General features: G+C 35.0%; 44 protein-coding genes and 1 other RNA gene (1 of these 45 running past the window's edge). 22 read left to right on the plus strand and 23 right to left on the minus strand.

All coding sequences use genetic code 11. The annotated features are described in order from the left end of the window. Together J0M08_07430 and J0M08_07435 are read right to left on the minus strand one after the other, a co-directional pair. A partial coding sequence (locus tag J0M08_07430) for a PKD domain-containing protein (GenBank protein ID MBN8702880.1) occupies positions 1 to 3,353 on the minus strand: 3,353 nt, incomplete at its 3' end. 375 nt (positions 3,354 to 3,728) lie between these two features. Then, on the minus strand, positions 3,729 to 5,330 hold the full coding sequence (locus tag J0M08_07435; GenBank protein ID MBN8702881.1) for a fibronectin type III domain-containing protein: 1,602 nt from the start codon (positions 5,328 to 5,330) through the stop codon (positions 3,729 to 3,731). A 221-nt stretch (positions 5,331 to 5,551) separates the two neighbouring features. Here J0M08_07435 and J0M08_07440 point away from each other — a divergent pair, with 221 nt between their 5' ends. Beyond that, entirely contained in the window at positions 5,552 to 6,052 is a 501-nt protein-coding gene (locus tag J0M08_07440; GenBank protein MBN8702882.1) for a DUF1761 domain-containing protein, read from the plus strand. On the opposite strand, the gene J0M08_07445 is transcribed toward J0M08_07440, so the two are convergent. After that, positions 6,049 to 7,260, minus strand: a complete 1,212-nt coding sequence (locus J0M08_07445; GenBank protein ID MBN8702883.1) for an alanine dehydrogenase — start codon at positions 7,258 to 7,260, stop codon at positions 6,049 to 6,051. The genes J0M08_07440 and J0M08_07445 overlap by 4 nt on opposite strands. 178 nt (positions 7,261 to 7,438) lie before the next feature. Here J0M08_07445 and ssrA point away from each other — a divergent pair. From ssrA to J0M08_07465, 4 genes are all read left to right on the plus strand, one after another. After that, positions 7,439 to 7,805, plus strand: a transfer-messenger RNA (tmRNA) gene (ssrA, locus tag J0M08_07450). A 78-nt stretch (positions 7,806 to 7,883) separates the two neighbouring features. Then, positions 7,884 to 8,294, plus strand: a complete 411-nt coding sequence (locus tag J0M08_07455; protein MBN8702884.1) for a glyoxalase/bleomycin resistance/extradiol dioxygenase family protein — start codon at positions 7,884 to 7,886, stop codon at positions 8,292 to 8,294. An 11-nt stretch (positions 8,295 to 8,305) separates the two neighbouring features. Further along, a complete protein-coding gene (locus J0M08_07460) occupies positions 8,306 to 8,728 on the plus strand; it encodes a VOC family protein (GenBank protein ID MBN8702885.1) in 423 nt (140 codons plus the stop codon). Positions 8,729 to 8,805: 77 nt separating this feature from the next. Beyond that, positions 8,806 to 10,119 carry a DEAD/DEAH box helicase gene (locus tag J0M08_07465; GenBank protein MBN8702886.1) on the plus strand — a complete coding sequence of 438 codons (1,314 nt, stop codon included), beginning with the start codon at positions 8,806 to 8,808 and terminating at the stop codon, positions 10,117 to 10,119. A gap of 76 nt (positions 10,120 to 10,195) precedes the next feature. On the opposite strand, the gene J0M08_07470 is transcribed toward J0M08_07465, so the two are convergent. The 4 genes from J0M08_07470 to J0M08_07485 all read right to left on the minus strand — a co-directional run bounded on the left by J0M08_07470 (position 10,196) and on the right by J0M08_07485 (position 25,399). Next, positions 10,196 to 12,475 carry a glutamine synthetase III gene (locus tag J0M08_07470; GenBank protein MBN8702887.1) on the minus strand — a complete coding sequence of 760 codons (2,280 nt, stop codon included), beginning with the start codon at positions 12,473 to 12,475 and terminating at the stop codon, positions 10,196 to 10,198. A 154-nt stretch (positions 12,476 to 12,629) separates the two neighbouring features. Continuing rightward, positions 12,630 to 18,224 carry a gliding motility-associated C-terminal domain-containing protein gene (locus J0M08_07475; GenBank protein MBN8702888.1) on the minus strand — a complete coding sequence of 1,865 codons (5,595 nt, stop codon included), beginning with the start codon at positions 18,222 to 18,224 and terminating at the stop codon, positions 12,630 to 12,632. A gap of 71 nt (positions 18,225 to 18,295) precedes the next feature. Then, positions 18,296 to 24,403, minus strand: a complete 6,108-nt coding sequence (locus J0M08_07480) for a gliding motility-associated C-terminal domain-containing protein (protein ID MBN8702889.1) — start codon at positions 24,401 to 24,403, stop codon at positions 18,296 to 18,298. A 225-nt stretch (positions 24,404 to 24,628) separates the two neighbouring features. Beyond that, the gene (locus tag J0M08_07485; GenBank protein ID MBN8702890.1) at positions 24,629 to 25,399 is read right to left on the minus strand and encodes a LexA family transcriptional regulator; all 771 of its coding nucleotides are present in this window, start codon (positions 25,397 to 25,399) and stop codon (positions 24,629 to 24,631) included. Between the two features lie 164 nt (positions 25,400 to 25,563). Here J0M08_07485 and J0M08_07490 point away from each other — a divergent pair, with 164 nt between their 5' ends. The 6 genes from J0M08_07490 to J0M08_07515 all read left to right on the plus strand — a co-directional run bounded on the left by J0M08_07490 (position 25,564) and on the right by J0M08_07515 (position 30,288). Beyond that, positions 25,564 to 26,340 (plus strand): enoyl-CoA hydratase/isomerase family protein, encoded by a 777-nt coding sequence (locus J0M08_07490; protein ID MBN8702891.1) that lies wholly within the window; start codon positions 25,564 to 25,566, stop codon positions 26,338 to 26,340. A gap of 31 nt (positions 26,341 to 26,371) precedes the next feature. After that, positions 26,372 to 27,331: a transketolase family protein gene (locus J0M08_07495; protein ID MBN8702892.1), complete on the plus strand. Its 960-nt coding sequence runs from the start codon at positions 26,372 to 26,374 to the stop codon at positions 27,329 to 27,331. Between the two features lie 85 nt (positions 27,332 to 27,416). Then, entirely contained in the window at positions 27,417 to 27,968 is a 552-nt protein-coding gene (locus tag J0M08_07500) for a sigma-70 family RNA polymerase sigma factor (protein MBN8702893.1), read from the plus strand. 95 nt (positions 27,969 to 28,063) lie between these two features. Then, positions 28,064 to 28,723, plus strand: coding sequence for a hypothetical protein (locus J0M08_07505; GenBank protein MBN8702894.1), 660 nt, complete (start codon positions 28,064 to 28,066; stop codon positions 28,721 to 28,723). Then, positions 28,713 to 29,153, plus strand: coding sequence for a hypothetical protein (locus J0M08_07510; protein ID MBN8702895.1), 441 nt, complete (start codon positions 28,713 to 28,715; stop codon positions 29,151 to 29,153). Before J0M08_07505 ends, J0M08_07510 begins: the two co-directional genes overlap by 11 nt. A gap of 1 nt (position 29,154) precedes the next feature. Continuing rightward, positions 29,155 to 30,288: a hypothetical protein gene (locus tag J0M08_07515; protein ID MBN8702896.1), complete on the plus strand. Its 1,134-nt coding sequence runs from the start codon at positions 29,155 to 29,157 to the stop codon at positions 30,286 to 30,288. Here the strand turns inward: J0M08_07515 and maf are convergent. The 6 genes from maf to pcaF are packed head-to-tail and all read right to left on the minus strand — an operon-like array spanning position 30,285 to position 34,788. Beyond that, positions 30,285 to 30,875, minus strand: a complete 591-nt coding sequence (gene maf / locus J0M08_07520; GenBank protein MBN8702897.1) for a septum formation protein Maf — start codon at positions 30,873 to 30,875, stop codon at positions 30,285 to 30,287. The two genes, J0M08_07515 and maf, sit on opposite strands and share 4 nt — an antisense overlap. A gap of 8 nt (positions 30,876 to 30,883) precedes the next feature. After that, a complete protein-coding gene (locus J0M08_07525; GenBank protein ID MBN8702898.1) occupies positions 30,884 to 31,885 on the minus strand; it encodes a geranylgeranylglycerol-phosphate geranylgeranyltransferase in 1,002 nt (333 codons plus the stop codon). Between the two features lie 3 nt (positions 31,886 to 31,888). Next, positions 31,889 to 32,392 carry an HAD hydrolase family protein gene (locus J0M08_07530; protein MBN8702899.1) on the minus strand — a complete coding sequence of 168 codons (504 nt, stop codon included), beginning with the start codon at positions 32,390 to 32,392 and terminating at the stop codon, positions 31,889 to 31,891. Between the two features lie 6 nt (positions 32,393 to 32,398). Then, positions 32,399 to 33,160, minus strand: a complete 762-nt coding sequence (locus tag J0M08_07535; GenBank protein ID MBN8702900.1) for an enoyl-CoA hydratase/isomerase family protein — start codon at positions 33,158 to 33,160, stop codon at positions 32,399 to 32,401. A gap of 37 nt (positions 33,161 to 33,197) precedes the next feature. Next, a complete protein-coding gene (locus J0M08_07540) occupies positions 33,198 to 33,581 on the minus strand; it encodes a RidA family protein (GenBank protein MBN8702901.1) in 384 nt (127 codons plus the stop codon). Position 33,582: 1 nt separating this feature from the next. Continuing rightward, positions 33,583 to 34,788 (minus strand): 3-oxoadipyl-CoA thiolase, encoded by a 1,206-nt coding sequence (gene pcaF, locus J0M08_07545; GenBank protein ID MBN8702902.1) that lies wholly within the window; start codon positions 34,786 to 34,788, stop codon positions 33,583 to 33,585. Between the two features lie 173 nt (positions 34,789 to 34,961). Between pcaF and J0M08_07550 the strand changes: the two genes are divergently transcribed. The 4 genes from J0M08_07550 (at position 34,962) to J0M08_07565 (ending at position 38,742) form a co-directional block, all read left to right on the plus strand. Further along, the gene (locus J0M08_07550) at positions 34,962 to 35,486 is read left to right on the plus strand and encodes a hypothetical protein (protein ID MBN8702903.1); all 525 of its coding nucleotides are present in this window, start codon (positions 34,962 to 34,964) and stop codon (positions 35,484 to 35,486) included. A 92-nt stretch (positions 35,487 to 35,578) separates the two neighbouring features. Further along, on the plus strand, positions 35,579 to 37,648 hold the full coding sequence (locus J0M08_07555; protein MBN8702904.1) for a tungsten formylmethanofuran dehydrogenase: 2,070 nt from the start codon (positions 35,579 to 35,581) through the stop codon (positions 37,646 to 37,648). A gap of 59 nt (positions 37,649 to 37,707) precedes the next feature. Continuing rightward, entirely contained in the window at positions 37,708 to 38,364 is a 657-nt protein-coding gene (locus tag J0M08_07560; GenBank protein ID MBN8702905.1) for a phosphatidylserine decarboxylase family protein, read from the plus strand. Between the two features lie 84 nt (positions 38,365 to 38,448). Continuing rightward, complete coding sequence (locus J0M08_07565) at positions 38,449 to 38,742, plus strand: hypothetical protein (protein MBN8702906.1); 294 nt, start codon at positions 38,449 to 38,451, stop codon at positions 38,740 to 38,742. Positions 38,743 to 38,848: 106 nt separating this feature from the next. Here J0M08_07565 and J0M08_07570 read toward each other — a convergent pair whose 3' ends face one another. Both J0M08_07570 and crtI read right to left on the minus strand, forming a co-directional pair. Beyond that, positions 38,849 to 39,691 carry a phytoene/squalene synthase family protein gene (locus J0M08_07570; GenBank protein ID MBN8702907.1) on the minus strand — a complete coding sequence of 281 codons (843 nt, stop codon included), beginning with the start codon at positions 39,689 to 39,691 and terminating at the stop codon, positions 38,849 to 38,851. 6 nt (positions 39,692 to 39,697) lie between these two features. Continuing rightward, a complete protein-coding gene (gene crtI / locus J0M08_07575; GenBank protein ID MBN8702908.1) occupies positions 39,698 to 41,191 on the minus strand; it encodes a phytoene desaturase in 1,494 nt (497 codons plus the stop codon). A gap of 170 nt (positions 41,192 to 41,361) precedes the next feature. Between crtI and J0M08_07580 the strand changes: the two genes are divergently transcribed. Genes J0M08_07580 through J0M08_07595 form a run of 4 tightly spaced genes read left to right on the plus strand, consistent with a single transcriptional unit; the run spans position 41,362 to position 46,621 of the window. Next, entirely contained in the window at positions 41,362 to 41,565 is a 204-nt protein-coding gene (locus J0M08_07580; protein ID MBN8702909.1) for a hypothetical protein, read from the plus strand. Between the two features lie 53 nt (positions 41,566 to 41,618). Beyond that, positions 41,619 to 43,472, plus strand: a complete 1,854-nt coding sequence (locus J0M08_07585) for a type IIA DNA topoisomerase subunit B (protein MBN8702910.1) — start codon at positions 41,619 to 41,621, stop codon at positions 43,470 to 43,472. Between the two features lie 39 nt (positions 43,473 to 43,511). Further along, positions 43,512 to 43,982: an HIT family protein gene (locus J0M08_07590; protein MBN8702911.1), complete on the plus strand. Its 471-nt coding sequence runs from the start codon at positions 43,512 to 43,514 to the stop codon at positions 43,980 to 43,982. Positions 43,983 to 43,999: 17 nt separating this feature from the next. Further along, a complete protein-coding gene (locus tag J0M08_07595; protein ID MBN8702912.1) occupies positions 44,000 to 46,621 on the plus strand; it encodes a DNA gyrase/topoisomerase IV subunit A in 2,622 nt (873 codons plus the stop codon). 36 nt (positions 46,622 to 46,657) lie between these two features. Here J0M08_07595 and J0M08_07600 read toward each other — a convergent pair whose 3' ends face one another. The 7 genes from J0M08_07600 to rpsA form a co-directional block, all read right to left on the minus strand. After that, on the minus strand, positions 46,658 to 48,346 hold the full coding sequence (locus J0M08_07600; protein ID MBN8702913.1) for a DUF4080 domain-containing protein: 1,689 nt from the start codon (positions 48,344 to 48,346) through the stop codon (positions 46,658 to 46,660). 21 nt (positions 48,347 to 48,367) lie between these two features. Further along, positions 48,368 to 49,213 carry a hypothetical protein gene (locus tag J0M08_07605; GenBank protein MBN8702914.1) on the minus strand — a complete coding sequence of 282 codons (846 nt, stop codon included), beginning with the start codon at positions 49,211 to 49,213 and terminating at the stop codon, positions 48,368 to 48,370. Continuing rightward, positions 49,179 to 50,051, minus strand: coding sequence for a hypothetical protein (locus J0M08_07610; GenBank protein ID MBN8702915.1), 873 nt, complete (start codon positions 50,049 to 50,051; stop codon positions 49,179 to 49,181). The genes J0M08_07605 and J0M08_07610 overlap by 35 nt, the downstream gene beginning before the upstream one ends. Next, the gene (locus J0M08_07615; GenBank protein MBN8702916.1) at positions 50,048 to 50,473 is read right to left on the minus strand and encodes a membrane protein insertion efficiency factor YidD; all 426 of its coding nucleotides are present in this window, start codon (positions 50,471 to 50,473) and stop codon (positions 50,048 to 50,050) included. Before J0M08_07615 ends, J0M08_07610 begins: the two co-directional genes overlap by 4 nt. A 1-nt stretch (position 50,474) precedes the next feature. Beyond that, positions 50,475 to 51,104: a hypothetical protein gene (locus J0M08_07620; protein MBN8702917.1), complete on the minus strand. Its 630-nt coding sequence runs from the start codon at positions 51,102 to 51,104 to the stop codon at positions 50,475 to 50,477. Positions 51,105 to 51,282: 178 nt separating this feature from the next. Next, the gene (locus J0M08_07625; GenBank protein MBN8702918.1) at positions 51,283 to 51,903 is read right to left on the minus strand and encodes a hypothetical protein; all 621 of its coding nucleotides are present in this window, start codon (positions 51,901 to 51,903) and stop codon (positions 51,283 to 51,285) included. A gap of 276 nt (positions 51,904 to 52,179) precedes the next feature. Next, positions 52,180 to 54,009: a 30S ribosomal protein S1 gene (rpsA, locus tag J0M08_07630; protein ID MBN8702919.1), complete on the minus strand. Its 1,830-nt coding sequence runs from the start codon at positions 54,007 to 54,009 to the stop codon at positions 52,180 to 52,182. A gap of 364 nt (positions 54,010 to 54,373) precedes the next feature. Here rpsA and J0M08_07635 point away from each other — a divergent pair, with 364 nt between their 5' ends. The 3 genes from J0M08_07635 to J0M08_07645 all read left to right on the plus strand — a co-directional run bounded on the left by J0M08_07635 (position 54,374) and on the right by J0M08_07645 (position 57,558). Further along, positions 54,374 to 54,880 (plus strand): hypothetical protein, encoded by a 507-nt coding sequence (locus tag J0M08_07635; protein MBN8702920.1) that lies wholly within the window; start codon positions 54,374 to 54,376, stop codon positions 54,878 to 54,880. Continuing rightward, positions 54,859 to 56,226, plus strand: coding sequence for a tetratricopeptide repeat protein (locus J0M08_07640; protein ID MBN8702921.1), 1,368 nt, complete (start codon positions 54,859 to 54,861; stop codon positions 56,224 to 56,226). Before J0M08_07635 ends, J0M08_07640 begins: the two co-directional genes overlap by 22 nt. Before the next feature lie 63 nt (positions 56,227 to 56,289). Continuing rightward, a complete protein-coding gene (locus tag J0M08_07645) occupies positions 56,290 to 57,558 on the plus strand; it encodes a T9SS type A sorting domain-containing protein (protein MBN8702922.1) in 1,269 nt (422 codons plus the stop codon). 58 nt (positions 57,559 to 57,616) lie between these two features. Here J0M08_07645 and J0M08_07650 read toward each other — a convergent pair whose 3' ends face one another. After that, positions 57,617 to 57,671, minus strand: the 3' end of a protein-coding gene (locus tag J0M08_07650; GenBank protein ID MBN8702923.1) for a hypothetical protein. 575 nt of this gene lie beyond the right edge of the window; the window shows 55 of its 630 coding nt (coding positions 576-630); its start codon lies off the right edge, out of view; the stop codon is at positions 57,617 to 57,619.

A 57,671-nucleotide genomic window follows, 5' to 3' on the forward strand; every position in this document is an offset into this window, starting at 1 on the left:
TGTAACGTTGTACTCTGACCTTCGGTAATTGTGCTATTATTTCCGGCATCTGCAATTGGTGTTACTATAGAGACAATTACTTCATCTGTATCATGACACATATTGTTATATACGGTTACTGTGTAGATACTTGTATTACTAGGAAGTATAGAAATTGAAGATGTGGTAGCTCCATTACTCCATAAATAGAATCCTCCACCGGTAGCATTTAATGTAGCTGTAGCCAAAGCACATATAGTTTGGTCAGCTCCTGCATTGGCAGATGGAGTTGGGTTAATTGTTATGGTTACAGAATCTACTTTTGCACAAAAGCCATTCGAAACAGAAACCGTATATACTGAATTTACTGTCGGACCGACAGATATAGACGAACCTGTGTTTCCATTACTCCATTGATAGGTTAAACCTCCGGAGGCTGTTAAGGTTGCAGTCTGTCCACTACAAATTGAATTGTTTGCACTTACAGAAACAGTAGGAGTAGGGACAACGTTTACAGATGTAGTTGCTGTACTATTACAAATTCCATTTGTTACTGTTATAGAATAAATAGAATTGATTGCAGGTAAGATAGAAATGGAAGATGTTGTTGCACCGGTATTCCACAAATAGGCACCACCCCCAGTTGCACTTATAGTTGTAGTATCTCCACTACATACAAAATTCGGACTAGTGAATACAATTACAGGAGATGCTACAACAGAAACATGCGTACTGTCGTAAACAGTGCATCCTGATTGACTTACAGCTACGGTATAAGTAGTGCTTTGTGTGGGTGTTGCTAACGGATTAAATATTCCTGAGTTACTAATTGATAGGGAAGGAGACCAACTATAACTTGTTCCTCCGCTTGCACTAAGTTGAGCAGATGTTCCGGAACATATAGTTGTATCATTACTTACAGTGGAGTTTATGTTTGTAGTTACTGTTACCGGAATTACGATAGAGTCTAACGGACAACTAACTTTTAATTTAACTTGGTAAACTCCCGGAGATGAATACGTGTGAGTAGGAGTTTGGAGTGTGGATGTATTTCCATCTCCAAAATCCCATTGCCAATTGTTTATAGGGTCCCATAAATTACATTGGTCAATTGTGTCTGTAAATACAATAGGAGAGCCACAAGTAGGGGTAGGGGAATGAATAAATCCTACATTAATTTTTTGTTGCAATTTAAATACTCCTACAGTAGTTTGATTATTTCCAATTAGCCAATTGGGCTGAAAAACACCAGTTGTGGTAGGAAATTTAATTGCGCTTCCTACTGCCCAATGCCCAACAATAACCCTAAAATTGCAACCGGAGCCAATGGTTTGCATGCTTGTTCTTTGCGAGTTGTAAGAGGTTCCGAAACCAGAGCAAGAAATTAAGGTAGAAAGCGTAGGATTCATTTTTGCTACATACGATGTTCCATGTGGTAAAATTCCACCACCACATTTTGGTATACTATCGTAACCATAACCGGAGAAGAATACTTCATTTGCAGAATTAATGATAATACTTTCTGCTCTTGTTACCCATCCGTTATGACCAAATAAGGTAGAGTTAAGCAGTGTATTTCCATTTGAATTTAATTTCACAACAAATGCTTCCCATAAATTATTATCATAGGTGTTGTCATAAGCTCCGAGAGTAATCGGAAAATTGATTGATTCTGTTAAGCCGCAAATATATACATCTCCAGTTGTAGTAACAGCAAGATCGGCAGCCATATCTATATCAGCTCCACCAATGAATGTCGCCCAAATCATGTCTGAACTTCCGCCTCCAGCAGGATTCAATTTGCATGCAAACGCATCCGACATACCCCCAAATACAGTTTGATACGCACCGGGAGTAACAGGAAAATCCGTAGAGGTTGTTTCTCCAACTAAATAAATATTTCCGGAAGCATCTAAGTGTAATCCTTTTCCGGTTGAGTGGTCATAATTAGAAGCCCCTGGAACATCCAGTCCGTTTGCTCCTCCAATGTAAGTTGAATAAATAAGAGCGGAGCCGGTATTGTTTAACTTAGAAATAAATGCATCAAATGAATTGGAGGTAACATCAAACGCTCCCGGTGTGGTTGGAAAATCATTACCAACTCGAGATGTTTGACCAGATACAACAGCTTCTCCGTTGGCATTAATTCTAATGTTGTGGCCTAAATCAAACCCTAAACCACCTAAATAGGTACTATAAAGCAGCGTATTTCCTGCGGCATTTAACTTAAATACAAATGCGTCTGTGCTATCGCCTCCGGCACCACCGCCATCTATAACAGTACTAAATGCACCGGCTGTAGTAGGAAAAGGAATGGAGCTAGAGAAAAAGCAATCACAAATACTGTTATATATTTTGGGGATTGTATATCCGGTAACATAAACCTCTTGTGTTGCATTATCAACGGTAAGTCCATAGCCTCCTTCAGAACCATCTCCTCCAACAGTGGTTGACCATAGTAAACTAGAACCTGTTGGGTCAAGTTTGAAAACAAAAACATCCAATTCCCCCATAAACACTCCACTTGTTACAGGAAAGCTGGAATAATAATATCCTGTTCCATACACATTACCTACGTTGTCAATTTCCATATCCCATAAAGGAGATTGATTTCCTGCAGTTGTAGGTCCAGCATATGTTGACCATTCAAACACAATGGGATCGATTATTAACGGAATACGTGTGTCGTATTTGCCTGAAATTACAAAGCCATACGTGTTTTCATTAACTAACGTAAACGCGGATGCAATTTCTGTTTTTTGTCCGTTAATAATTTGGTAAGTGTAAGGAGCTTTTTCGGTTAGTGTTCCCCAAGCGTTTCTTATTATCAAATCTCCGTTCGAATCAATTGATAGCTTCTCTGTTTCTTTACACACAAACTGAATTTCTTTATAATTCGCTCCGGGATTTAATACGATATCGTATTTTAAATTGCCTCCATGTTCGTAATACACAATGTCTGTATTAGAATAAATATTTTTATAGGTAACAGAAGCATAGTTGGCTACGTTTACAATATTTTTCTTTGGATTTCCGCTTCGTATAAAATTACTTTTAGTTATTTTTTGTTCACCGGCAACTAATTTGGCATTCGGATTGTGATTAGCAAATTCAATGTTCCACACCAATTGCTGTGTTTTATTTTTAACATTTATCGTTTTTGTGATACTGTCTGATTTAATTTGTGCAAACACAATTTTATTATTCATGAACCCTATGTTCATTCCGGATGAGTGTGTTTGAAACAATATGTTTGCATTCCATTGTCCCTTATTTTCAGTGAATAGTAATGGAAATAGGTGTGTGCTTTTGCCATTAGAAAAAAGGGGGAACAACAATATAAGTAGTAAAACGGCAAAGATTTTATTTTTCATTGCTATAAATTAGTAGTTGGACCTATACACTTTCAATTATTCATTTGTGTATAAAAATTTACAAAAGAAAATTAACATTTAAACAAACAAGCAGCATATTAACGAATGGTGCGGTAATATACTGGTATATTTAGTAATTATCTATTCTTAGACAAACAGGTTCGAAATCTTCATTACTCAGTTTTAAAACTTAGTCTGGCTTTAAAGGAAGTGAGGAGAGAGTGCTTTCTCAATTAACTAGATATAACCATATAAACACAATTAACCCTTTATTCTATTTAACATAATGTTAATTATAAGGTAATTGTTTTACTAAAAAAGGAGGCTGTTCTAAAAAACAGCCTCCTTTAAATCTAATATTAAACTTCTAAAGGTTTAATTCTTTTGTAGCTTATGAGTTTGAAATTTATTGTTAGCATCCTGAACAGTAAGAATATAAATTCCTTTTGGGAAATTACTTAAATCCAATTGAAATTGATTATAGCTATCGTTTACAGATACGTTGTTCACAATAACTTGTCCGTACATATTTGTTACTGTATAAGACTTTATAGTATTGTCGATTGGCATTTCGAATGTAAATTCGCCATTTGATGGATTTGGGTAAACCAAACCTTTTGTATCTAGCGAACCAGTGTTTTCATTATCTGTTTTATTCGAACCTGTAACCAATGTTACATTGTAATCTTCTACTTCGCCTTTAAAGTTAGTTGCGCAAGGTGTAATATTTGAATTTGATCTGCGCATTATAACTCTCATTTTACAAAGACCTTGAGTTGCTGTTGTAGGAATAGAAATATTGAAATTATAAACAGCCGACCCACTATTAACGTATGTTGGACTAACAACTCTTTCGCCTGCATCTGTAAAGCTTCCGTTACGGTTAAAATCTATGTATATGGCATAATATTCGCCAAAAACAATTCCGGGATTAAACCCTGCACTAAATTGTCCTGCATTGTTAGAGCCTATTACTAAATTTGTATTTAAATTTGTATTTACATATCCACCGGTTTCTTTTCCTGATGTTCTTGTTATACTACCAATTTTAAAATAATCAATAAACTCGCTGCTGTTTGCTCCATATGCAGCACAAACAGATGAATAAGTTGTAAACTGGCTTGTAATATAGGTGCTTGTACCTGATGCACATGTTGCTTTTACACGAATATCATATAATGTAGATGGTGTTAAACCACTCAAGCTTGTATTGTTTGCACTTGTAACAAGTGGAGTTGACCAATTAGAACTATTAGCTGTTTTATACTCTACAGAATAAGTTAATCCTCCTGAAACTCCTGCCCACGAAACATTTGCGGTAGATGATGCAACATTGCTTAAAATAAGGTTAGTTGGTGCATCACAAGGTAAATACGCAGTGGTAAATTGACCATAAACGTAATTTCCATTTGCATACATGCAGCTTTGATATACTCGCCATTCGTAGGTTGTACTCGACAATAAACTTGTAACATTTTTTGTTGGACTAGAGGTGTGTCCTAATGATATCCAAGAGTTAGATGTATTGGCTAGTCGATAAGAAACAACAAAGTCTGAAGTGTTTGTATTATAACCCGATTCAGGCACCCAGTTTAATGTAGCGCTAGTACCGGTAATATTTGAAACTGATAACGAAGCTGGCTCAGGGCAAGGTGTTGAATAAGGTTGGGTTGCAGAGTATGCACTTACCGCATTGCCACAATCGGCATTTACTCTCCATTCTAATGGAGCAGTTTGAAATATTCCAGATATACTAAATGAGTTGACAGAAACGGTTGCAAGTGGTGTAAATTGGCTATCCCATTGAAATTTTAGTTCGAGATTATATGCGTTTGCTCCGCTTACATTATCCCACGTAAAAGTAGAAACGTTATTTGAATAACTTGCATTTAAATTAACGGGGGCATCGCATTGCGCAAAAGATTTAGCAGCAAAAGCTCCTAAAAGCATTAGTACAGAGAGGGCATTTTTTTTCATATTTTGGTAGTTTAAGTTTTGGTTAAGAATTTTTATTCGAAACAAAATTAGCCCAACCTACTCCGTGGCGTACTACCCCTAATGGGTAGTTTGTTGGGTTAAAGTTGAATTGTTTTTAACATAAAATTGTTAAATCATTGATATCTAATTGAAAGCATGAATATCTTCCTATAAAGAAGAAAATGTATATTTGATATCAAACCAAAAAAACAAACAAAATGATGCAAATTAACTTTTTAGTATTAGCCTTAGCGGCTTTAGTTCCAATGGTTGTTGGATTTATATGGTACAACCCAAAAGTATTAGGCAATGCATGGATGAATGCGGCCGGATTAACAGAAGAAAAACTGAAAGGCGCTAATATGGCGTTGATTTTCGGACTGAGCTATTTGTTTGCTTTCTTTTTGGCAATGTCAATCAATTTTATGGTTATTCACCAATTTCACATGCAGTCTATTTTGATGAATGAGCCTGGATTTCAAGAAACAGGTTCTGAAATTAATTTAATGCTTACAGATTTTTTAGCAAAATACGGTTCAAACTTTAGAACTTTTAAGCACGGTGCGTTTCACGGAATTATTGGTGGAATATTTACTGCACTGCCTATTCTAGCAACAAATGCTATGTTTGAACGCAAAGGATTTAAATACATAGCTATAAATGCAGGATATTGGATTTTAACCTTTGCTTTAATGGGCGGAGTTATTTGTCAATTTGCTTAAGCAATATAATCGGACAAATACGTAAATCGTTCCATTAACTTACCATTACTAGCAATAGTAGCTCTTTCAATAATGCCTTCTTTATCTTCGCGGAATAAGGAAGGCATTATTCCGTTTAACAACTCTTTACCAAAATCTTCTGAAGCATCACGAGGCAATTCACAAGGTAAATTATCTACTGCCATTACCGTTACAGAATGATTTCTAAATGGAATATCTTCTTGCTCTGTAGTTGGATTGTATCCATAAAATGGCTCATTTATAGTACTTGCCCTAACTGTACTTGGAATCGAACCATTAATATCACAGGTAACATCGGCTATTACGCTTATTCTAAAATCGGAACTGCGCATGTTATCTTTTGTAAAAAGTGCCGGAGTTCTGCTATCCCAAAAATGCCCGGTAATGAGCAAATCACACACCTTTGTGTAGGGAACAAAATTTGAAACGTAACTATCCGGATGTAAATAAAAGTCTTTCATGTTCCATGAACTGCCATCTTTAGCCGAATAATAATCTTTGGAGTGTAATTGACAATAAACAGGTTCTCGATACGAATTGTGTAAAAATTCATACGGTGTAACTTTTCTAATTTTTAAGGAGCTTACTGTTTCTACACAACCATTGGCAACACGCCCACCACCGGTAATTAAAATTTTAATATTGGGCAATTTTACACGTTTCAACTCCTCCTCTATCTCTGCCCTATCTCGGCATTTATTGGCAGGTTTTATATGAAATAAATCGTATTTTTTTCCATAGCCTAGCAATCCATTGTATGCTCCTACAATTCCTGCATATCGTCCAAATCCTATTAATCGGTTGTGCTCTTTATCTGTTAATGTTTCATAATCAACAAGTGTAATTCCTTTTTGGATAATGGCTTGTAGCAGTTTTTTATTGTGCGGTTGCTTTTTAATGGTGTGCGAAAAAAAGAAATATTTTTTATTAGGAATAAGCTTATCTATTGGAATTTCCTTTACTCCCATCAGAATATCGCAATTGCTTAAATCTTCTTGTAAAGTGAGCCCAAAGCCTAAATATTCAGAATCTTCATAAGAACGTATGGTAGATGGTTGAATGTATATTTCTAGATTCGGATATTCCTTCAAAAGCTCAGTGCATTGCAAAGGCGTAAATGGTACACGCTTATCCGGTGGATTTTTTTCTTCTCTTACAATTCCAAGTTTTATGGTAGAAACTGACATATTAGCGTTATTTAGGTTAAAGGTACGTTTTTTGCTACTTTTACAAATAAGTTCACTAGTTTAAAGTTTCAAAGTTGATTATGTATTTAACTAGTTGAGTTATTTTGTTCTTTGTTTTATTATGAATTGAACTATTGTTTTTCTCTTTGTCTTATTAATATTTAGAGTTTAATTCCTTGGGGTCGACATGGTTTTGACAGCGAGAGAAATGGTGTGTAAGCATGCCGAGTGTTGTGAATATGACTCGTAAATCCTAATTCTCAAACAAATAACAGGCGAGTATAACTACGCTATGGCTGCATAATACTAAGTATTAGCAACCTTTGTTTCACGGAAAGCCACTCCTAACAGCGTTCCGATACGAAACATTATAAAAGTTGGGATTGTTTGCTCTATATCTCTACAGTAAACAATATCAGAGGTTAAGGATTAGTTTTGGTTGGTGTTTTATACGAGCTAATCTCGAAAATTAAAAAACAATAAGCATGTAGAAAGCTCATTAATTCCTTGTTTGGACGTGGGTTCGAATCCCACCGACTCCACTTGGAGGGAAGATTCTGAAAACTCAGATTTCTTCCCTCCTTTTTCGTTAAAAAAAGTTGGTCTAATAATTTTTTAAAAATATGAAATCAAAAATATTTATCAATTTAGCAGTAAAAGACCTTGCAAAATCGGAAAATCTGTATTCGCAAATAGGCTTTACCAAAAACCCTCAATTTTCTGATGATACGGCTTGTTGCATGGTTTTTAGCGAAGAAATTTTTGTAATGTTATTGACTCATGAAAAATTTAAAACCTTTGCTACTAAACCAATAGCAGATACAAAAAACAATTTAGCCGGAATATTCGCCCTTTCTGTTGATAGCTTAACTACCGTAACAAAAATTGCAGATAATGCTGTAAAAGCCGGTGCTACCGAACCAAGACCATTTACGGATTATGGCTTTATGCAAATGAGAGTAATTGAAGATTTTGATGGACATACATGGGAAATTTTTTATATGGATATGAGTAAATTCCCTCAAGGTCAATAATAATAAATCATATGACAGAATCCATTTATCCGTGTTTATGGTTTGATAACAATGCCAAAGAAGCTGCTACTTACTACTGCTCTATTTTTAAAAATTCACAAATAATTAACGAAACTCCCTTTGTAGTTATTTTTGAAATTAATGGAAGTAAATTTATGGGGCTAAATGGTGGCAACGAGTTCAAATTTAACGAGGCAGTATCTTTTGTAGTTAACTGCGAAAATCAACAAGAAATAGATTATTATTGGGGCAAACTTACCATTGATGGACAAGAAGGAAAATGCGGCTGGTTGAAAGACAAATATGGAGTTTCATGGCAAATTGTGCCAAGCATTTTAGGTAAGCTAATGAGTGATGCCGAAAAAGCACCCAAAGTGATGTATGCTTTTATGCAAATGAAAAAATTTGACATCGAAAAGCTTCTTAGTGTTTAAGTTAATTCTGGTTAAAGTTATTTCACCCCTCAATTTTATTACAACTATTTGTTTAGTACATTACAACAAATAATTGTATGAACCACTCTGAAATTTTATCGCGCTTTAATATTGATGCATTAAATAAAATGCAAGTTGATGTTGGAAAAGCTATTATCGACAATAATTCGGTAGTGCTAATTTCCCCAACAGGATCGGGAAAAACATTGGCGTTTTTATTGCCATTGTTACGGTTAATCAACTCGCAAGCAAACAATACACAGGCTTTAATTCTTGTTCCTTCTCGCGAATTAGCCATACAAATAGAACAAGTATTTAAGCAAATGAAAAGCGGTCTTAGCATAACTTGTTGTTATGGCGGACATTCAACTCAAATAGAAAAAAATAATTTAGATGCCAATCCACATATTGTTGTTGGCACTCCGGGACGCATAGCACATCATATAAAAAGAGGGACAATTTCTAGTCTAACGATACACACACTTATTTTAGACGAATTTGATAAATCTTTGCAAGAAGGATTTCATCAAGAAATGTCTTTTATAATAAATTATTTGCGCAACATTACAAAACGCATTTTAACTTCTGCTACCGAGTTAAAACTTATTCCAGATTTTGTTGGAATTGAAAATCCGACAGTGCTTGATTTTACAACGCCATCGCAAGATACCAAGCCTACATTAAAAATGAAATTTACCAGAGCAAAGGGTGTAGATAAATTCAATGCATTGTTTTTATTGTTGGGTAGCATTGGTAATCAATCAAAGATTGTGTTTTGCAATCATAGAGATACTGTTGAAAGAATTTCAGAGCAATTAACCAAACTAACTATTGAGCATGGCATTTATCACGGGGGATTGGAACAAATAGATAGAGAAAAGACATTGATAAAGCTAAGAAACGGAAGCATTCAGTTAATCGTTACTACCGATTTAGCCTCCAGAGGACTTGATATACCTGAGCTAGAAGCTATTGTTCATTATCAACTGCCAACCACGCAAGATGTAATGATTCACCGAAATGGCAGAACCGCGAGAATGAATGCAAGTGGAACAGCCTACTTCTTATTGGACGAAGGAGATTATCTACCTCCGTTTTTAGACACTAAACCGGAAGAAATTGATTTACCGAAAAAGTTAATTATACCTGAACCTTGCAATTGGAAAACACTTTACATTGCAGCCGGCAAAAAAGATAAAATAAATAAAATGGATATTGTGGGAATGCTATTAAAAAAGGGTGGATTGCAAAAAGAAGAGTTGGGAAAAATTGAAGTGCTTGACCACTCGGCATATGCAGCCATAAAAAGCGATAAAATTGTAAATACGCTTGATATGGTAAGAAATGAAAAAATTAAAAACAGAAAAATTAAAATGGAAATTTCTAGTTAGTGAAATTTATCTCTCTTAAAAACACAAAGCCCAAACAGTTGTTTGGGCTTTGTGTTTTTTATTGAATAAGAAACTGCTATTTTGCAAATAACATTTCTCTGTATTTTGGCAATGGCCACATCTCATCATCAATAAGCAATTCCAGCTTATCTACATGGTAACGGATAGTTTCAAAATACGGTTTTACTTTCTCGCAATAAGCAACAGCTTTCTTTTTTTGATCTTCAATATTATTTGCTTTTTTTCTTTCTTCTACCATTTCATCCACACTGTTTTTGATAACAGAAATATGTTCGGAAATATCATTTATCATATCCAACTGAGTTGCCGAAGCATCCATCCATGCCGAACTATTTGATTTTTTTGACTTTAAACTATCATCATCATATCCTGCACCGGCAGTTTGCATTTGTTTAGACTTTGTACTTTCCATGGTTGCAACACCAAATACATCTTTCAACCCTCGAACATTTTCAATTAAAAAATTCTGGTACTTAATGGCAGTTGGAATAATATGATTTATCGCTAAATCACCCATTACACGAGATTCTATCTGAATTTTCTTTGTGTATGTTTCTAAATAGATATCGTATCTGGCATGTTGCTCGCGGTCGTTCAAGATGCCATTATCATTAAATAACTTTATTGATTTTTTTGAAACGAAAGCATCTAACGCATCCGGAGTAGTTTTAATATTATTCAAGCCGCGCTTCTTCGCTTCTTTTACCCATTCTTCGCCATACCCATTTCCTTCGAACAAAATATTTTTAGTGGCAACTATATAATTTCGTAATACTTGGAATATAGCCTCGTCTTTTTCTACATCTTTTGCAATAAGAGCATCAACCTCTTTTTTAAACTGTACCAATTGATCGGCCATAATGGTATTCAACACCATCATTGGTCCTGCACAGTTTGCAGAAGACCCAACAGCACGGAATTCGAACTTATTTCCTGTAAACGCAAAAGGAGAAGTTCTGTTTCTGTCTGTATTATCTAATAAAATATCGGGGATTTTTCCAATATTTAATTTCAGAGCTGTTTTTTCATCAGGCGTCATTTTTCCTGATTTTACACGCTTTTCAAGCTCTTCTAACACTTGCGTTAACTGTGTTCCAATAAAAACAGACATAATAGCAGGAGGCGCTTCGTTTGCTCCCAAGCGATGATCGTTACCTGCCGAAGCAATACTCGCACGCAATAAATCTGCATTATCGTGAAATGCTTTTATCGTATTTACAAAGAATGTTAAAAACTGGAGGTTGGTTTTTGGTGTTTTACCCGGGCTTAACAAGTTTTTCCCGGTATTTGTTCCCATCGACCAGTTATTATGTTTACCCGAACCGTTTACGCCTGCGAAAGGTTTTTCGTGTAAAAGCACTCTAAAGTTATGACGCTTTGCTACCTTCTCCATCAAATCCATTAATAACTGATTATGGTCAACAGCTAAATTAGCTTCTTCAAATATTGGAGCACATTCAAATTGATTAGGAGCAACCTCGTTATGGCGAGTTTTAATTGGAATACCTAAGCGCAACGCTTCTATTTCAAATTCTCTCATAAATGCAGTAGCTCTTTCAGGAATTGATCCAAAATAATGATCTTCTAATTGTTGTCCCTTTGCAGGTGCGTGACCAAACAACGTTCGTCCTGTCATCATTAAATCCGGACGGCAATTGTATAATGCGGTATCAATTAAAAAATACTCCTGCTCCCACCCTAGCGTTGCTTGCACTTTAGTAACATTTTTGTCAAAATATTGACAAACATCTACAGCTGCTTTATCTAAAAAATGTACGGCTTTTAATAGTGGTGTTTTAAAATCAAGCGCTTCGCCTGTATAAGACACAAATATGGTAGGAATACAAAGTGTTTTTCCCATCAAAAATGCCGGAGATGTAGGATCCCAGGCGGTATAACCTCTTGCTTCGAATGTATTTCTAATTCCTCCATTCGGGAAACTGGATGCATCCGGTTCTTGTTGCACCAATTGTCCTCCTCCAAATTTCTCCATTGCTCCACCACCCGGCAAAGGCTCAAAAAAAGCATCGTGCTTCTCGGCAGTAGTACCAGTAAGCGGCTGAAACCAATGTGTATAATGTGTTGCCCCTCTTTCTATTGCCCACGATTTCATTCCGGAAGCAATTTGATCGGCCATTTTGCGGTCAACCTTTGTACTATTTTCAATAGCGCTTTTAACGCTTTCAAACGCCTCGTCCGACATATACTCGCGCATTGCTTTCATGCCAAAAACATTTTCTCCAAAAAAATCAGATACGCTTTTTTCGGGCGTATTTACGGTAACAGGTGTTCTTGAAAGTGCTGTTTCTAATGCTTTAAATCTGAATGTAGACATTGTTATGATTTTTTTAATGAATACTAATTTTAATACAACGGAGCAAAAATACCACAATTTTAACAAACCGACAACAAAAAACGGGGGTCTTCTCAAAAAAAATATGTTTTTTTTGAGAAGGCCCCCGTTTTAAATACACAAAACCACCTAAAAGCTATTTTACAACATTTACATGCCCCACAAATACCTTTCTTATACCTTCCAAATCCTTTACCTGTATTTGCCAAACATACGTATCTTCTTGCACCCAGGTTCCATTAATCTTACCATCCCAACCTGCATTAACACTTTGAGTTTCCCAAATTAACTCCCCCCATCTATTAAAAATCTTTAGACTATAACTTCCCTCTTTTATTCCAAACACAGTGGGTGCAAAAAATTCATTTATTCCGTCACCATTAGGTGAAAATGTGTTAGATATATATAATATAAAATCTGGTGTAACGGTTACTTTCTTTGTAACAGAATCTATACAGCCGTACTGATTTGAGACTACTTGCTTAATGATATAAGTGCCCGTATCGGCAAATACAACAATAGGATTTTGTTCTGTAGAAAATGAATTGTTCTCGTTAGAAAAACTCCAAAACCAATTAACAGCCCCAAAAGACAAGTCATCAATTTGAATTTGTCCTTCCGATAAATTAATAGTAGCCGGGTTAGGTTCAAATCCTGCTAAAGGAATAGGATAAACTTGTATTGTTTGAGAATACAACATTGTGTTACTACATCCATTATTATCAAAAACGATTACTGCGGTTTGATAGGAACCACTTTGAGTAAAACAATGTGTTGGACTATTAATAGAAGATGTATTCCCATCTCCAAACTGCCAATTTACCGACTGAGTATTTGGCGTGGAATTATCAAATACAACACATAGAGAAGGGCAACCAGCTGTATCGCTTGCGCTTATTGACATAACAGGAAGTTGATTTACCAGAACAAATACATCTACAGTATCGGAAGGTGTTCCGCAATTGTCGTTTACGATAACAGTGTAGGTTGCTGAAAGTGTTGGGGTAAGAATAAAAGCAGCTCCATTTGCATTGGATGGAATCCAAGTAAATGTATAATTTCCATTCCCTCCTGTTGCATTCACTGACAGTGTAGTTTGATCACCTGCACATACAGCTACAGAAGGGGAAGCTATTGCCTGTAATGGCAATCCTACATCAATTGTGGTTGTTATAGATGCATTACATGAGCGTGAATCAATAGCAGTTATTTTAAGCACCGTATCAACACTTGGTGATATATTTAACACTGCGGATGTCTCTCCTGTGGACCACCAATATTGATATCCAGGGATTCCACCAGAACTCGCAGCAGTAAGCGAAACCGATTGACTCAAACAAATTGTTGTTGGTCCCGATATATTTACAACTACCTGACTTGGTTCTGTAATTTGTACGGTTGTAGTTGAAACACAATTTAATCCATCTGTTACGGTAACAGCATAAATTCCTGCGCATAAACCCGTTGCGTTAGATGCAGTTTGAGCCGGAATAGAATTCCAATAATATGTAAATGGTAAATTTCCTCCTACCGTTTGTACAAGTGCACTTCCATCGCAAGAGGCAAAGCAAGTAGCATCGGTTTTTGTGCTATTTAAAATCAATGCAGGCGGTTGACTGATTTGAACACTAGTAGTTGCTGTACAATTGTTGGCATCCTTTACCTCTAAGGTGTAGGTTCCTGCTGCTAATCCCGTAGCTGCAATAGTACTTTGCCCATCACTCCACATGTAGGCATAAGTCGGAGTTCCACCTAAAGCAGTTATAACTAAAGCACTACCGTTATTGCCGCCATTGCAACTTACATTTGTAAGACCCACAGAAACGCTCAATACAGCCGGCTCAGTAATTACAACATACTGAAGTGCACTACAATTATTCCCATCTGTAACAGTTACTGAGTAAGTCCCTGCAACTAATCCAGTGTTTGTAGCACTTATGGCGGCATTGCTCCACAAATACGAATAAGTACCCGTACCCCCTAATGCAGAAACCGCTGCCCAACCATCATTTAAACCAAAGCAGCTTGCGCTTACTTGATTCAAAACACTTACACCTAAAGCTAATGTTGGCTGCAAAATAGATACCGTATTTGTACTACTACAACCAAATGCATCTGTAACTATTAAACTATATGTTCCAACAGATAATCCGGAAACGCTTTGTGCAGTAACATTTCCCGGTTGCCACAAATACGTATAAGGAGAAATTCCATTCCCTGCCGAAACTACTGCACTACCATTGTTACCCCCATTACATTGCACATTACTTGGTGTAATCGTTGAAGTAGGTAGGGAATTGATAGTTATAGTTGCGGTTGTAGTATCTCTATCCCCTCCGGAATCACTTAAAATTACGGTATAAGTACTGGTTGCTAAAGGGCATGCTGTTATAGTTTTAGTAGTAGCACCTGTATTCCACAAATAAGAATAGTTTCCAAGCCCTCCAATGCCGTTTGCCGAGACAGTAGCACATGCACCTGCACATACTGTATCTCCGGTTGCAGTAACTGTAACGCAAGGCACAACAGTTATAGTATCAAATACCTCCGTACTACAAAAAGGAGAAAATTTTACAACTTTATGAGACACAACAAACTGTCCGGATACGCTAAACGTAAAGGCTAAGCTTGTTGACCAAGCATTACCCACAACTGCATTACTGCTATTTTTTACAGCCCATGAATGCATATAACCGGATCCTACAGAACCAGTATTAGTAAATGTTACGAAACTACCCAAACATACTGTTGTTAATGAAGGTGTAAAACTTGCATTTAAAGGAGGGCCATTACCAACACCAATAGAGTACGTTGACACTTTTGCACAACCGGCAAAATCGGTTACTGTAAGTGAATAAACTCCAACTGTAAGGGTATTAATTGACCCTGTAGTTGCACCGGTATTCCACAAATATGCATACCCAAAATTTATATTATTGGGGGTACCTCCGGAAGCACTTACACCTATAAAACCGTTGTTGGGCAAGCCACAGTCCGTATTTGTAACATTTGCAGTAACCGTTAAAATTGGAGGTTGAGGTAGATTATAAACCGATGAAGCTGAACAACCACTTGCATCTGTTACGTTTAGTGTGTATGAACCGGTTGTTAACCCTGTTGCAGCAGATGTTGTTTGACCGTTACTCCAAACAAACGAATACCCCGGATTACCTCCCGTAGGAGCAACGGCAATGCTTCCATTGGTTCCGCCATGGCAAGCAATTCCATTAAAGGAAGTAATATTTCCTGTGGTTAGTATTGGCGGTTGAGTAATTTGAATCATACCCATTCCTGTGCAGCCATTTACATCTTGTATGGTTACGCTATAGTTTCCTGCCGGGAGTGCTGTGGCAGTTGCAGTGGTTTGTCCATTGCTCCATACATATGAAAGGGCACCTGTACCTCCTGTTGCACCTACCGTTGCTATTCCTGTGGCACTACCAAAACAACTTACATTACTTACAGTAGGCGTGGTTACCGTAATTCCACTATTATTTAGAATAACAACCGTTTGCGTATTAAAACATCCTGCATTATCCGTTACAGCCACGGTATATGTTCCTGCGGTTAGCCCTAAAGCCATTTGCTGGGTAGAACCATTGTTCCACAAATACGTAAAAGGAGAGTTGCCACCAACAGGTGTTACAGTAGCACTGCCCTGTAATCCACAATTTACATTGGTTTGACTCATGTTTAATACAGCCCCGTTAGCACTATTAATTGTAACAACCGTTGTATCTGTAAAATTTGGACAAGAAGCATCTGCTACATAAAGCGTATACGCTCCTGCGGACAAACCAGTTGCTAATGAGTTGGTTTGCCCATTACTCCAACTATAACTGTATGGTGCAGTTCCATTTGTAGGAGTTACCGTGGCAGAACCATTGCTACTTCCACAAACGGGAGCAACAATGCTAATTGTTGTATTTAACGGTGGATGTATGCAAGGTGCTACAAGTTGACCTAAAGACTGTACAAATTTATCGCCACATACTATTACTTCGTTAGTTGCACTAACATATACATCGTAAACCGCCCCAGGAGAAGCAGCTGAAGTAACAAAGTTTAAGTTTTGATCGTACACTGTTACTCCAGTTTGTGTTCCTACATAAATGTATTCGCATTTATCTACTTCAATTCCTGAGTTTCTTAATGCTATAGCGCCAAAAACATTTACACTTGAAATTAAATTTCCTGTTACGGCATCCCGTTTTTTTAAATTCACACCCTCATAAGTATATACGTAGCAATTAGAAGCAGCAATAGAATTATTAGATGCCAACGTTATCAAATCTTTATAAATAGCGCAATAATATGCAAAGGTTGTATAGCCAGAAGGCACACTCCAGTTTTGAACAAGAGAAGGAGAAAAGCTTCTAACAAATCCTTGACTTGTAGTGCTGGGTTTACTACTGGCTATAGAATATACCTTTCCGTTAGGAGCCTGCGCAATTGATTTTATTTCACTTCCGGTTGTAGATAAACTTAATTGAGCTGTGTTAGCTCCTGTGGCGGGATTTAAACTTCCGATAGCTTCTCGACCCGAAGCTCCGGCTATAATTAATCGATTAAGTGTATTATCAAATTGCAACCCCCAAGGTTCGCCACGCAATAGATTATCGCCAGTAAACAAAGGTCCCCAAAGAAGAGTACCTGCCGTATTAAGCTTAATATATCCCTGATTAGTATAAGCGCCATAAGAATTACCTGCATTATCAACAGCAAAATCTCCATATCCATTTGGGATTCCGACTGTAAGATATGTCCATTGCGGAACTCCGGCAGAATTAAGCTTCTCTATTTTCCAAGGAGACCCCGAACCAGATACATAAATATTACCAGCTGCATCTACGCCCACATCATACGCCTTATTTACGGTTGCAAAAGTGGGGTTTGTAACCCAAGGGTCGATTACAACCATTTTTGTAGTATCGTATTTTCCTAGCTTAAAATAAATGGTACTGTCAGACACATAAAAACCAGATGGAATATTTCTTTTATCGAAATCATAAAATGTTATGGGGGCATGATCAACCACATCTCCAAACGCTGTGGCAAAAAGAATATTTCCCGATTCATCTTTTGTTATTTTTTTTGCTCCGGTATACTTCATAGCCACCTGAGAAGGATTGGCTCCGGGATGAAGAATTAATGAATACTTTATTCCTTCTACTTCATGAAAAACATACTCTACATCAATATTGGGATATATATTTTTATAAATAATTTTTCTAAAGGTGTGTGCGATAAAAGTTTTGGGGTTGGATTTACTCGATAAATCGGGATACGTAAAATAGTGCGCAGACGGAATCTCCGCTAAAATTGTTGGATTAGCATTTGCATTTTGCCACTCCATGTGCAGCAGGAATATCTTAGGAACTTCATCCCCCTCTAGTTTTTCTATATTTACAGATTCTTTGTTTTTCCTCTCCCTTTCTTCCTTCTCTTTGTCTATTACTTCTAATTTATCATGACGAAATGTTAATCCTTTGGTAGTAAAATAAATTTGAACACCGCCATTATCTATTGCATATAAAATACTATCATTTCTAAAATTAGTTTGCGCTGTAAATTGTCCAACGTTTTCAATAAACTCTTTATGTTCAAATGGTTTGTTTATCCATTTCTTCTGATTTAGTGAAACTGATTGAGAGTCTGAGTATAGATACAACAATATAAAGAAGTACAATAAGATTCCTTTTTTTAAAAAAAATGTACCTCTTTCACTCATTTAGGGATTTACTCATTTGCAAGTAAGTAAATATATACCATTTCTACGCCTTATTCAAGACATAGAAATGGTTATTTCCAATGAATTTCGATATATCCCTTATACGTTTTATCTTCTATTGTAAGTATAAAATAATAGGTACCGGCTACCACTTTATTATTCCCAATTTTTGCCGAAGATACATTTACTGTTCCATCCCAATCATTTGCATAGTTATCTTTAGAATAAACAACATCGCCCCATCTATTAAACACTTCAAACTTATTCCTACCCCACTTTGTTAGATTTTTAACTACAAACAAATCATTTATTCCATCTCCATCCGGGCTAAATGCATTTGGAATATTAATAGAATAGTCTTCGTTTACAACTACAATTTTCTGAGCAGTTGCGGAACACCCATATTGATTTGTAACAACTAACGTAACAACATAGCCCGACAAATTAGTTGCTTGGTAAGTGTGAGAAGGGTTTGCATTCACCGAATCCAACGTACTATTATCACCGAAATTCCATGCCCACGAACTATAATCAGAACTTGTATTTGTAACTTGAATAACCGGATTAGCCATATCTACCACACTTGGTGTGACATTAAAACTAGCCTGAGGGCTTGAATAAACTGTAATCCCCCCTCCTAACGTAGTGCTTGCAACACAACCAGCCGCAGTATTTATGGTAAGACTAACTGTATAAACACCTGATGAATCGTAACAAATATTTTGTGGACTTTGCAAATTAGAAGTTAACGAATTTCCGAAATTCCAACTCCAAGATGTTATGTTATCTCCGGGATAAACCATTGACAAATCGTTAAAATTAATACACGTTTGCATACAAACACTGTTATCGCTAACACTTACAGATGCTGTTGGTGCTGTAGCTACAAGTACTCGAACGCTATCATTTGCTGAAGGACAAACTCCGTTTACAACTGTCCAAACAAACTGGTAGGTACCCACCGATAAATTACTAACCAAAGATGTAGGCGAAACAGAATTAGAGATTACTGCCGTAGTTGCTCCCGAAGATTGAACCCAAGCACCAGTTGACAATCCGGTTAAAGGAGTCGCTCCAAAGGAAGCAGATGCATTAGGAGCACAAATCGAAATATCTGCGCCCGCATTTGCAATAGGCACGTTGTACGTTTTAATTTTAACAGTATCTTTTGCTGCGGCACATACCCCATTATTTACAGTCCAAACAAAATCATATGTTCCTTCTTGCAAACCGGTAACATTCGTATTCGCATTTGCAGGAACTGCAAAAGTTGCATTGGTGGGTGCTCCAACCAACTGACTCCACATACCTGTAGAAGAACCTTGCGTATTTGTGCCCGTCATAAGTACGCTATTAGCGGCACAATAAGAAGAATCAACACCTGCAAAAGCTACAGGTTTATTATACACTACAACTGTTGCAGTATCAATTGAACTGCAATATCCGGCACGATTTACAGTAACCGTATAAATAGTTGTTAATGGATTTATACCTGAATTAGTAGCCGTAAACACCGGATTTGCAATAGCAGTATTACTTAGTCCGGAAGAAGAATTCCAACTATAAGTATATCCAATAATTGGATTAGCTCCAATAATAGCAGCTTGTCCATCGCACAAGCTTGTATCTGTTGCTTGATTTCTTAGAGGCAGACTAAATGGCAATTGAGCAGGGTCGCAAACACAAAAGCTCGTTGCCGGATTTACCACAACAATCATTCTACAAGCAACACCTGCCGGAAAATTAAATACTGAACTATAAGGGAACACTGCATTATTACCTGGAATAATAGTATTAATTGTATCTGTTGCAATTAAATTATCTCCAATATCAACAATACCGTTATTATTCAAATCAAAATAAAAACCTAATATCGTATTAAACCCGGGCGCAACTGTTTCTCCCGAATTAACGATATCAAAAGAAACATGTGCTGTTTCTCCATTAGGTGGATTAGGAACACTATACCCCGAAACATTAGTAAAAGTAAGTAGTGATTTGAGTGAAAAAATATCTAATGTATCTAGCCCTGTTAAGACACTAATTCCACACATTTGATTACTTGCTACACAAAGTACGTTGGTGGAAGTTGTTGTTCTTGCATAAAACTGATACACGTTACACGATAAAACATTTGCTGCAGCTTGAAACCCAATAGTAAAAACGGTACTATCTCCTGCCAATACACCAGATGGCAATAACCACGAAACGTACTGGGAGCCATTAAATATATAGGAAATTGGATTTGTATTTACAGGTGAATTATGAACTCCTATAAATGAAGCAGGCGTGTATGTTACACCAAGTGGCAACATAACCGTAACAGAATCCTGTCCTCCAAATGCTAAGGGTCCATTATTTTTTACACGAACTCTCAATATTTGACTACCATTACATGGAGTAATATAGTTTAGCTCTTTTAATTTTACATCTGCAAAATAATTTGGAGTAGCCCCAGTAATTGAAAGCTGTGAAGACAATGTTACTAAACGCCCTGCGGGTGAGCCACAAAAACTCTGAGCTTGATAATAAAATACAGCTGTGCTCCCCGACAAGTAACTGCAATCTGTAGTTACTTGAAACTTAACTTTTATAGCATTTAAAGTCGGAGATAAAATTCCTTGTAATCCATTTCCTCCGATTGTAGAATTTAATGTTGAAATATTCCACTGCCAATTTGTGCCACCAACATTTGTTGGATTTGTTAATGGAACATATCCTGATGTTATTGGATATAAAATTTGGCACGACCCAGGGACAATTGTTACTCCAACCGGTAATTGGGCATTGAGTAATACCGAATAGGCATTTCCCATTTGAATATTCTGCCCCTCTACAACAAAGGTAGATGTGTCGCATAAGTTAATAGAACTTGAGGGTGAAATGACATTAGTTACTAATAAAGGCGTCTGAGGAAATACTTTAAGTTTCATTGATTTAGGCGACACACAAGTATTAGCGTTGATGTTTGCCGGATACCCATTGCAATTCCAACTTTGAACCAGTATTAAACTGTCAGGGGTGCAACCCAAGTAAGAAGTACAAACTTGGTAATTCTTTGTGGCTCCCGCATTTAAAGTTCCTAATTGGTAAATTCCTCCAACAGGTGAAATTACATTATTATTAGACAAGTCCTTAATGGCAGTAATAACTACACCTGTATTACCTTGTGAAGCAATCCATGTATTTGGAGCGTTATTATTAGTAACATTAGAGACTGAAATATTCCAACACACCACCGAACTAGTTGCAACTTGAGATGGGTAGTCGGCTTGTAGAAAAAAGTTGGGACCTGAATACAAAACACCATCGCCATTAGTACTTATCAACCTTGATGTTGAAGAATCTAGTTGAGCAGAAGGATTAAACTTCCATGTATACAATATATTCGAAGTTGTATTTTGTACCACATTGCAATTAGGCGAAATTGTAATAGTGAAAATTCCATAAAACCCATCATCGCTTCTATGTATTGTAGGATTAATACCCGAGTATAAATTTCCTACTGGAAACACCAATATGTTAGAGCTAGGATTTATTGGAGTTATTGCCAAAGTAGATGTTAATGCCGTAACTTGAGTTCCTGCCGTTTGATACTCATAAATACTCGCAGCCTTAAAGGAGTATCCAGTAGGTATAGTAACTGTCATGGTATCAATAAAGCTCCAAGATCTGTATTCATAAGGGAATAAATTTCCTCCAGCATAGTTGGAACAACAAGGACCAATACTTAAATAATAATTTTGTGTAGCTACTAAATCATTACAACCAATAGAATTGTACGCCCCAGGACCATAATTGGTAAAATAATAACCAATAATTGTAACATAGCCATTAAACGTATTGCACGAAAACTTATTAACCGAACTTACGGGATTAGCTATATTGGCTAAATAAAAACTGTTGCTTATCTGCGCTGTAATACTTGGATTACCGGTAGAGCTTCCGTTGTATTGATTTTTAACAACTCTATATCTTGGCTTAAAAACTAATGAATCGTTATTCAGATATAAAAAGTTGGATGGAACACATCCATTAGCAATTAAAACCGAAGCACTTAAATCATAGTTGAATGTGACAGAGGTAGAAGTTACAGCTTGTGATATACTACAAGTAGCAAACAATGCGTTGTTTCTATATATTTTCAAATCCCCTCCAATATAATTTAAGTACTCTCCATTTGTAATGGATGAAGATGCGTAACAATAATTCCAAGTGGGATAAACACTATTTGTTTTTACAGTTGCAAAAAATGATGTTTCTAACGTATCGTGATACATTAATCTGTCACGCCTAATCAAACTCGTATTTATGTTACCAGAGGCATCCTCTACCCCATTATTGTCGTTATCAGGTAATCCGTAATTAGATCTTAATGCAGTAAAATTTTTAAAATTTAAACCAACACAACTTTGAGGGCATACTACATTGGTGTAGCCTGTATCGGCCATAATTAGCATTTCACAAGAACACGATGTTGTTGTTGGTAAATAAGATAAATATAATTCAACACTGGAAACTCCGCCTGCACAAGAAGAGCAATTTGCGCCTAAATCAATCATCACCTCTGCTTGATCAGAAACAATACTTGTAGTAAAAGTAGCTACAACAGAATTTCCTGTAACTGCAATTGAAGTTGGATTATGAGTAATTGTACCAACGGCATTTCTAATTCTTATATTAGAAACTGAATTCGTAAATGTAATACACGGAGATAGCACGAACAAAGCTTTCCATTGCTTAGATGTTGGAGCCGGATATGAATTCTGATAACCGGAAATTAAAAAATTAAACACGCCCGTTGATCCGGAAACTATATTTGCAGGTGAAATATTATTTGAAAGAGTTCCTCGTATGGACTTGAATGACTTCCCAGTCTTCTCAACCAAGGTTATCACATTAGAACAAATATCTGAATAGCTACCTTTATAATTCCACCCCCCAATATATGGATCGGCACAACATGAAAATTGATTCCATCGGATTATAACAGAGTCTCCCGCATTAATAAGAGGGATTACGAAAGTTGCTCCTCCAATCGTATTCCCGTTCAAACATGAAACATTTTGGTTTTGCTTTGTTAACGTTGGTGTTAGCGGAGCAAATACACCATTATTTACTTTTATCTCAAACGAATTAAAAGACGATTGAAATGAAGGAGAGAATCCGTTGCTTAGCGATTGAAAAATTTCGATAGAAACATTAGATGCAACTCCTGCTCCAATATTTTCAATAAGTAATTGCTGTTGATCTCCGGTTCCTACTCCTAAGCAATTAGACAAACTAGATTTCGGAGTTAATTTTAAACTGGGGGTTAAACCATTAAATGTTACATTGCCTACAGTTTCTGCTTCCTGACACGTTTGACCACCACATCCCCACTGAGCTTTAATAGTAGAAGCAACCGAATTACAACCATTAATTTTCACATTTTCACATATAACAATACTCTCCCCACTTTCCAACAACGCATTTCCATTTCCTACTCCGGTAAAATGCGCTCCGTTAAGTAGAATAGTTGTTAATGATGAAGTATTGGAAGTTATCGTACCGTTTGTAACTGAAGTTATTTGAATATCTCCACCATGAGCATCCGACAACGTAAACTGGCTAATAGCACCCAAACCCCCATTTGTAATTGTTAAACATCTAGTAAAAGTTCCGCCAACACTACCTGCAAACGATTGATTTGAAAAGTTTGTTATGGATAAATTAGGTTCCTTTATTTGATAATTTAGTGATGTACTTGATAAAGTGTACGGTGCAGAATTTGCAATATAATTGACAGTATATGTGTTTTCAATTGGATTCCCTAAAGACAAATAACCTAAAACACTACATTCTACAGAAGCAGAATAGGTTATTACAACAGAACCACCCTGAGCTAAACTCGCTAAAGTAAAAGTTGGAGCACTTAAATTAGCAATTGATGACTGCCCAAAGCCTGTTACTGACCCAGGCACATAATTAACACCCGTAGGCATAGCAACACTAACAGAAAAATTAGTCAAATTAAACGTAGATGGATTATTAATTGTTAATGAAAACAACTTACTCTCTCCACAAATTGTTATATCCGAAGGAACTGTACTTGATACTGATATAAAATTTGTTTGAGAGGAAAGCGTTTTTATAAAAAAAACAACTATTGATATAAAAAATGATATTTTTCTTTTCATTGCGTGAATAGTTTATTCTACAATGATAATATACATTATATTTTCTATTTCCGATTAATAAAAAACAAAAGAGTTAAGGAATCTAAACACAAATAAAAAAGAATAAAATAGATATAAGTAATTGATAATCTACAAGTTAATCCAATAATAAAAGATAAATATCTTATATAGATAAACCTAAACTAGTTTTTCACAAATAAAATATTAGATCAGACTAATAATTTATTATTTCCCTTGTCGAATAGACTTTACCTCCACTTGCAACGCTTTTAGCATGTTTAAGATACTGGCAGGATTCAGTTCGTCTTCCTTGTATGCCCCAATATTTAAAGAACAAATATATTCCCACACCTCTAAAACATCTTCCGCTTTTACCTCGTATGGATGATATACTTTGTTATCGGAATGCAAATGAAATATGTGTTTATTTTTAGGGTCTCTAAATACACGCTTATATACAACACCTTCAGTCCTCGTAAGCATTACATATGTATTTCCATCCTTTACATCGTTTATCGATTCAACATACTTTCCTACCACAAAAGAGCCTTCGCGCAATGGCGGCATAGAATCTCCTTTTATACCAAACGCTCTGTGCTTACCGGCAGGCACAAAGGGCAAACTCATTCGTGGTACTGAATCAAAATACTCGGGATCTGCATAGCCATTCAAATAGCCTGCAGATGCTTTTAGCGGGATAAGCTCTATTAATTCATTGTTGTCTTTATCCAACATTACCGGGAACAACAATCTATTCTCTCCTACCTTAAACAATGATTTTATATCGGTTCGCCTCAAATCTGATTTTATCAAGGCATCAACAGCAACATGAAAAAATTTAGACAATTTAATCAGTGTTTCAATATTGGGTTCGGCTCTACCTTCTTCATAAGAAGAAACCTTACCTCTTGTTATCCCTAAGTTTTCTGCTAAATTTTCTTGCGATATCCCTAGTAAAGAGCGCAAATGAGTTATATTTTGTGATATTACAGACATTGCTAATTTATTTAGCATCAATATACTGAATAAATTAGCAAATAGCAAGTACTATCTTTACAACTAATTTGCACCCAACTTTTAATTGCTTTCTACCCTTCACTTATTTTGAATAGCTTTCAAAAATACGTAATTTGAGCTGCGTTTATAAAAAAGAATTTTCTATGTCTGTCATTACAAGTCAACACATCAATAAAGTCTTGAAAATTAGCCTAAATAGACCTGATAAAGCCAACAGCTTTAATAGAGAAATGGCGTTGGCATTGCAGCAGGAACTAGACAAAGCGGCTGCTGACAAAACTGTTCGAGCTATATTACTAACCGGCTCGGGCAAAGCATTTTGTGCAGGGCAAGATTTGGCTGAAGCCACCAACATGGATGCGGCAACAATCGAAAAATTTGTTAGAGAACATTACAATCCAATAGTATTAAAAATACGTGCGTTAGAAAAACCTGTTGTATGTGCCGTAAATGGTGTTGCTGCAGGAGCCGGTGCTAATATTGCATTTGCATGCGACTTAGTAATGGCATCATCCACAGCTTCATTCATACAATCTTTCAGTAAAATTGGCTTAATTCCCGATAGCGGTGGAACTTTTTTCTTACCACGATTAGTTGGCTTACAAAAAGCAACAGCAATGACTTTTTTAGCTGAAAAAATTTCGGCATCCGAAGCTGTTGAGTTAGGTTTAATTTACAAATCCATTGATGAAAACCAACTAGAAACAGAATCGTTAGCACTAGCAACTAAACTTAGCAATATGCCAACAAAAGGCTTGGCATTAACAAAAAAACTTTTGAATCAATCTTTTAATAACACGCTTAACGAACAACTAAATCAAGAAGCATTTGCTCAAGTTGAGGCAGGACTGACTGCAGATAGCAAAGAAGCAATAAATGCATTTTTAGAAAAACGAGAACCTAATTTTAAAGGCGAATAATTAAATCTATTAATCAAAACCTAATTATACAGTGAAAAAATTCCCTTACACAGAAAAAAAAGACACTCGCTCGGGCTTTGGTGCCGGGCTTTTAGAAATAGGAAAAAAAGATGAACGTGTGGTAGCACTTTGTGCCGATTTAACCGGATCTCTAAAAATGGACGCTTTTCAAAAAGAATTTCCTAATCGATTTTTTCAGGTTGGAATTGCCGAAGCTAATATGATGGGAATGGCTGCAGGAATGACTATTGGTGGCAAAATACCATTTACCGGTACTTTTGCTAATTTTTCTACAGGACGTGTGTATGATCAAATACGCCAATCTATAGCTTATTCAGGGAAGAACGTAAAAATATGCGCATCGCATGCCGGACTTACATTAGGCGAGGATGGAGCTACACACCAAATACTAGAAGATATTGGAATGATGAAAATGTTGCCGGGAATGACAGTTATAAATCCTTGCGATTACAACCAAACAAAAGCAGCCACCATGGCTCTTTTGCACCATGTTGGCCCGGTTTATTTACGTTTTGGGCGACCTACAATTCCAAATTTTACACCTGCCGACCAAAAATTTGAAATCGGAAAAGCTATTATGCTAAACGAAGGAACGGATGTTACGATTTTTGCAACCGGTCATTTGGTTTGGAAAGCAATTGAAGCAGGAGAAATATTAGCAGAAAAAGGAATTTCTGCTGAAATTATTAATATTCATACCATAAAACCTTTAGATACAGTATCCATTTTAAAATCTGTTTTAAAAACAAAGTGCGTTGTTACTGCCGAAGAACACCAGCGCAACGGAGGTTTAGGTGATAGTGTTGCTCAGTATTTGGCATTAGAAAAACCTACTCCAATAGAAATGGTAGCTGTAAACGATAGTTTTGGAGAAAGTGGCACGCCCGACCAATTAATGAAAAAATATGGCTTGGACACTACTAATATTGTAGATGCTGCATTAAAAGCAATTTCTAGAAAAGCGAAATAATTTATTATCAGATTAAACCTTTTCTGTTTTGTTTTGTCAAATCGCATATAATTGACAGAACTCTTCAATTGAATACAAATAACGAATGCTTGATTCCGAAGACAAAGAACTCTTAACTAAATTCAGAAATCAAGATACCAGGCACTATGCCTTTAATTTACTGGTGCGCAAATACCAACAGCGTGTTTATTGGCATATTCGCAGAATTGTAATTAGCCATGATGATGCAGATGATGTGGTACAAAACACATTTATTAAAGTATGGAAAGGGCTAGATAACTTTAAAGAAGACTCGCAATTATATACTTGGTTGTACCGAATTGCCACCAACGAATCCATCACTTTTCTAAATCAAAAAAAAACTAGGATGTTCGTTTCGTTAGACGGAACAGAAGCTGCGTTAGCCAAAAACTTGGAAGACGACCACTTTTTTAAGGGAGATGAAATTCAGAAAAAATTGCAATTAGCCATTCTAAAACTTCCGGAAAAGCAACGAATTGTATTTAACATGAAATACTACGATGAAATGAAGTACGAAGACATGGCAGAAGTGCTAGACACCTCTGTTGGTGCGCTAAAAGCGTCATATCACCATGCAGTAAAAAAAATAGAAGAATATGTTACGAATATAGATTAAACCTTTTGTAAATAAATCAGTCTAAAACACATAATAATCAATCTTTCATTCCTTTTTTTTACAAGAATAAAGGGATATGAATAAGACAAAAACTAATGGAGCTAAATAAAAACATACCGGAAGATTTTGATAACCTAGAAAGGTATGCTCCTACTCTATTTAGTATTCCTAAAACAAATGCATTTCTTACTCCGGAAAATTATTTTTCGCAACTTACCGAAATTACTATTGCGCAGACCAGCATACCACAATTAGATAAAACGGAACTTCAAGTACCTGATGGTTATTTTCAAAAACTCCCCGATTTTCTAACTACTTCTATTAAACTAGAAGAGCTTAAAAATGAAAAAACATTCGAAGTACCGGCCTATTATTTTGATGAGCTGCCAACTAGAATACAGCAACTTATTGGAGCACAAACATCGTCATTTAGTCTATGGAATTGGCTGCAACAACTACTGTCGCCCAAAATTTTTGCACCTGCAACATTCGTTATCGTTTTGTTATTAGGATTTTACAGCGCAACCAATTTAACTAAAAACGAAACTAATAATAACACACTGTTATCTGCTGATAAAACTTCTATAGAAAATTATACAGATAACTCCGAAATTGAAGAAGCACTTTTAATAGAGGAAAGCGATATTGATGCTATCTCGACCGCTTTTGCAGACGCAAATGCTAATACAGATGAAATAACAGAATACTTGGCAGAATCTACAATTGATATTAATACGATTGCAAATGAATTATAAAAATACACTTATTCTAATCACGCTTATTTTGCTGCTTTGTACAGGGCTACTCCATGCTCAACAAGGCAATGGCAAAGAAAGAATAGAATCATTAAAAGTAGCCTTCATTACTAAACGCATTGATTTAACTAGCAAAGAAGCACAGCAGTTTTGGCCTTTGTACAATGAGTACCAACAAAAACGAGAAGATTTGAAAATTGTACAACGCCAAAATAGAAAGAATTTAAAAGATAGCTACGAAGGCATGCCCGATAAAGAAATAGAAGCAATGATTGATGATGATATACTTTTAAAACAAAAAGATTTGGACTTACAAAAAGAACTTCACAAAAAGCTTAAACTCATTTTATCTTCAAAAAAAATTGCGCTACTTTATAAAGCAGAGGATGATTTTAAAAGAGAATTATTAAAACAACTAAAAGAAAAATAAAATGAGTAGAGCTTTTTTATTAATTCTTGTTGTTGTATTCACAGGTCGTTTATCTGCAAATGATTCAACAAATGCCAAGATACCTAAACATTATTTTAAAAATACTTTCTACTCTAATTATTACTCTACACCCAACAAACAGTCAAACAACAAACAAATCGGAAGCTATGGTTTTTCAAGCGTAAGCAGCGGATTTATTATTCCTCTACTTACAAAAGATTATTTTGAGAAAGATTCCGTAACCATTAAAAACTTCCATTTATTGGCAGTTGGAAACTATTTTATCGGCACGCCATACATTTCTAACCTTCCTACCCATTATCAGTTTTCAAAAATCAGTATTGGCTTAAGGGCTATTTATAATACAGGCAAAAAGAATACATGGTTTTACAACTTTTCTCCATTTATGGTTTATAATAATATCGACAACAAAGGAGAACTTAGGTATGCATCTGTTTTAATTTTCAACCGCACTGTAAATAAAAATTTTAGTTATCGTTTTGGAATTACCAAAACATTTTTATTCGGGAATCGATACAGGCTTCCAATTATTGGGTTTAGATTTGGAGCATTGGATGGTATTCATTTGAATTTAACATTACCTAGAAATATTTCGTTGATAATTCCGGTAAATAACTATGTTTCGTTTAGCTTGTTTACCAAACCAACAGGCGGATTATATACAATTAGTAACATAGATACACTCTATAATGCAAATGAAAAAACGATTCAGTTTGCCCGTTACGAGCTAACCTCCGGCTTCAATTTCTTTTTTATTCCTACAACAAATTTATCTTTCTTTTTTGGAAGTGGCATTGCAAGAAACAGGCAAGTAGCTGTCTCTTCGTTTGGTTATAGTACAAATAAAAAGGGAATTGTTAAACCCTTTTTAAGATCTAAGATAGAACCTAGCTTATTTGTAAACGTAGGACTTACCTTACGCTTTGGGAAAACTAAAAAAGTATATAATAACTTCACAATGTATGATGCGTTAGACATAAACTCGCAAATTGACCCAACTGACAACAATGATGTAATTGGTTCTGAAATACCCCGAAAATTAAAAGAGAAAGAAATTAGAAAAATAAAATATAAGGACGTTGCAGACTTAATTGAAATGCAGGATATCTACTAAAAACGAATTAACTCTTCGTATAATTCTTTAACAGGCAATCCCATTACATTAAAGTAAGAACCATCTATACGTTCTACGCCAATTAACCCAATCCATTCTTGTGCACCGTAACTACCCGCTTTATCATAAGGTTTGTAGGTTTCTACATAAAAAGTAATTTCTTGCTCAGTAAGTGTTTTAAAAAAAACTTTAGTGCAAGCGTAAAAACTTTTTTGCTTGTGCTTCGATTGAATAGTAACTCCGGTAAATACTTCATGCATTTTTCCGGATAATGTTTGAAGCATATACTTGGCTTCCTCAAATGACTCGGGCTTATTTAGCGCTTTACCATTAATCCACACTATAGTATCCGATGTAATTATCACTTCATCATTACCTAATTCATCCCTAAATGCATCTGCTTTCTTTTTGCTTAAATAAAGTGGAATTTCTTCTGCACATAAATTAACGGGGAATGATTCATCAACATCTTTGGTACGAATTTCAAAATCAACACCAAGCTCTTTTAGCAAATATTGTCTGCGAGGCGATTTTGAAGCTAAAACATATTTATATCCTTTTTGCAAAAGAGGATTCGTTGCGTTCATCGATTAAATTATTTTACAAAACTTATATAAATTACCGCTGAATACATAACCCCCAAAAACATAATTACTTTTGTAATTAAGGAAGGAAGCCAAAAGCTTTTATATTCAACACTTCTAAAAACACTTACAATCAATACAAAAAGAGGAACTTGAACTGCAAAAAGTAAATAATAAAAAGACAAAACAGCTCCGTCTGCATATTGCGATTTCATCAGGTATCCAATACATCCAATAGTTACAACACATAAACTATAAAGTACCAACTTAGCTTTCTTTATTCCCCACTTTATAGGCAAAGTCTCACAACCATAAGCCTTATCTCCCTCTATATCTTGCACATCTTTTATCAGTTCTCGAATAAGTGTAGTTAAGAATGCAAAAAACGAAAAAGCGATAATGGCTTTATACATAAATGATATATCAATACCTGTCTGTATAAACAGATAGCCGTACTTTTTAAGTAGCAATGGAATTTCAAAAAGTCCTACCAAAATTGGAACAAGCGCAGTAAATAAGGCAACTAAAACATTACCTATTAAAAATTGCTTTTTAAATGTTGTTGAATAAAACCATAATCCGCTGGCACACATAAAATAGATAAGTCCAACTATTTTCCACGTATTTGTTAAAAAGCCTAAATAGAGTGCAATTAAAAGGGCTGAAATGTTTAAAACCCAGTGCCACATAATAGCAGCTCTACGAGAAATTTTCACATCAATTAATACATCATCGGGTTTATTTATTCTATCGAGTTTTACGTCAAAATAATCGTTTATAATATAACCTGCAGCTGCAATCAACACAGTGGAAAATACAATTAAAAAAAAGTTAAACTCACTCAATTGCATAGAAATAAGAGTTTCGCGTACAATGTCGGGATACAATTGATGCAAAACGGAGTTTACGTAATGCAAAACAGGATAAATAACACCCCATCTAATTGCGTATTGAGTAAACGCAATAATCAACAAATTTGGCCAACGTATAAGTTTAAGAAATGAAAATACCATGCTTTAATTTACCCATTTATTATGCAACCGCAAAACTTGCTCAATCACATCTCTTACACAACCTTCGCCTCCTTTGAATGGCGAGGTGTAATCACATATTGCCCTTACTTCATGCACCGCATCAGCAGGGCAAGTTGAAGCCCCACATTTTTGCATACATTCCATGTCTGGCACATCATCTCCCATATACAACACCTCTTCAAAATCAATATGATTAGAAAAAACAAAATCGGTTAGTGATTCCAGTTTATCAAATGATTTCAAATAAATATCGGTAATCCCAACCTCTTTCAAGTGTAGTTTGATATGCTCTGAAGATGCTCTTGTAATAAGCGTAATTTTATAACCCTTACTCACGGCTTGATGCATAGCATATCCATCTTTTGCATTCACAGTTCTTATGTGCTCCCCATCAGGCATAAGAGTAATAGTGCCATTTGTAAGCACCCCATCAAAATCAAATGCAAATGCCTTTATTTTATTGAGTTTTTCTTTAAAGTTTGCCATATCAAACTACCTAGCTCCTGTTTTAAATTTAGCTATTGCATTTCTAGTAAACTCCGACAAAACAAGAGTTCCACTCATTTGTGCACGTTCAAGTAATAATGAATCCCAGTTTTCTGTTCCCTCCCAAAAAACGCTCTTTAATTGGCTCATTGCTTCAGGACTTGAGTTAGAAAGCTTTTCAGCTAAACCAATCACTGCAGCATCCAATTCTTCTAGTGTTTGAAATGTATTAATATACAATCCCTTTTCTTTAGCCCATTCAGCGGAAAACCATTCCGTTGCATTAATTGACATGGCTGTGAATGCAGACTTACCAACTTTTCGCTCTACTGCCGGTCCAACAACAAATGGGCCAATACCTACAGCTAGTTCACTTAGTTTTACTGAAGCAGAATCATGTGCCAACGTATAGTCCGCTGCACTAGCTATTCCCACTCCCCCACCTACAGCTTTTCCCTGAACACGAGCAATTACAAATTTTGGCGCTTTTCTAATAGAATTAATAACAGAAGCAAAGCCTGAAAAGAATTTTTTCCCCTGCTCCATGCTGCTTATTGAAACAAGCTCATCAAAAGAAGCTCCTGCACAAAACGCTTTGTCTCCTTCACTTTTTAATACAATAACACGAACATTGCTGTCTTCTCCGGCTTTTGCAATATGTTGCGACAACTCTTGCAAGATAGCTCCCGGCAGCGAATTACTTTGAGGATGAAAAAATGTAATTGTGGCTATTGAATTTCTAATCTGTGTCTTTACGAACGCTTCCATACTTAATACAGTTTTAGTTTAGTTTAGTTTAGTTTATTTAAGAAATAATTGCCGTAGCTTCAATTTCTACTAGCAATTTTTTATCAATCAAGGCACTAACTTCAACCATAGAAGTTGAAGGTTTTATATCTTTAAAAAACTCTAAATGAGCTTTTGCTACCTCTTGCCACGCTGTAATATCTTTTACAAAAATCCTTGTTCTAAGTATATTTTCCATTTTACCCTCAGCTTGCTCTATAGCAGATTTGATCTTTTTAAGAATAAATTTAGTTTGCGTATAATAATCGTTTTCGCCTACTACATTACCATCTTCATCTACTGCAGTGGTGCCTGACACCTCTATAAGATTGCCAACACGCACTGCCCTGCTATAGCCAACTATTTCTTCCCATTTTGCTCCAGATGAAATATTCTGTCTCATACTATACTTTCTCAATTACAACAGCATACCCCTGACCCACGCCAATACACATAGTTACAAGCGCATATTTTTTATTTTGCTCGTGTAATTCTATGGCGGCTGAATTTAAAATACGAGCTCCACTCATTCCAAGTGGATGCCCAATGGCAATAGCGCCTCCATTAGGATTAATACGCGCATCGTCATCTTTTAATCCCCAACAGCGAATACACGCCAACGATTGGGCTGCAAATGCTTCATTTAACTCTATAATGTCAATATCCTTCCATGATAACCCCGCTTTTGCAATTGCCTTGTTTGCTGCCTCGACAGGACCTATGCCCATTATACGGGGCTCTACACCTACTGCGGCAGATGAAATAATTTTTGCTTTAGGTATTAAATTATATTTTTTCACTCCTCTTTCCGATGCTAACAAAACCGCAGCGGCTCCATCATTCAATCCGGATGCATTGCCCGCTGTAACACTTCCCTCTTTTCTAAACGAAGGTTTTAGCTTTGAAAGTCCCTCCATCGAGGTGTCTTGTTTAATAAACTCATCAAAAGCAAAAATTTTAGGCTCTCCTTTCTTTTGAGGAATAGAAACAGGAACAATTTCCTTGGCTAATCTACCCGATTTTACTGCCCTAGTAGCCTTTTGTTGACTAGCAAGTGCAAACTTATCTTGATCTTCTCTGGATATTTTGTGAATATCATTTAAATTCTCGGCCGTTTCTCCCATGGCATCAACACCGTATTTTTCTTTCATTATAGGATTTACAAAACGCCATCCAAAGCTACTGTCAAACAACTGCGCATCTCTGCCAAAAGGAGTAGATGTTTTAGACATAACCCAAGGTCCTCTTGTCATATTTTCTACTCCACCGGCAATCATCAAATCTGCATCGCCAACTTGAATGGCTCTACTTGCGGCTACAACAGCAGACAATCCTGACGCACATAATCTATTAACGGTCTCTCCCGGAATAGAAAATGGCAACCCTGCTAATAGAAGCGCCATTCGAGCCACGTTTCTATTATCTTCTCCCGATTGATTTGCACATCCCATAATCACATCTCCTACATCTGCCCAATCAACCGATTTATTTCTGTTGGTAAGTTCTTTTAATACAAGTGCAGCCAAATCGTCCGTACGAATGGTAGAAAGCGTACCTGCAAAATTTCCAATCGGAGTTCTAATACCGTCAATGATATATGCTTGGTTCATAATCAACAAATTATAAATAACTAATAAATTAGAAATACTTGGATTAAAAGTAATACAAATGAATTACTTACTACATAAAAAAAGCAAAGCAAATTTGACTTTACCATCCATATTTGTTGCATAATTCACTAAAAAATATACATTTGTATGGTTATAAATCAAATTTTACAAAAATGAAAAAAGCCTTATTCATTATATCAAGCGTACTGTTTTTGTATTCTTGCAAAAATGGGAATAAAAATGAAGAACAAACTACTACCGCAGATACTACTCAAACGCAACAATTAGACCCTCAAAAACAATTGGTTGGAGAGTGGCAAAATACCGTATTAAAAGTAACTGTGAATACTGCACGAAACACAGACTCAACGGGTATTGTAGATGTAAACGAGCAAAATTGGGCAGATGTATTAAAAACGAAACCTATTAAAATGTCCTTTACTGAAGATGGAACATTTAACACCGAATACAGAAATCTAAAAGATGAAATGATTAATGGAGGTTCTGGTAACTGGTATATTGTAAATGATACATTAGTAATGAATCAAAAACAACCTGATATCGTTTCTACATTTTACAAAGTAGCTTTTTCAAATGAAGGAACAGTTGAACTATCTGGTGTTGTTGATTGGGAAGGCGATGGAAAAGTGGATGATAACTACATGGGAGTTCTTAAAAACATTTCAACAGCTAAATAAAAAAATATTCCTTATTTTTAAAGGGCTCAGTCTATTGATTGGGCCCGATTTTTTTAACCCCGGTATAATTAATTTCTGTGAGTACAATAAGCATGCTTAACAAAGAAAAAAAAGTAGTAACAAACGATATTTTAGTAAAAGCATTCGAGCTTATGTGCACAGCCAAAACCATGGCGGAGTTGTACGAACAAAATAAAGAAATTACTGCAAAGTACGTTCACGCAACTTCTCGAGGACACGAAGCAATACAACTGGCACTTGGGATGCAATTAAAACCCCAAGATTATTTATCTGCCTATTACCGAGACGACAGCATATTACTAGCTATTGGAATGCAACCATACGAATTAATGTTGCAACTATTAGCAAAACGAGACGACCCATTTTCTGGTGGACGAACATATTACAGTCACCCTAGTTTGAAAAGGGACAATATGCCCAAAATTCCCCATCAAAGCTCAGCTACAGGGATGCAAGCAATACCAACCACTGGCATTGCAATGGGAATTCAATACCGTGAAAAATTAGGAATACCTGAATATACAGGACCAGACAAGGCTATTGCCGTTTGTTCACTCGGAGATGCCTCTATTACAGAGGGCGAGGTTGCGGAGGCATTTCAAATGGCTGTTCTTAGAAAATTACCAATCTTATACTTAGTACAAGACAACGAATGGGATATATCGGCTCATGCAAGAGAAATTCGTTCGATGGATGCTACCGAATATGCCAAAGGATTTAAAGGACTAGAAGTAAAAACAATTGACGGTACAGATTTTATAAAATCGTTCGAAACGATTGCTGAAGCCATTTCTATTATTAGAAACGAACGCAGACCGGTTTTGGTGCACGCAAAAGTTCCATTATTAAATCATCATACATCCGGTGTGCGCAAAGAATGGTACCGAGACGACCTAGTTGAAGCAGCTAAAAGAGACCCTTACCCAAAATTAAAAAATCAATTGCTCGTTGCTGGAATTGAAAACTTTCAGCTAAATAAAATAGAAACCGAAGTTTCAAAATACGTTCAAGCTGAATACGAAAAAGCATTAAACGCAGAAGATCCAAAGCCGGAAGACTTATTCACACACGATTTTGCACCAACTCCAATTACAGAAGAAAAAGGAAATCGTATCCCTTCTAATAGAGAAAAAACAGTAATGGTAGATTGTGCTCTATTTGCTATTCAAGAGCTTATGCACAAACACAAAGAATGTTTGTTGTATGGACAAGACGTAGGAGCTAGATTAGGTGGCGTTTTTAGAGAAGCAGCCACCTTGGCTCAAAAATTTGGAGACGATAGAGTATTTAACACCCCAATTCAAGAAGCATTTATTGTTGGAAGTACTGTTGGAATGTCTGCAGTTGGACTAAAACCAATTGTGGAAGTTCAATTTGCAGATTACATATGGCCGGGACTTAACCAACTTTTTACAGAAGTTAGCAGATCATGTTATTTGTCAAATGGCAAATGGCCGGTAAGTATGATTTTAAGAGTACCCATAGGTGCTTATGGTAGTGGCGGGCCTTATCACTCCTCCAGTGTAGAAAGCGTTGTGGCAAACATAAAAGGCATTAAAATTGCCTATCCTTCTACTGGTGCCGATTTGAAAGGGCTTTTGAAAGCTGCATATTATGACCCTAATCCGGTTGTGATATTTGAGCACAAGGGCTTGTATTGGTCTAAAATAAAAGGGACAGAAGATGCCAAAACGATAGAACCGGATGAAGATTATATTGTTCCCTTTGGAAAGGCCAGAATAGTTCAATCTGTTGAGCCAACAAAAGATAATACCACCCTCACAATAATTACCTATGGAATGGGCGTTTATTGGGCGAAAACAGCCAGTGCCAATTTTACAAACAGAGTTGAAATTATTGACTTACGCACATTAAATCCACTAGATACAGATACTGTATTTAACTCCGTAAAAAAACATGGAAGATGTATTGTTCTTTCAGAAGAAACTCTTAACAATAGTTTTGCCCAAGCATTAGCAGGAAATATTTCGGAAGTATGTTTTAGTTATTTAGATGCTCCTGTAACAACCATAGGTGCGGAAAACATGCCTGCAATACCACTAAACTCAACACTAGAAGCTACCATGCTTCCCAATGCCAATAAGCTAACTAGTGTTATAGAGAGTTTACTTCTGTACTAACTCAAATCCTTTGATGCAGAATTAGCAACTATCCATTATATTTGCCAAAATATTTTACTATGTACATTCATAAAGAAGGATTTCCAACCATTGCAATAACAGTTTTATTTATAGCGCTACTTAACGGAACAACACTGTATGCATTTCCCAACAGTGGTATTGTGCATATTATATCTGTTTTAGTCAGTTTATTTTTACTTATTACTGTACTTCAATTTTTTAGAAATCCGAAACGAAATACTATTCAAAATTCAAATGCAATTATTGCTCCGGCAGATGGAAAAGTGGTAGTAATTGAAGAAACTACTGAAACAGAATATTTAAAAACCAAGTGTATTCAAGTTTCTATATTTATGTCGCCCATTAATGTGCATGTAAATAGATATCCTATTTCAGGCACAGTGAGTTATGCAAAATATCATCCGGGAAAATATCTTGTTGCATGGCATCCAAAATCTTCAACTGAAAACGAAAGAACCAGTATTGCTGTTAAACATACCAAAGGCTACGAAATATTATTCCGCCAAATTGCGGGTGCCTTAGCCAGAAGAATTGTTTATTATGCTAAAGAAAATGATACAGCGATGCAGGGAAGTGAATTTGGCTTTATCAAATTTGGTTCTCGTGTTGATTTATATCTTCCATTGACTGCAAAAATCAAAGTGGAGTTGAATCAAAAAACTATTGGCGGAGAAACAATTATTGCTGAGGTCTGATAACTATCAGTAAACAATATTGTTATTTGGGTATTAATTTGGTACATTTGTTGTAAGTATATAACTAAACTAAAACATACCATTATGAAAAAATTATTTTTATTGTTAGCATTCGCAGGAATTGTTGGTGCTACATCATCTAATATGATTGCTGCTAGCTTTGGAACAAAAGCTACTGTTGTTAATCATGATGACAAAAAAGACAAAAAGAAAGATTGCTGCAAAAAAGGCGATAAAAAAGCTTGTGCTAAAGATGCAAACGGAAAAGCTTGCGCTAAAGACGAAAAATCTTGTAGCAAAGGTGAGAAAAAAGCATGTTGCAAAAATAAATCAGCAGAAGCTGCTCCTGCAAAAACAGAAGAGAAAAAAGCTGAATAACATTTAATTCTTATAAAACACGAGAGGCTGCTCCAATAGGGCAGCCTCTCGTGTTTTATACTATACTATTCCCTTAAATCATTCTCCGTACATTTTACGAATAGATTTATAATAAATTGAAATTATGTCTTACATACGAATTAAGTAATAACATAACTTTTTCGGAATTTGGTATTCTTATTCGCTCTGTCATAACCCTTTCTGGCTTTACCCGTTTTATTTTGTTAAACAAGGAACGGAAATATACATATGCCAAATAAACCCCAAATCGTGAACTTTTTGGAAGAAGTAAAATTCCTTTATACCCCTCGTCAAAATCAGCCTCAATATCTTTTTCAATTGCACGTTTCGTTTCTTCGTCAAATTTTGTAATATCAATTCCCGGAAAATATGCTCTATCTAAATCAATTGTATCTTGCTTCAAATCTCTTAAAAAATTAATTTTCTGAAAAGCAGAGCCTAAGCTCATAGCATAATCTTTCAACTGATTGTACTGAGTTTCGCAACCCTCGCAAAAAACCTTTAAGCACATTAATCCAACTACTTCTGCCGAGCCAAGAATATATTTATCATATGCATCTTTTGTGTACGATTTTTTATTCAAATCCATCTCCATACTATCCAAAAAAGTATCTATTAAACTCAAATCAATAGAATACTCGTTTACTGTTTTCTGAAAACTATTTAGTATTGGATTAAGGCTGATACCTTGCTTTATTGCTTTATAGGTATCTAACCTAAACGATTGCAATAAATCTGCCTTATCGTACTCATGAAACGTATCTACTATTTCATCTGCAAATCGAACAAAGCCATAAATATTAAAAATCGGTTCATGAAATCTTTTGCTCAGAAATTTAATACCCATTGAAAAAGATGTACTGTAGCTTAATGTCGTAAGCTTACTGGTTTTGTAAGATATTTTATCAAACAATGCTTTTGTTGCCATAAAAATTTAATTAAAGTCTTTTATTATTTGAGTAGCTGCAACTTTCCCCGAAATAAGAGCGGGAGGAACTCCTGGCCCCGGAACAGTTAACTGCCCGGTAAAATATAAGTTCTTAAGTTTTTTGCTTTTTAATTTGGGTTTTAAATTTGCTGTTTGCCAAAGTGTATTAGACAGTCCATACGCATTTCCTTTAAAGGCATTGTAATCTTTTACAAAGTCAGTAAATGCGTAATCTTTCCTATAAACAATATTTTCTTTTATTCGTTCTCCTGTTTTTTTCTCCATGCGAGCAATTACTTTTTCAAACAAACTCTCTCGCACCTCTACCGTATCAATCAATCCGGGGGCAACAGGAATCAAAATGAATAAATTTTCACATCCCTCTGGCGCAACAGTTGAATCTGTTTTAGATGGAGCGGAAACATAAAACAATGGGTTATCAGGCCATTTAGGCTTGTCGTAAATATCTTTAGAATGAATATCAAAGTTTGTGTCGAAAAACAAATTATGGTGAAGTAAATTATCTAGTTGCTTATTTACACCTAAATAAAATATAACACACGAAGGAGCTAGTTTCCGCTTATCCCAATATTCTGGCGTATATGACCTGCTGTCCTTTTCAAGCAAATGCTGCTCAACATGATGATAGTCTGCACCACCAACAAGTACATCACACACATAACTTCCCTTATCTGTTGTAACAGAAGCAACTCGCCTACTTTCGGTATTTATTTTTGAAACAGTTTCAGACAACTTAATTTGTACACCTAATTCTTTAGCCAAACTTACCATCCCCTCTACTATTTTATGCATTCCTCCTTTAGGATACCAAGTACCAAGCGACATATCAGCATAATTCATTAAACTATACAATGCGGGAATATCTTTGGGCTGCGCCCCTAGAAAAAGCACCGGAAATTCTAATAGCTGAATGAGCTTGGGGTTAGAAAAGTATTTTCTAACATAATCATGAAACGACTGAAAAATATGCAAACGAAAAACACCCGACAAAACTCTTTTATCAATAAATTCTGATATAGATTCACCTGGTTTATAAACCAAATCATTAATACCTACATCATACTTATAGGCGGCTTCTTTTAAAAAATCACGTAACTTATTCCCTGCCCCTTTCTCTGTTGCCTCAAATAAATTGTATAATCCATCTAAATCCGCAGGAACATCAACATGATCATTGTCTGAAAAGAAAACTCTGTAGGAAGGAGATAAACGTTCAAGTTGATAATAATCGCTTACTTTTTTTCCAAATGAGTTAAAAAATGACTCAAAAACATCCGGCATCCAATACCAACTTGGTCCCATATCAAACGTAAACCCATTTGTTATAAATTTTCTAGCTCTGCCTCCTGCTTGATTATTCTTTTCCAAAATAGTTACAGAAAAACCTTCTTTTGCTAAATGGCAAGCAGCAGACAAACCCGCAAAACCTGCTCCTATTACAATAGCCGTTCTCTTTTCTAAATTATTTTGTTTAACCATTATTAAATATAATTAAACAAATATAGTATATTAAACCATAAAAAGCAATTACGTTTAACATTTATTATAAATTATAAAACAAAAAACCATATCTATTAGCATTGAAAAAATAAAGTTCAATTCCTTACTTTTACGAAACATCAGCTTTTATTAATATATTACTGGCAATTATGGCAACAAAAACTACATCAAAATGCCCTAAATGTGTTGGGGCGCAAATTACTGGAAAATCATGGGATCGATTTTTGGGGGAGTCGGCAGCCCCTCTTGAAATAGAAACATTTATGGAGCACACCTACCCACTTGTGCCAAAAATATGCACTAAATGTGGCTATGTTGAGTTTTATGCTCTTTTTCCTAAGAGGAAAAAATAATTTTTACCAATTTAGAATTTAGATATTACTATTTAGAATTTCAGTTATTTATTATGTCAGATAAAGTAAAATACAACGAAGACAGTATTAAGACCCTTGAGTGGAATGAGCATATACGCTTACGCCCTGGTATGTACATAGGAAAATTAGGAGATGGCTCTTCGCCTGATGACGGTATTTATATACTACTTAAAGAGGTTATAGATAACTGTATTGACGAGTTTGTAATGGGCAATGGAAAAGTCATTGACATTACCATTAAAGATAAACTAGTAACAGTGCGCGATTACGGTCGAGGAATTCCGTTAGGAAAAGTAGTCGATGTAGTTTCTAAGATTAATACTGGAGCTAAATATGACTCAGAGGCATTTAAAAAATCGGTAGGATTAAACGGTGTGGGTACGAAAGCTGTAAATGCTTTGTCTAGTGCTTTTACTGTTCAATCTTTTAGAGAAGGTAAAACCAAATCTGCAGAATTTAATATTGGCAATCTACTTAAAGAATCTAAATTAACTAGCTCAAATGATAAGGAAGGAACTTTTGTGTCCTTTATTCCTGACGAAAAAATATTTGGCAAGTATCACTACATAAATGAATATGTAGAAAAAATGCTTTGGAACTACGCATACTTAAACGTAGGACTAAAGCTTATTTTCAATGGCAACGAATTTATTTCAAAAAACGGATTGCTGGATTTGTTAAATCAAAATTTGAGTGGTCCGGTATTATATCAACCAATACATCTTAGTGGTAATGATATAGAGGTTGCAATGACCCACGCAGAAACGCAGTATGGAGAAGAGTATTATTCTTTTGTAAATGGAGCGCATACTACACAAGGCGGAACACACCAAGCTGCTTTTAGAGAGGCAGTTGTAAAAACTATTCGGGATTTTTACAAGAAAGACTTTGAGGCAGTTGACATTAGAACATCAATTATTGCGGCTGTAAGTATAAAAGTTCAAGAACCGGTTTTTGAATCGCAAACAAAAACAAAGCTTGGCTCGCAGGATGTTGGGCCCAAAGGACCTAGTGTAAAAGCTTTTATTGGCGATTTTTTAAAACAAGAACTAGATAATTATTTACATAAGCACCCCGAATTAGCACAAAACCTATTAGCAAAAATCCTTCAATCTGAACGCGAAAGGAAAGAGCTTTCGGGCATACAAAAGCTAGCAAGAGACAGAGCAAAAAAAGCATCACTACACAATAGAAAGCTACGTGATTGCAGAGTTCATTACGATACCAACCACGATAGACGTCTAGAAACAAGTTTATTCATTTGTGAAGGTGATTCAGCTAGTGGGTCTATTACAAAAGTACGCGATGTAAATACACAAGCTGTATTTAGCTTAAAAGGTAAACCTCTTAACGCCTTCGGACTTACCAAAAAAGTAGTATACGAAAACGAAGAATTTAATTTATTGCAAAGTGCACTAAACATAGAAGACGGACTAGAAAACTTACGTTATAACAATGTAATTTTAGCAACTGATGCCGATGTGGATGGTATGCACATTCGTTTACTATTACTAACCTTCTTTTTGCAATTTTTTCCTGACTTGGTAAAAAATGGGCATTTATACATTTTACAAACTCCTTTATTTAGGGTTCGTAATAAAAAAGAAACCATTTATTGTTACTCCGATGAAGAGCGCCAAAGAGCAATTCAAAAACTTGGCACAAAACCTGAAATAACCCGATTTAAGGGACTTGGAGAAATATCGCCTGATGAGTTTAAGAATTTCATTGGAAAGGATATTCGCTTGGAACCTGTAATTATTGGAAAGGAAACCACCATCTCAGAATTGCTTAGCTACTACATGGGTAAAAACACACCAGAACGCCAAGATTTTATTATTGATAATTTAAAAGTAGAAATGGACTTGGTAGAAGATTCTATTTAATTAGAGAATTAGGTAATGTAGTGATTTGAAAATTTGAAGATGAAAAAAATTGCTGATTGTATATTTTGTAAAATAGCTGCGGGAGAAGTTCCCTCCTATAAAGTTTGGGAAGATGAAAAGCATTTGGCTTTTTTATCTATTTTTCCTAACACTAAGGGCTTTACGGTTGTTATTCCAAAACAACATTATTCCAGTTATTGCTTCGATTTACCAGATACCGTTTTAACAGAACTAATACTTGCAACCAAAAAAGTAGGAAAACTGCTTGACAAATCATTTGAAAATGTTGGTCGTACAGCTATGATCACAGAAGGATTTGGGGTCGACCACGTGCACACCAAGCTAATTCCGTTGCACGGCACCGGAGATATGACAACATGGAAACCTATCAACTCTTCAAATAAAAAATATTTTACACAATATGAAGGCTATGTATCTTCCCACGATTGCGATAAAGCAGACGATGCAGAATTAAAAATAATTGCAGAACAAATTAGACAAAATAATTAATTGACCTTATTTAGTATATGTCAGAATTAACTAACAATTCAGAAGAAAACAATACAAACGAAAACCATAATATCATACACCTAAATGGTATGTATAAAAATTGGTTTTTAGATTATGCATCCTATGTAATTTTAGAACGTGCTGTACCTTATGTTGACGATGGACTAAAACCAGTACAGCGAAGACTATTGCATTCATTGTGGGAATTGGAAGATGGTCGTTACAACAAAGTTGCCAACGTAATTGGGCATACGATGAAGTATCATCCACACGGAGATGCTTCTATTGGTGATGCTATGGTGCAAATAGGGCAAAAAGATCTTCTTATTGATACTCAAGGTAACTGGGGAAATATACTAACAGGAGATAGCGCAGCTGCTCCACGTTATATAGAAGCTCGCTTATCTAAATTTGCGTTAGAAGTAGCCTTTAATCCTAAAACAACTGTTTGGCAATCTAGTTATGATGGAAGAAACAAAGAACCAATAGCCTTACCAATTAAATTTCCTTTGCTATTGGCACAAGGTGTTGAAGGAATCGCAGTTGGATTAGCTTGTAAAATTTTACCGCATAATTTCAATGAGTTAATCGATGCATCAATAAATATCCTTAAAGGGAAAAAGACTAATATTCAACCTGACTTTTTAACGGGCGGGATGGCTGACTTTACCGACTATAACGATGGATTGAGAGGTGGAAAAATACGTATTAGAGCCAAAATAAGCCAAGTTGACAAAAAGAACTTGGTAATTACTGAAATTCCTTTTTCTACTACAACCACATCTGTTATTGATAGTATTGTTGCTGCCAACGATAAAGGAAAAATAAAAATAAAAAAAGTTGAAGACAATACTTCTGAAAATGTTGAAATACTAATACATCTTATCCCGGGTACAGATATAGACAAAACGATTGATGCTCTTTATGCATTTACAGATTGTGAAATATCCATATCCCCAAATGCATGTATTATTGAAAATGATAAACCTCGCTTTGTTGGAGTTAACGAGATTTTAAAAGTATCTACAGATAGAACACTTCAGCTTCTTAAAAGTGAATTAGAAATTGAAAAATCTGAATTACAAGAACAATGGCATTTCTCTTCTCTTGAAAAAATATTTATCAAGGAGGAAAAGTACATCGACTTTAAAAAATATTCCGACAAAAAAGAATTATTCGAATACCTCTATGAATGTTTTAAGCCTCATAAACGCAAACTAATTAGAGACATTGCTGATGAAGATTTAGACAAGCTTACAAAAATACCAATGATACGTATTACTCGTTTCGACAGCATTAAAGCAGACGATGTAATGAAAGAATTGGAGGCAAGATTGGAGCAAGTAAATCAGCACTTAGCTAACCTAGTTGAATTTGCAATAGAGTATTTCAAAAATCTGAAAAAGAAATATGGAGAAGGACGCGAACGCAAAACAGAAATAAAAACATTTGATACTATTGTAGCTACACGAGTAGCTATTGCCAACGTAAAGCTTTATGTAAACAGAGAAGAAGGATTTATAGGCACTTCGTTACGTAAAGATGAATTTGTGGTAGATTGTTCTGATCTAGATGATGTAATTGTCTTTAGAAAAGACGGAGTAATGAAGGTTGTTAAAATTTCTGAAAAAACATTTGTGGGTAAAGACATTTTGTATGTAAATGTTTTTAAAAAAAACGACACAAATACAATTTACAACCTCATGTACAGAGATGGAAAGAATGGATTAACAATGATGAAGCGCTTTACAGTTTCCGGTGTTACAAGAGACAAAGAATACAACTTAACAAAAGGTACAGACGACTCTCAGATAATTTATTTTACTGCAAATCCAAATGGAGAAGCCGAATTAGTTAATGTGCAACTAAAACCTGTTGCAGGAGTTAGAAAACTAGATTTGGATGTAAACTTTGCAGAGCTAGCTGTTAAAGGGCGCGATTCTGTTGGGAATATTGTAACTAAATACGCTGTAAAAAAAGTTGTCTTAAAACAAAAAGGCAAAGCAGTTATTTCTGCAATTAAAATTTGGTTTGACGATTCTGTACATCGCTTAAATACCGATGCAAGAGGAATTTACCTTGGAGAATTTTTGCCTGAAGATAAAATTTTAACAATTACTCAATCCGGCAACTACAAACTTACCGGCTTCGATCTCTCTACTCATTTTGACGATGACATTGTTTTAATCGAAAAATTTTATCCTAAACAACCTGTAACAGCAATTTATTTTGATGGAGAAGCAAAAACATATTTTGTAAAACGATTCCTAATTGAACCAACTGATAAGAAAGTATTATTTATTTCAGAAGCAGAAGGCTCTTACCTTGAAATTGCTACTACACATATTGCTCCTACTGTTGAAGTGAAATTTGCCAAAGTAAAGGACAAAGAAATACCAAGCGAAAAAATTGTATTGTCCGAATTTATTGAAGTAAAAGGATTAAAAGCAAAGGGGAACAAGCTGTCTAATAACAAAATAAAACAAGTTGACTTAACAAGCCTTATGCCTCTAAAAGGTTCAACTACAGATGATTTTGAAGATGACGAATTATCTCCAATGGAAAAGCTTCGAAAAGCAAATGATTCTGATAAAAAACCAGGAGGTAGTAATTCTGAGCAAATTAGTATGAATTTATAATGGCGTAAAACTATCCCAAAAAATTGTGGACGAAGATTAGTGTTCCAAATTACTATGCTCTAACAATCCGTTATAGTTTTTAGGAGAAACAATCTCTGGCTTACTAATTCCGTTGTATTGTATAATTAGTGGGTAATTACCAAGCTTTATTGTTTGTGAAGAAAGAAATTCGTCAAAATCAAAAGAGATAGGCAATACAATGTATCTGTTTTTATGATGATTTAAATTTTGATTTAACAAAAGCTCATACTTCGCTTTTTGTTCTAAATCTTCTTTAAATAAATTTTTCGGTTTTACTTTGTGGTACACATGATAATCAATAGCAATAAGCTCTTTAAGCACCGTATCATTCGGAAAATACTCATTAGCATACTTATCCAATATAACATACGTTTCTTCCAAAGAGTGTTTATGAAAATCGCTTACTAACTTAAAAAAATTACCTAATTCAATAAAAAAATCAAAAACACTGTATTTCGAAGTAACGTATTTCAGCGTATTAATTGCTTTTTTCTTATTCCAGTAAATCTCCAATATATTTTCTAAATCTACTATTTTAGTACGTTCTACTTTAGACAAATATTTACTCTCTATAATTTGATACGGTGGCATTGGATCAAACACAAATTCATGTTGATTATGTTTGTCTCGCACCGGAGTACCTTTCAAAAACTTAAGAAACCCAAGTTGCAGTTCCGGAGCAAACAATTTAAATACTTCTTCAAAACTATATTTTATATCATCCCAATAATCTAACGGTAGCCCAACAATTAAATCGAGATGCATTTCAATTTTACTAGACAAGGCATTTATTACACCTTTTGTTTTTTCGAAATTTTGTTTTCTACTTACTTCTAAGTTTGCCTTTTGATTAACAGTTTGTATTCCTATCTCGAACCTAAACAAGTTTGGAGGCACATGTTCGTTTATATACTTAATAATGTCCGGATGAACAATATCGGCTGTAATTTCGAATTGAAAAACATTATCCGGATGATGATGTTCCAATATAAATTTGAATATATCAAGTGTGAAGTCCTTTTTTACATTAAATGTTCTATCTAAAAACTTAATTACCTTTCCATGTTTCATTAAATACAACAACGTTGCTTTAATACTATCGTTAGGTAAATAGCGAACTTTATTATCCAAACTAGCCAAACAAAATTCGCACTTGTACGGACATCCGCGTGATGTTTCTAAATACAAAACTCTATTTTTCAACTCCTCAACATTGTCGTCTGAGTATGGATTAATATGTTCGAGCTCCTTTAAATCAAACATTACAGGAGCAGGATTATGCACTACACCTTCGGTTGTTTTTCTTACCAGCCCTGCAACATTAGTTACATTAGGGAACGATTCTATAAATTGTCTAAATGGAATTTCCCCCTCCCCTACGATTATGTAATCAACCTCCGGCAATGCTATTATTTCTTGCCATTCATAACTTACCTCAGGACCGCCCAACACTATTGTAATGTGTGGATTTATTTTTTTTAATTCCTTTATAACGGCAATGGTAGGCGTAATATTCCAGATATAGCAACTAAATGCCACTACCGTATAACTAGAACAATAATTTGCTATGTCAACTTTTGATTCTTTTATAGTAAATTCCTTCCACTCTAGCCCATCAAAGCTCTTGTTTAATTGGTACAACAACCTAATAGCTAAATTAGAATGAATATATTTCGCATTAAGAGTTGTAAGAAGAATACGCATGCTTTTAATTTAGAAACAAAGTTACATCAATAACGGGGTTAATTTAATTTTAACTCGGCTATTGAATTCTTTCTTAATAACATCGTTTCTTTTTTCTGCTAAAAATTTCGACCTGCGAATGCCGCCTACATAAAACATTTGAAGCAAGCCGGTACCAATTGTAAATGAAGAGAAATAATATTTATTGTACACCAACAAACCTGTAAAAGCAAAGCCGGACAAATTGAATACTGAACTCCAAATTCCTTCTTTTGTATATCCGGAATATACATGCCCCATTCCCGGTAAAAAAACAGATATATTCTCTGCCCTTCCGGGTATTTTAAGTTTAGGAAGCTTTTTGTCTGCATACTCATTGTTTAGTAAGGAAAGCAAAGAATCTTTCATTGCAGAACTTAGTTGGTAGTTTTTTACGATAGATTGTATGTGTAGTTTGCAATCGCTCCATTTAAATTTTTCATTTAAAATAAGTATATGCAATAGCTCGGAGTTCAATGTAAGCGCAGGATTTGTGACATCTAATTTAAGCTGCAATAATTGAGTTTCTGCTAAATTAAAATTTGAGTTTAAATACGAACACAATGCCAATTGAAACCGACACTCCGCAGCCAAGGTGTCAGAAATTTCAGTAAAAACTAATCTCGAAAGAGTTGCTTCTGCTTCCGGATAACATCCCAATTGCTTATAACAATTTGCCTTTTTTAATAACGACTTATCAAAATCAATCGAAGTTTCAGATTGATATGCAAGTCGCTCGTAGGCAACTACAGCATCACTATACAGCCTAATAGAAAATAAACTATCTGCATCTAAAAACGTAGTTGCAAATAAACTATTTGTAACGGTTATAAGAATTATATATGTCAAACAAAATCTCATTATCTATCTCTTTATACTTATCAGCTCTTTTAAGTTTTACACTATAGGCACTTCCAACAATACTTCCAAGGTAAAATGTGGTAAACAGCGACCCAAAAATGTAGGTTTGCGGTGTATTTAAACCATCTCTATAAATAGACTCTGCTGTGGCAGTTGCAAATATTAAGTTTGGCATAAATGACGATAATGCCTTGCCACTGTACCCTGCATACATTTTGCCCGATCCGGGAATAACAGCGGATAGCAATCCGGCTACAAATGGCGATTTTCGTTTAATTTTTTTCAAATCCACATAGTACATCAAAATATCTTTTTCTTCTTTAGCTAGTCTATAATCTTTTTCGCCAAACCTACTCGAAATAGAATCGAATGACCGCCAATTTCTATTCAAAAGTGCACTTGCCGCTTTTTGATAATTTATAAAGTGGTTCATATCATCTGTTGTATCTACTTTAATAGAATGAACAATACTATCGCCCAACATTCTTTTTCCGGTAAATAAATAACTATATGATAGCAGCAACGCGCTTTTTGTTTTTAAAGATGGAGAACTTATGTTTTTTAAATAAACAATACAGCTATCAAATTTTTTCGATTTATGATAATTACTTGCAATAATAAAATCAATAGAATCAACTGTTGTACTTGAAATTTCCGGATATGTGGTTTTACATTTTTTTAACACATAATTAGCATCTTCCAACAAATTATTGGACAATAAATACCTTACAAAAGAAAACTCTTCTGCAATGCTTGTTTGTGAATGTAAGATGTTTGTAATTACAATAAAAAAAGCAATCAGCTTATATGTTTTGTAGCGTCTCAATAATGCAGATGTTGATAGGTTTCAACAGAATCGATAATTCTATTTGATGTTTCTCTAAGATGATAATAATTGAAATCTCTTTTTGCCATTGCAGTGCATCTTGTAAGCCTATCTGCCGTAAGCGGAATTCCTTTTAGCAATCCGTAGGTGCGTATTACTTGGCGACTAAAAGACGAACAGCTTATTTCATAAGGACAATCTGCACCTAATTGTTTCGAAATATATTTTTGGTAAACAAATAACGAGCCTCCAAAAAACAAACTCACAGGATTGTACTTTACAAAAACATTTTTTTTGTCGGCAAACAAGTACGAAACTTTTCTTTCGTTGAATCGACTATCCGGAAACTCTTTGCTTAACGCTATACCCCAGTCACTCTTTGTTTGAGCAACAGATAAAAGTGCAAATACTTGCAGCAACACACTACTTCTTAGGACTCGTAACCACTTTTGCATTCGAAGGAATAATAAAATCAATTAACTTAGAATCTGCCTGCTCATTAAACATCGGAGACGAATAGGTTCTTTTGGTAATACTTGAATCTTGAGGAGTCATAAATGTAATTTCAGTAACCGACATCGGAAAATTAATATTCCCAACCTTTTGGTAATTTCCAAAGTAGGTTTTGTTGTCTATTTCCTTTTTAGGATTGTAAATACCAATATAAATAGGCAAGTTGTTTTCATATACAAGTTCGGCAGTTGCAGCACCTGCTTTAGATACTATAGAGCCAATCCAGTTTTTAATTAGTAGTTTATCTTCTGTTCTTACATCGCTTAGCTTAAAGCCAAGATTAGGCAGTCCCATATCGCTGGTTTTATTAGCCATAAAGCAGTTTATAAAGCTGTATTTGGAGCTGTATTCCATTCCCAATTCTCTAATAACCGTATTGGTAGCAGGATCGTACATTTTATAATCTCCTTTGGCATCGGTTACAATGTATCGCTCCATAGGTTTGCTAAAGTAGGTTACCATTTTTCCGTCTATATTTTTATAGCCAACCTTACCTTCTGCCGAAATATACTTTGCTTTATACAGGGTTTTTGCTGTCATATTTATACTTAGTTGATAAATTGGCGCAAAAGATGCAAAAGTGAAAACAATACAAATACAAAAAATGAAACGAATAAACATATAATTCCGTATTGGATGGCAAATGTATAATAAACTAAGTGCATAAAAAAGCCCCAATCAAAATGATTGAGGCTTTTAAAACCCATTAAATGTTTGTCTAAAATTTTAAATTTAATCCCATCATTGCATAATAAGGTGAGCCAATTGCACCTTCTAAATTAAATCCAATGTTTTGAGTAAAAAAGTAGCGCATCCCAACTAGTGCTTGGAATGTTGGACGTGAGTTAAACTGATTAATAAATTCACCTGTATTATCTCCTGTTACAGACCAAAGTGTATAAGAAATTCTTCCACCTGCATACATATCTAAATTTTCACTAGTTCCACCAAAGTGAAACAATGGTCGAACACCAATATTAGTTCTGGAAATGGTAGTTTTAAAATTACCAACAAAATAATATCCATTGTCATCATAATAATCTGAATATTTTGATGTAAGGCTTTGATAAGAAGCCGCAACACCTAAGCTAAATACTTTTGCTACACCATAGTCAAGCATTACGTTCATACCGGGAGTTACACTAATACTTGCGCTGCTTCCGGAAGTATTTACTGATTCTTTAGCTAAATTGGCAAGTAGGCCAACTAGACTAAAACTAGCACCGCCAGTAACTACAATATCTCCTTTTTCTTTTTGAGCAAAAACAGAATTTGGTTTAACTAGCCAACTAATAGCAATTATTAAAGCAATGGTTTTAATGGTAATTTGTTTGTTCATTTTATAAGTTTTTGTTTGTTCTAATATACATTTTTTGTCGTTTAACACCAATATACTCTCCAATAAAGGCATTGCTAAAAATTACAGATATTCTTTCTAGGATATAAACATGAGCTGCAAAACATCTTGCATTTCAACTATTTTAAATTCTGCACTGCATTCACAATAATAGAGTAAATAAAAAATCCCCACACCTCGAAGGTGTGGGGATCCTAAAAACCATGGCATTGGTTTTTATAGTCCGGCTTATCTAAGCCGGATTATTACTTTGAAAAACTATTCTTTAGAATCACCTTTTTTTTCGGTTTGTTCCATTTCTTTCTTCAAATTAGAAAGAACAGACAAATCTCCTAAGGTTGTTTTTTCTTGGTTATCTTTTACTTTTTTAACAGCTGATTTAGTTTCGTTAAATGCTGCTTTTTTCTCAGCAGTTTTAGCTACTTTTTCTTCAACCATTTTAGCATCGTTAATCTTTGCATGAGAAACGATTATCTTTCTGTTTTCTTTTGAAAACTCAAGAACCATAAAATCTATAACCTCATCAACACCTGCTGATTTTCCATCTAACTTAACCAAATGACGAGTTGGAGCAAATCCTTCTACACCGTATGGTAATGAAATAACAGCACCTTTATCATTTACACTTAAAATTGTTCCTTTGTGAATAGAATCAACAGTAAACACTGTTTCAAATACATCCCAAGGATTGTCTTCTAATTGTTTATGACCTAAGCTTAATCTTCTTGTTTCAGCATCTACTTCTAGAACTACAACCTCTAACTTATCGCCAGCTTTTGCAAATTCTAATGGATGTTTTATTTTTTTAGACCAAGACAAATCAGAAATGTGAACTAATCCATCTACACCTTCTTCTAACTCAACAAATATACCAAAGTTGGTAAAGTTGCGAACTGTACCGGTATGTTTAGAACCTTTTGGATATTTATTGATAATGTCAGCCCAAGGATCCGGAGAAAGTTGCTTAACGCCTAAAGACATTTTTCTTTCTTCTCTATCTAGAGTTAAAATTTGTGCTTCAATTTCGTCACCTACTTTAAAGAAGTCTTGTGCACTTCTTAAATGTTGAGACCATGACATTTCAGAAACGTGAACCAAGCCTTCTACGCCAGGAGCTATTTCTAAAAATGCACCATAATCAGCAATAACAACAACTTTACCTTTTACTTTATCGCCAATTTGTAATTTAGCATCTAAAGCATCCCAAGGATGAGATGTAAGTTGTTTCAATCCAAGTGCAATTCTCTTTTTATCGTTATCAAAATCAAGAATTACTACGTTTATTTTCGAATCAAGTTTTACAATTTCTTCAGGATGGTTAATTCTACCCCAAGATAAGTCGGTAATATGGATTAATCCATCTACCCCACCTAAATCGATAAACACACCGTAAGAAGTAATGTTTTTAACAGTACCTTCTAATACTTGTCCTTTTTCTAATTTAGAAATAATATCTTTTTTCTGTTGTTCAAGTTCTGCCTCGATAAGAGCTTTGTGAGAAACAACAACGTTTTTAAATTCGTTATTAATTTTAACAACCTTAAACTCCATTGTTTTGTTAACGTAGATATCGTAATCTCTAATTGGTTTAACATCAATTTGAGAACCCGGTAAAAACGCTTCAATTCCAAATACATCAACAATAAGACCACCTTTGGTACGGCATTTAACCAAACCTTTAATAATTTCGTCATTGTTAAGCGCATCGTTAACTCTGTCCCATGATTTCATGGCGCGAGCTTTTTTATGCGATAAAACTAATTGACCGGTTTTGTCTTCTTGGTTTTCGATATAAACTTCAACAGTATCGCCAACTTTTAAGTCGGGATTGTATCTAAATTCTGAAAGAGCAACAACTCCGTCAGATTTATATCCAATATTTACAACTACTTCTTTGTTGTTTTTCGTAACAACAGTACCTTCCATCACCTCTGCATCCGAAATAGTTCTTAATGTCTTTTCGTAAAGAGACTCTAATTTTTCTTTCTCAGCTTTTGTGTAATTGTTGTGTTTGTTTCCAACCACATCCCAATTGAAATCTTCTAATGTAGCAACATCTGCTACTTCTTGTGTTTTTGTTTCTGCCATGATTCGGCTTTTAAAAATGTGTTTATTTAGTAGGTATCAATAAACATGTTTTACATCTGCACCCTACTTGCAGTTTTTTATCAGGAAGCAAATATATCAAAACAGCCGAAAGTAAACTAGTTATTTGTAAAATTTAACAATAAAAAGCTCATGCATTACTCTATTCAGGCGCAAATGGCTCATTATTAACAATGTAAGTTTAATTGTTAATAACTTGAAGCTGTTAAATTTATTAAAAAATTCATGTGTATTGATAATCAGCAACTTAAAAATTTTAGAGATTTTTTGTTCACAAGCTATCAACTTGCAATTAAAAATTAGGATGCCTAATTTTAACCACAAATTTACAACTCCAATTAGTATCATGTTTTCAAGAAAAGGCTATTTGTTTATTCTCCTGTTGGTTATAACGGTTGTTTTGTTTTTACCTACACTAAACAATAAAAGCATAAACTTAGACGACCCTCAATATGTTTTTCAAAATACTGATATTCAAGATTTTAAAATAAATAATATAAAGTTGTTATTTAAGTCTACTTATGTCGGAAATTACCAGCCCATAAGTATGTTTACTTATTTGATAGACTATAAAATTTGGGGTGCAAACGCTAAAGGGTTTCACTTAACAAATTTAATCTTTCACACCATAAACACCTTGCTACTTTTCTATTTAATAACCTTTTTATTTAAAAATAGCCAGATAGCATTTATATCAGCTTTGCTGTTTAGCATTCATCCAATGCATGTTGAATCGGTGGCATGGATTTCGGCACGCAAAGATTTGGTTTATGTGTTTTTTTCTTGCTTTCAGTTGTTTTTTACCTGTTATTTAAACAAAAAGGGCAAAAATTGCTGTTTTTTCTTTCGTTAATTGCGTTTGTTTTTTCAATTCTGTCGAAAGCGCAGGCGGTTATTTTGCCTTTTGTTTTGATTTTGGTGGATATGCTAATTTTCAAGAATGCACTTTCTCGGAAAAATTTACTTCAAAAAATTCCACATTTTATTATCTCTCTTATTTTTGGAGGATTGGCCATTTATATTCAAAAAAAATCTGGGGCTGTTCAAGATTTTGAATATTTCTCGTTTTTTACACGAATTTTATTTTCATGTTACGGCTTTGTTCAATATTTGTCTAAGCTAGTATTGCCAATTAATTTATCGTGTTTTTACCCTTATCCCGAAACCAACGACAAAATAAATTCAAACTGGGTTTATGTAGCACCTTTTATAATTTTAGCACTTGCTTCAATTATCTATAAATTAAAAAAAAGAGATTCTGTATGGATTTTCGGACTCTTATTTTTTGTAGTTACTATTGGTCCTGTTCTACAACTCATTCCTGTTGGAGATGCAATTATTGCAGATAGATACACTTATTTACCGTACATTGGTTTGTTTATTATAATTGCGCATGAATTTGAAAAATTAAAATGGAGAACATTAGTTAAAAACACAACAATTTGTGCAATTGCTGTGGTATTGTTGTTTTTAAGTTTTAATAGAATTTTAAAATGGAAAGATAACATTACACTTTATACCGACTCGTTAAAAAAATATCCTGCGCCTATAATTTACAATAATTTGGGTGCTGCTTATGCCGAATTAGGCGATTATAAAAAAGCCCTTCCTTGCTTTACGGAATTAGTAAAGTTAAAATCAAGATATCCGAGCGGTTACAAAAACAGAGCTATTACAAATCATAAACTAAGCAATTACGATGCTGCGGTTGCTGATTATACAGAGGCTATAAAGCAAGACCCAACTAACTTACAAAACTACTTGAGTCGTGGTGATAGTTACAAAACCAAAAACGATTTTACAAATGCTATAAAAGATTTTGATTACGTACTTTCTAAAGATTCAAACAATATAGATGCATACTATTCAAGAGGAGAATCTTTAGGAAAGAGTGGTAAAATGCTAGAAGCATTAAACGATTACAATATAGTTATAAGACGAAAGCCAAACTATGCAGAGGCTTATAGTAACAGAGGAATTGTAAACAGCATACTTACCAACTACACCGCTGCTATTGCTGATTTCACGAAATCTATCGAGCTAAAAGCGGATGGATGGAGCACATATATGAATAGATCTATTGCATTAAAATCTACCGGAAACTATACCGATGCGCTTAAAGATGCACTAGTAGCTCAAAAAAATGGATATAATGTAGATCCTCTCTATATAGAAGATTTACAAAAAATGGGGAAGTAGCTTTTTAATACTGCTTAATGTTTACTTTTGCATTAAAAAAAATTAAAATTACAAATTGATACAATGAAAAAATTAGTACTTGCTTTATTTTTTATTAGCGCTACATTACTAGTAAAATCACAAAATAAAATTCATCAAATAACAAGCGATCAAGCTATTGCAGTAAATCAGTTTGCTGATTTTGACAGTATAATTTATAGCTATGATTTAAGTTGCAGACCAACAAAAACTACCTGGTACAGAAGAAACCCCGGAAACAACATAATGACACTTAAGCAAGTTGAAGAATATAAAAATTATGATTCTTTAAATAGACACACCTATTATTCGTTAGTTACGTATGACATAACTACCGGATTAACCCAATTCGGAAATTTATTTTACTATAAATACGTAGCAGACAAAAAAGAACGAGATACCGTATTTATTTTAGACAACACAGGCGCCAACTGGTTGCTTTATGGCGTAAACAGATGGTTTTATACAGGAAACCGATTAGATTCTATACACAGGTACAATGCAGACTACCCTCCTACTTTTGCTCCTGAATTAAATTATAGAACCATAAGTACAAGTTTTAACAGCAATCAAAAGGTAACAAGCAATATTGCCTATTATAATCCAAATATTGGAGTAAGTGCACCTGTTTGGGGATTCAGTTCAATAGACACAATGGCATACGGCCTAAACGATTCCCTAATTTATTTTGAGAATTTTTTATACTACAATGGAGGTTTTAATCCGTTGTATAAATACATTTACACACAAAATGATAGTGCACGGTATGACTCTATATTTTACTATAATTGGAGTCAATCCCAAAGTCAGTATAAATTATTTTCTAGTACCTATAACTATTTTGGGAACCAAACACTTTTGGATAGCAGTAATTTTATTAAATATGATATTAGCCAACCTGGAACTGTGATAGACGATAACTACAAATTCTATAATACCTACAATAGCAATAATGAAATTACCTACCAATTAACTAAATTGTTTTTTACCGGTAGTTTTATAGATTATACAAAACAGTATTACTCCTATTTTAATTGTGCATCGGTTGGTATAAATGACTTGAATAGCAGCAATACACCAACTTTTTCTATATATCCCAATCCTTCGATTGGTAATAGCCCAATTAACATTTCTGCACAAACACCTATTTCAAACTTAACTGTTTATAATACATTTGGAGCAGTAGAAATTTCTGTAAAATCTAGTAGCAAAAATATATTATTAGATACCCACAAGTTGAATAAAGGAGTCTATTTTGTTGAAATAGAATTGGAGAATATGAGACAGGTTGAAAGGCTTGTTGTTACTGACTAAAAAATTGCAGTAACAGCAATACTTTTTGTCAAAAGAAAAATTGATTAGTAGATACGGTTTACTCTGCGTAATCGCTTTCCGATTCAGTATCGCTAAACTCCCCTCCTGCTTCT

It is taken from the genome of Bacteroidota bacterium, assembly GCA_017303975.1.
Taxonomy (GTDB): Bacteria; Bacteroidota; Bacteroidia; order JAFLBG01; family JAFLBG01; genus JAFLBG01.

Excerpts from the sequence above, each read along its gene's own strand:
- J0M08_07435 (MBN8702881.1), bottom strand. The coding sequence starts at position 5,330 with ATGAAAAAAAATGCCCTCTCTGTACTAATGCTTTTAGGAGCTTTTGCT.
- J0M08_07440 (MBN8702882.1), top strand. The coding sequence starts at position 5,552 with ATGCAAATTAACTTTTTAGTATTAGCCTTAGCGGCTTTAGTTCCAATG.
- J0M08_07445 (MBN8702883.1), bottom strand. The coding sequence starts at position 7,260 with ATGTCAGTTTCTACCATAAAACTTGGAATTGTAAGAGAAGAAAAAAAT.
- J0M08_07455 (MBN8702884.1), top strand. The coding sequence starts at position 7,884 with ATGAAATCAAAAATATTTATCAATTTAGCAGTAAAAGACCTTGCAAAA.
- J0M08_07460 (MBN8702885.1), top strand. The coding sequence starts at position 8,306 with ATGACAGAATCCATTTATCCGTGTTTATGGTTTGATAACAATGCCAAA.
- J0M08_07465 (MBN8702886.1), top strand. The coding sequence starts at position 8,806 with ATGAACCACTCTGAAATTTTATCGCGCTTTAATATTGATGCATTAAAT.
- J0M08_07470 (MBN8702887.1), bottom strand. The coding sequence starts at position 12,475 with ATGTCTACATTCAGATTTAAAGCATTAGAAACAGCACTTTCAAGAACA.
- J0M08_07475 (MBN8702888.1), bottom strand. The coding sequence starts at position 18,224 with ATGAGTGAAAGAGGTACATTTTTTTTAAAAAAAGGAATCTTATTGTAC.
- J0M08_07480 (MBN8702889.1), bottom strand. The coding sequence starts at position 24,403 with ATGAAAAGAAAAATATCATTTTTTATATCAATAGTTGTTTTTTTTATA.
- J0M08_07485 (MBN8702890.1), bottom strand. The coding sequence starts at position 25,399 with ATGTCTGTAATATCACAAAATATAACTCATTTGCGCTCTTTACTAGGG.
- J0M08_07490 (MBN8702891.1), top strand. The coding sequence starts at position 25,564 with ATGTCTGTCATTACAAGTCAACACATCAATAAAGTCTTGAAAATTAGC.
- J0M08_07500 (MBN8702893.1), top strand. The coding sequence starts at position 27,417 with ATGCTTGATTCCGAAGACAAAGAACTCTTAACTAAATTCAGAAATCAA.
- J0M08_07505 (MBN8702894.1), top strand. The coding sequence starts at position 28,064 with ATGGAGCTAAATAAAAACATACCGGAAGATTTTGATAACCTAGAAAGG.
- J0M08_07510 (MBN8702895.1), top strand. The coding sequence starts at position 28,713 with ATGAATTATAAAAATACACTTATTCTAATCACGCTTATTTTGCTGCTT.
- J0M08_07515 (MBN8702896.1), top strand. The coding sequence starts at position 29,155 with ATGAGTAGAGCTTTTTTATTAATTCTTGTTGTTGTATTCACAGGTCGT.
- maf (MBN8702897.1), bottom strand. The coding sequence starts at position 30,875 with ATGAACGCAACGAATCCTCTTTTGCAAAAAGGATATAAATATGTTTTA.
- J0M08_07525 (MBN8702898.1), bottom strand. The coding sequence starts at position 31,885 with ATGGTATTTTCATTTCTTAAACTTATACGTTGGCCAAATTTGTTGATT.
- J0M08_07530 (MBN8702899.1), bottom strand. The coding sequence starts at position 32,392 with ATGGCAAACTTTAAAGAAAAACTCAATAAAATAAAGGCATTTGCATTT.
- J0M08_07535 (MBN8702900.1), bottom strand. The coding sequence starts at position 33,160 with ATGGAAGCGTTCGTAAAGACACAGATTAGAAATTCAATAGCCACAATT.
- J0M08_07540 (MBN8702901.1), bottom strand. The coding sequence starts at position 33,581 with ATGAGACAGAATATTTCATCTGGAGCAAAATGGGAAGAAATAGTTGGC.
- pcaF (MBN8702902.1), bottom strand. The coding sequence starts at position 34,788 with ATGAACCAAGCATATATCATTGACGGTATTAGAACTCCGATTGGAAAT.
- J0M08_07550 (MBN8702903.1), top strand. The coding sequence starts at position 34,962 with ATGAAAAAAGCCTTATTCATTATATCAAGCGTACTGTTTTTGTATTCT.
- J0M08_07555 (MBN8702904.1), top strand. The coding sequence starts at position 35,579 with ATGCTTAACAAAGAAAAAAAAGTAGTAACAAACGATATTTTAGTAAAA.
- J0M08_07560 (MBN8702905.1), top strand. The coding sequence starts at position 37,708 with ATGTACATTCATAAAGAAGGATTTCCAACCATTGCAATAACAGTTTTA.
- J0M08_07565 (MBN8702906.1), top strand. The coding sequence starts at position 38,449 with ATGAAAAAATTATTTTTATTGTTAGCATTCGCAGGAATTGTTGGTGCT.
- J0M08_07570 (MBN8702907.1), bottom strand. The coding sequence starts at position 39,691 with ATGGCAACAAAAGCATTGTTTGATAAAATATCTTACAAAACCAGTAAG.
- crtI (MBN8702908.1), bottom strand. The coding sequence starts at position 41,191 with ATGGTTAAACAAAATAATTTAGAAAAGAGAACGGCTATTGTAATAGGA.
- J0M08_07580 (MBN8702909.1), top strand. The coding sequence starts at position 41,362 with ATGGCAACAAAAACTACATCAAAATGCCCTAAATGTGTTGGGGCGCAA.
- J0M08_07585 (MBN8702910.1), top strand. The coding sequence starts at position 41,619 with ATGTCAGATAAAGTAAAATACAACGAAGACAGTATTAAGACCCTTGAG.
- J0M08_07590 (MBN8702911.1), top strand. The coding sequence starts at position 43,512 with ATGAAAAAAATTGCTGATTGTATATTTTGTAAAATAGCTGCGGGAGAA.
- J0M08_07595 (MBN8702912.1), top strand. The coding sequence starts at position 44,000 with ATGTCAGAATTAACTAACAATTCAGAAGAAAACAATACAAACGAAAAC.
- J0M08_07600 (MBN8702913.1), bottom strand. The coding sequence starts at position 48,346 with ATGCGTATTCTTCTTACAACTCTTAATGCGAAATATATTCATTCTAAT.
- J0M08_07620 (MBN8702917.1), bottom strand. The coding sequence starts at position 51,104 with ATGACAGCAAAAACCCTGTATAAAGCAAAGTATATTTCGGCAGAAGGT.
- J0M08_07625 (MBN8702918.1), bottom strand. The coding sequence starts at position 51,903 with ATGAACAAACAAATTACCATTAAAACCATTGCTTTAATAATTGCTATT.
- rpsA (MBN8702919.1), bottom strand. The coding sequence starts at position 54,009 with ATGGCAGAAACAAAAACACAAGAAGTAGCAGATGTTGCTACATTAGAA.
- J0M08_07635 (MBN8702920.1), top strand. The coding sequence starts at position 54,374 with ATGTTTTCAAGAAAAGGCTATTTGTTTATTCTCCTGTTGGTTATAACG.
- J0M08_07645 (MBN8702922.1), top strand. The coding sequence starts at position 56,290 with ATGAAAAAATTAGTACTTGCTTTATTTTTTATTAGCGCTACATTACTA.